The sequence below is a fragment of the Dawidia soli genome (genome assembly GCF_018598185.1).
Classification (GTDB): Bacteria; Bacteroidota; Bacteroidia; order Cytophagales; family Cyclobacteriaceae; genus Ohtaekwangia; species Ohtaekwangia soli.
In genome coordinates this window covers 230,686-286,681 of the sequence record NZ_JAHESC010000002.1, presented here as the reverse complement: position 1 = coordinate 286,681, position 55,996 = coordinate 230,686, and the positions used below count along the sequence as shown (strand labels likewise).

Here is a 55,996-nt window from a genome sequence, read left to right as displayed (position 1 = left end):
CGAGATGACGATCAAGGCCAGCAAACACAGCAGGTCTATGATGCGCTCTACCACGACGGTACCGAACGACATGTCTACCGGCACTTTCTCCAACTTGTATAAATTATAGCACCGTGACACTTCGCCGCCGCGGGGAATGACGAGGTTTACCAGATAGCCAACCATGAGTGAATAGAAACTATGCGCCAGCGACGGTTTATAGCCGGCGGGACCCATGAGCATGCGCCAGCGGGCCGCGCGCACCAGGTGGCTTAACATGGCAATGACGGCCATGAGTAACAGCCAGCCTTTGTTAGCCGATTGCCAGGTTACTTTGAGGTATTCCAGCTTATTCTCTCCCTTCAGGCCACGCAGCGACAAACCTATTAACAGAAAGGTGACTGCAAAGATGATCGCGTACTGAAGGATGGTCTTGAAGCGGGAAGATACAGTCACGGTATAGGGTTGAGTGTGAGCCGGGGCGTTAGGGCAGTTTATTGTCGGGGGTTGGGAATATAATGGTCGGTTTGAACGTTTTGGCCTTTTCAAACTTCATCGACGCGTACGAGATGACAATGACAATATCACCCACCTGCGCCTTGCGGGCCGCGGGGCCGTTGAGGCATACCATGCCCGAGCCACGTTCACCGCGGATGATATAGGTTTCGAGACGTTCGCCATTGTTAACGTTTACAACAGTCACTTTTTCGCCTTCGATCATGTTGGCTGCCTCCAGCAGGTCTTCGTCGATGGTGATGCTGCCTACGTAGTGGAGCTCCGCCTGTGTGATCTTGGCACGGTGTATTTTCGACTTTAGAACTTCAATTCTCACGTTGGTGGTTGTTACTGTAAAAACATGTTGTCGATCAATCTGACCTCTCCTACAAACCCTGCTATACACATGATCGGCAGACCTACAGGCAGGCCTGAAGGTGAGTCTGACGCGTTAACGTTTTCCAGGATATTTAAGTTTTTGCTGTCCGCTAATTCAAAATACTCCAGCGAAACCCCTTGCCGTTCGTCAAATTTTGCCTGTACGATGGCCCGGGCCTCCCGGATTGTTTTTCCATGCTGCAAGGCCTGCCCGGCGGCCACCAGCGATTCGTAGAACACGGTGGCTGCCTGTCGCTGATCGGGGTTTAAACGCAGGTTGCGCGACGACATGGCCAGGCCGTCGTCTTCGCGCGAAGTGGGTACGCTGGTCAGCTCCAGATCGAAATTCAGCTCGTCTACGAGCCTTCGAATGACCGCAAACTGCTGCCAGTCCTTTTGGCCGAAATAGGCACGGGTCGGTTGAATGATGTTAAACAGCTTTGAAACGACCAATCCCACGCCGCTGAAGTGCCCGGGGCGGAAAGCACCCTCCATGACCCTGTCGAGGTGCCCGAAATCGAATTTGATGATCGACTTCTCGGGATACATTTCGCTTGCTTCCGGACAAAAAACAGCATCACACTCAACTTTTTCGAGCAATAAAGTGTCTTTATCTAGGGTGCGGGGATATTTCTGCAGGTCGTTGGGGTTGTTGAACTGTGTAGGGTTTACAAAGATGGAGCAAACCGTGACATCGTTCTGCGCTTTCGAGACCTTGATGAGTGATAAATGCCCCGCATGCAGCGCTCCCATTGTTGGGACGAGTCCGACGGACTTACCCGCGCGTTTTTGGGCGTTTAGAAAGGCCTTTAATGGGGCTATTTGCTTGAAAATCTCCATTTTACGCCGCTTTGGCAAAGGGGGTCAAAGATATAGGGAAAAAGGAAAATAAGTTGATCCAGGGGGTATTTTTTTGTACTTTTGTGGCTCAATTTTCCGTTCTACTTTTAAAATCTAAGTAATATGTCAAAACTCCGTATCCTTTATGTAGCCAGCGAGATAAACCCATTTTTGCAAACTTCAGAAGTAGCGGACTTTGTCCGTAAGCTTCCGCAAGCCATGCAGGAAAAGGGGATGGAGATCAGGATTCTCGTGCCGCGTTTTGGTATCATCAATGAACGTAAGAACCGGTTACATGAAGTAGTGAGGCTGTCGGGGATCAATATTGCCGTGGGAGATGAAGAGAAGCCTTTGATCATTAAAGTAGCCTCTATTCCGAACGCCAAGCTTCAGGTTTACTTTATCGATAACGAAGATTATTTCCATCGCAAGTCGGTTTTCCATGACAAGGAAAACAAGTTTTACGAAGACAACGACGAGCGCGCGATCTTTTTCTGCAAGGGTGTTATTGAAACCGTGCGTAAACTGGGATGGGCTCCGGACGTAGTACACTGCAACGACTGGATCACCAGCTTTATTCCGCTGTATCTCAAGACGACTTATAAGAACGATCCGCTCTTTAAAAACACCAAGACCGTCTTCACGATCTATAACAATGCCTTTACGCACAAATTCAAAGGCGACATCATGGACAAGGTAAAGATGATGGACATTGAAGACAACATGCTGGGCAACCTGAAGTCCGCCGACTTTGAAGGCTTTATCAAATTGGGTATAGAGTTCTCCGATGCCGTACTGGCCGAAGGCGAAACCAAAAAACTGGAAGGTCTCTTCAAGAAGATCAAAGAAAAGAAAGTCGAAACAATCAAAGAAGAAAACTACACCGAATCCTATTATAACTTCTATAATGAACTTGTGGGGTAATCGCATTCAAAGGCAACTGACCGTATTGGCAGTTGCCTTATTTTTTTTCTCATGCGAAGATGAGGCCAACCAATTAGGGTATAAAAATCCAAACAGCAAATTCGATCTTAAGTCCATCGATATTCCCGTGACGAGCAGCATCCTGTTATTGGATTCTGTTCGCACGTCGAACTATGATGCCTTCAACGATGTGAACCGGTTCCTCGTGGGCCGGTATAACGACACTCGTTTTGGTGACATCACGTCGGCCACTTTTGCCGAACTGTTACCTGCTGACACGCTCGAGATCGACACCTTGAACAACAACGGCGTTATCACACGCGACGAAGCGGTGTTTGACTCGGTGTCCATTCAATTCCGTCATGACTTTTATGTGTATGGTGCCGCCGGCAACACGCAGCAGACCATTGCCGTTCACGAGGTAACGAACAGGCTGGTAGCGGGTTATACCGTTACGAAGACCACGCACATCGGTGGCCAGCAGAAGCCGCAGGAGATCAGCTACCCGCAGCCACAGCTGTACCTCAGCAAGACCGCCACGCCCTATAACCCTGTAGCACTCGGTACCAAGGTCTTTAATGTAGACCGTGACAAACACCTGAGCTATGCTGCGGACGCGACTCCGCCGGAAATTACCACCTCGGTAAACCTCGACCCTGCCTTTGGCCTGCGTTTGTTCGAGCTGATCCGTGACAACCCGGACTCAGCACAAAACCGCTCATTCTTCCAGAAGCATCTCAAGGGTATTGCCATCATTCCGCAAGGCGATAAGGTGATCGGCATTAATCCCGCGGATGCGCTGACGCGTCTGGAGATCCACTATCACACGACAAAGGAAGACTCCCTGATGCTGCCGATCACATTTGCCGGTCTGGTGAGCTACAACCAAATCACTGCCGACCGTGCCGTGTCGGAGTTAAGCGGTTTAAATACTTTCTATCAGGATACCGACCTGGGGAACGACCTGCGTTACGTACAGGCAGGTACCGGTGTCGTAACGAAGATCGACTTCTCTGCTTTCAAGGGCGCCCTGGGTGATCTTGACAAAGTAGTGATCAACGATGCGGAGCTCATCATCAAGGATGTAGAAGATGGCGGCGTGCTGACACCGCCCGGTAACCTGGCGGTAAAGCTGATCAATGATAACAACCGGCCTATCAAACTGCCGTTTCCGGGCCGCAGCGGCGACTACCAGGAATCGTATAATACCATCGCGGCGTATGAGGGCTTTGTCAACTTCAACAACGACGCGACGAATAGTTACTCCAACTATTATTATTTCGTACGCGGTTCACGCTTTGCCTTTGACAGTACCTTCTTTGTGATGAACGATTCGAGAACGTTCCTGACATTGAATTACTCGAGCGATACCCGGACCTACCGGGGCAGTGCGCCGCAGTTCTTCCAGAAACTGTTCTTAAAGACCGACGGTCCGCTCTATACAAAAGCTATTCTGCTGCCCTATTCGCCGGCGGCAACTACCTCGGATCCTCCGTACGGCCGTCATATCTACGGCAAGACGTTGAACCGGGCAGCTTTCCGGAAGGATAACATTATCCTACGGGTTTATTATACCACCCCCTCAATCAATTAAAACAATTATTTTTTATGTGCGGAATTGTTGCTTACGTCGGGCATCGCCAGGCCCAGGAGATCATTATTAAAGGGCTGAAGCGGCTGGAATATCGTGGTTACGATAGTGCTGGCATCGCCCTGCTGAATGGTGGTTTGAACGTTTACAAGAAGAAAGGAAAAGTATCGGAACTGGAAGAGTACCTGAAGGGTAAGAATCTCGACAGCCACATTGGTATAGGTCACACGCGCTGGGCTACCCACGGCGAGCCTAATGACGCCAATGCTCACCCGCACTATTCGGCTTCGGGCAAACTTGCCATTATTCACAACGGTATCATCGAGAACTATAGCTCGCTGAAGCAGGAACTGATCCGCAAGGGCCATGTCTTCCACAGCGACACCGATACCGAAGTGTTCATTCACTTTATTGAAGACATCAAGGACAACGAACGTTGCTCGCTCGAGGAAGCGGTGCGCCTGGCGTTGACCAAAGTGATCGGCGCGTATGCCATCGTGATCATGTCACTGGAAGATCCCAACCTGCTCGTCGCTGCCCGGAAGGGTAGCCCGATGGTGATCGGTGTGGGCAAGGACGAATTCTTCCTGGCATCAGACGCTACGCCGATCGTAGAATATACCAACGAGGTTGTGTACCTGAACGATCAGGAAATCGTCGTGATCCGCGACGGCGAATTGAGCATCAAAGACACGGCCAACCTGCCGTTGACGCCGTACATCCAGACCATCGACCTCGAATTAGAGGCGATCGAGAAGGGTGGTTACGAGCACTTCATGATCAAAGAGATCTTCGAACAGCCGCGTTCCGTTCGCGACTGTCTGCGCGGACGCCTGGATTCACAATCCGGACGCCTCATCCTCGGTGGCTTGCGCGAGTATGTCAACAAGCTGGTCAATGCCGATCGCATTTTGATCGTAGCCTGCGGTACTTCATGGCACGCGGGCCTGGTGGCTGAATATTTCTTTGAAGAGTTCTGCCGCATCCCGGTAGAAGTTGAATATGCATCCGAGTTCCGCTACAGAAATCCCATCGTCCGTGAAGGCGACGTGGTGATTGCCATCTCGCAATCGGGTGAGACCGCCGATACCCTGGCGGCGATCGAGCTTGCGAAATCAAAAGGCGCGATCATCTTTGGTGTATGTAACGTAGTAGGCTCATCTATTGCCCGTGCTACACACGCCGGCGCTTATACGCACGCCGGTCCGGAGATCGGTGTTGCCAGTACCAAGGCCTTTACCGCACAGCTCACTGTGTTGAACATGATCGCGTTGATCGTGGCCCAGAAAAAAGGCACGATCACCGAGCAAAAGCTGCACGAGCTGCTCACGGAGATGGAGAATATCCCCGAGAAAGTGGAAAGAGCACTGAAGCTGAACGATCAGATCCAGGAGATCGCAGCTACCTTTAAGGATGCGCGCAACTTTATCTACCTGGGTCGTGGGTATAATTTCCCGGTGGCACTGGAAGGTGCATTAAAGCTGAAGGAGATCTCGTACATCCACGCAGAAGGTTACCCGGCGGCAGAAATGAAGCACGGTCCGATCGCCTTGATCGACAACGAAATGCCCGTAGTATTTATCGCGACGCGCGATAGCTCGTACGAGAAAGTCGTTTCGAACATCCAGGAAGTGAAAGCTCGCAAGGGTCGCGTAATTTCCGTCGTCACGGAAGGCGACCAGCTGATCCCGAAGATGTCGGAGTTTGTGATCGAAGTACCGGCCGTACACGAAGCGCTGATGCCGATGGTATCGGTCATTCCGCTGCAGCTGCTCTCCTATCACATCGCGGTGATGCGTGGTTGCAACGTTGACCAACCGCGCAACCTGGCGAAGTCGGTGACCGTAGAATAGGCTACCGACTTATTTGAAAATAACAGAAGTCCTCTCATAACGAGAGGACTTTTTTTATTCGCTGCGCAGGTATTCTTGACGCAGCAAGGGGCAGATCTTATACCGCTCGTCCTTCGTGTCGGCATATACGGCATCCAATAGTTCATATACCTGGCGGATGCCAATGCGTGCGCACCATTCAAAGGGGCCGTAGGGATAGTTGGTCCCCAGCTTCATCGCCAGGTCGATCGATTCTTTGGTGGCCGTGCCTTCCATGGCGGTGTAGTAGGCCTCGTTGATGATCATGCAAACAACGCGCGGGGTAACAAGACCAACGCGATCTTCCACCAGCACATATTTTGTTTGAAGTTTCTCGCAAATGCTGTTCACCCATGGTTCGTCTTCCTTACTCCAGAGGGCCAGCTCCAGCAGCGGGCGGTGCAATAGTGTATGCATACCGTTGAACCCCACCATACGGCCCGGGTGGAATCTGGGAGCCGCCAACGCAGCCAGGCTTCGGGTGACGGTGTTGAGGAAGACGGGCGTGGGGGTCTTGCGATAGACCGCAAAATTAGCCGGCTGTTCGGCAATGATAAAGTCCAGTATGAGATCGGCAGTGTCCAGGTGGGTTGGCAACGTGTCGTGACCGGTCAGGAGGGTGTATTGGTGCGTATCTCCGAATTTCTGAATGCTTTCCTGGTGGTGTTGGTCACGACCGACGATTAAAATTTTCATATCTGGCTACAAATGGCTTTGTCCTGTTATTTTTGGTCCTTACTAAAGGTAATTTTTAAACCCATAATCTCATGTCAAAAACTGTCGTTTATTCCGCTGCGGCGCCGGCTCCGATCGGTCCGTACAGCCAGGCTATCCAAACCGGTAATATGTTGTTCGTCAGCGGGCAAATTGCGATTCAGCAATCGACCGGTCAGATGCTGACAGGCAACATCGAAGAAGAGACCCGGCAGGTCATGACCAATCTGGACGAAATTCTGAAGGCGGCAGGCTTGGATTTCACCAACGTGGTGAAAACTTCGATCTTTTTGAAAGACATGGGCAATTTTCCGAAGGTCAACGCCATTTATGGCGAATACTTTCCATCCAACCCACCTGCACGCGAGACGGTGGAGGTAAGCCGTCTGCCCAAGGATGTGAATGTGGAGATTTCCTGCATTGCTGTTAAATAACATTGTAAAAAAGGCTGTTTTGGCCAGGCAAATTCGTATTGTTTCATTCGCGGGGCGGTACCTCAATTTGCTACCTTTGCAGTCCAAATAAGAATTTCGAGAGCATGAGAGAAGTACGCGTACGTTTTGCCCCCAGTCCCACGGGTGCGTTGCACATCGGTGGGGTACGGACCGCTTTGTATAACTATCTGCTGGCGCGCCAACACGGCGGCACTATGATCCTGCGGGTGGAGGATACAGACCAGACCCGTTTTGTGCCGGGAGCGGAAGAATACATTTTAAAATCGTTGGAGTGGGTCGGCATCAAGATCGACGAAGGCGTGGGCGTAGGTGGCCCGCACGCACCGTATCGCCAGTCGGAACGAAAGCCCATGTACATGCAGTACGCCCTGCAACTGATCAATGAAGGTCACGCGTATTATGCCTTTGATACCGAACAGGAGCTGGAAGCCATGCGCGAGCGACTCAAGACTGCGGGCGTGGCTTCACCTCAATACAACAGCATTACGCGCACCCAGATGCGTAACTCCCTGACGCTGCCCGAAGACGAAGTACGCGCCCTGCTGGACGCCGGCACGCCGTATGTTATTCGCCTGAAGGTGCCGCGCAAAGAAGAAGTGCGTTTGAATGACCTGATCCGCGGCTGGGTAATGGTCCACTCGTCGCAGATCGACGACAAGGTGCTGATGAAAAGCGACGGCATGCCTACTTACCACCTGGCGAACGTCGTAGACGACTACCTGATGAAGATCTCGCATGTGATCCGTGGCGAAGAGTGGCTGCCTTCAGCGCCGCTGCACGTATTGCTGTATAAATACCTGGGCTGGGAAAACGAGATGCCTCAGTTTGCGCACCTTCCGCTGCTACTTAAACCTGACGGCAATGGCAAGCTGAGCAAACGCGACGCTGACCAGCTGGGATTCCCCATTTTCCCCCTGACGTGGAAAGACCCCAATACGGGCGAAGTTGCCTCGGGCTACAAAGAGTCCGGCTACCTGCCGGATGCGCTCATCAACTTCCTTGCCTTCCTGGGCTGGAACCCGGGTACTACGCAAGAGATCTTCTCGATGGAGGAGCTTATCAAAGCATTCTCGATCGAACGCATTGGCAAGGCGGGTACGAAGTTTGACATTCACAAAGCACAGTGGTTCAACCAGCAATATCTGCGGGCCAAACCCGACGCCGAGCTGGCGAACTACCTGCTGGAGTCACTGGAGCGGGAGAACATCGAATGCTCGTTTGAGAAGGCTACGCAGATTGCCGTGCTGATGAAGGAGCGGGCTACGTTCCCGAAAGACTTCTGGGCGCAAGGCCAATTCTTCTTCCACGCTCCGACACAGTTCGAAGAAGGTGTGGTGTCGAAGAAATGGAATGATGACGCGGTGAAGGTGCTGACAGCCTTTAAGGATGCCGTGGCAGCAGCAGAGCCGTTTGATGCGAATGTGGCCAAGGCTACGCTCGAGCAGGTTACCAGCACGCTGGGCATCGGCACAGGCAAGATCATGCAGGCCCTGCGCGTGTCGCTGACGGGCGCCGGCGCCGGACCGGACCTGATGATAATCATGGAGATCATCGGTAAAAACGAGGTCGTTAAGAGAATTGATTACGCGCTGCAAAACATTAAAGTTAAAGTTGCGTAAAACTGTATACTGGCTTTCCAGGCGCTGATGAAGGGCCTGGAAAGCCTTAACGGAAAAAGATGATGGCAAAGAAAGAAAAGAAGACCCCCGCCAAACCCAAACCACGTGTGCACAAAGAGCTGCAGGGGTTGGATATCACCATCGATCAGTTTGGGGAGATCAAATCGAATATGAATATCGAGAAGCTCAACGAGTTCCTCGATCAGAATGTCGACGACAAAAAATTGGCTGAACGCGAAGACTACGACGAAAAGGGCAAGAAGAAAAAGTCTTAATGACACGAATTCGGCCGGGCTTTTTTACATTTAATAATTCAAAGCCTGACGCCGATGCGATTTTATCTACTCTTCGTATTCTCTCTCTTTTTATTACCGACAGTCGTCGCACAAAAGACCTGGCCGGCCCCGCTGATCCTCACGCCTGAGAAAACAGCTTTTCAAAAAACTTCCACTTGTCGGGATGTGTTTTCATTTCTCGAAGCTATCGCCAGCTTTAGTGCCGAAATAAAGGTCATCTCCATCGGCAAAAGCCCGGAAGGAAAAGATATACAAATGGCCATTCTGTCGCGCAACGGTATCATTACGCCGGCTGCCGCAAAGAATAGCCACAAAGCCATTGTCTATGTGCAGGGCAACATCCACGCCGGTGAAGTGGAGGGGAAAGAAGCGCTGATGATGTTGATGCGCGACATTCTGCTGGGCGATAAGAATCGTTTGCTCGATAGCCTGGTCTTACTTTTTGTCCCCGCCTATAATACCGACAGCAACGACAAGATGGAGAAAGGCCGCCGCCCTTCACAAGAAGACAGCCCGGTGGAAGTGGGGATCCGTGAAAACAGCCAGGGCTGGGACTTGAACCGCGACGGTGTAAAGCAGGAAGCTTTGGAGACACGCGCATTGTTCACTTCGGTATTGAACACATGGGACCCCCACGTGTTTGTCGACCTGCACACCACCAATGGCACGTGGCACGCATACTCGTTGACGTGGGCACCGGGATATCTATCATCGGGAAGCCCTTCGGTGTACCAGTATACCCACGATCAGATGCTGCGTACGATCACGCAGCAAATGCGCGAGAAGTATGACCTGCTCATCGGGCCGTACGGCGACTACGACCTACGGGAAGGTTGGCCGGTAAAGAATTTCTATACTTATAATCACCACCCACGTTACCTTATCAATCAGCTTGGACTTCGCAACCGGATCGCGATCCTGAGCGAGGCCTTTGCGCATGAGCGTTTTTATCAACGCATCCATTCCACCTATTCCTTCGTAACAGAGATCCTGGATTATAGCCGGCAGCACGCACGCGAGATCACCCGCATTACCCGGACAGCCGATGAAGCAACCGTGCGCAAGTTTGCCACGCAGAGCGGACAGGCGAAGGCCGGCGTACGGTTTAAAATGGTATCGGGCGAAGTGATCAATAACTTTCTTACCTACGACTATATCGGCGCGAAGAAAGATGACGGTACGATGGAGTGGTTTCGCACCGGGAACACCGTGAAGTATGACAGCGTGAAATACTTCGCGCAGTTTCAGCCGACGATCGAGAGCACGATACCGCGTGGTTATATCATTCCGGCAGCACACGGTGTGTTGGCGCAGCAGCTGCAGCAGCTGGGCATCCGGGTGACGAAGTTGCCAAAGGGTAAATCTTTCCAGGGAGACGTTTTTCAAATAAAAACGTTACAGCACGGTGCCCGTAAGTTTGAAGGCCACCTCATGGCTACCGCGGAAGGCACGTTCGAGAAGGCTGTGCGTAAGTTCAAAGCAGGTGACTATATTGTCGACCTGGCACAGCCGCTGGGGAACTTAGCTTTTTACGTGCTTGAGCCTCAATCGGATGACGGTTTTATTACCTGGAATTTCCTCGACAGCTACCTGGAAAAAGCCGGGATCAACAACCACGCGGTGGAGTATCCCGTTTTTAAGTACTATAATTAAACCAAACATGACCAGATCACACGAAATCGACTACCAGATCAAGGGCGAAAGCATACAGATCGTAGAGATCGAGCTTGACCCGCAGGAAACCGTTATCGCAGAGGCGGGAGCTATGCTCTTTATGGAAGACGGCATTACGTTCGAAGCCAAGATGGGCGACGGTGCCAATCCCAATCAAGGTATCTTTGATAAGCTGTTGTCTGCCGGCTCGCGCATTCTTACCGGCGAGTCGCTTTTCATGACACACTTTACCAACCGCGGCATGCGCAAAGCCAAAGTCGGTTTTTCCGCACCGTATCCCGGCACAGTTATACCTATTTCCCTGGCGGAGAGTCCTGGTCACGAGCTGATCGTACAGAAAGATGGTTTCCTTTGCGCCGCGTATGGCACGAAGGTATCGATCACGTTTAACCGCAAGCTCGGCTCGGGCCTGGTGGGTGGCGAAGGTTTTATTCTGCAAAAGTTGCAGGGCGACGGCAAAGCATTTGTACATGCAGGCGGTACCGTTATCGAGCGTACGCTGAACAACGAAACACTGCGTGTAGACACGGGGTGCGTTGTGGCGTTTGAATCACAAATCGATTTCGACGTGCAGACCGCCGGTGGTTTGCGTTCCATGATCTTCGGTGGTGAAGGTATATTCCTGGCGACGCTGCGTGGTACCGGTAAGGTATGGCTGCAGTCTATGCCGATCCGCAAACTGGTGCAGGCGTTGGCTCCGTATGGCCGCAACAGTGGCAAGGAATCCGGCTCGTTGCTGGGTGGTTTTTTTGAAAGTTGATCGCATTGCTGGTACAAGCGGTATTTGCTGTTAACTTAGTAGCAAATTATACGGATGAAAATTGGGTTGATCAGGGAAGGTAAAGTCCCACCCGACAAACGGGTACCGTTTACACCTGCACAAACAGAAGAAATCCAACAGCGCTTTCCCGAGGTGACGATCGTTTGCCAGGAAAGCCCAATACGCTGTTTTGAGGATAAAGAATATCGCACCCACGGCATCAGCGTACACGCTGATGTCCGTGATTGCGACGTCCTGATGGGAATTAAAGAAGTGCCTGTCGATAACCTGATCGACAATAAAACCTATCTGTTCTTTTCGCATACCATTAAAAAACAGCCCTACAATCGCAAGCTGCTACAGGCGGTACTGGCTAAACGCATACGTCTGATCGACTATGAGGTGCTGAAAGATAAGCTCGGCAACCGGCTTGTTGCTTTTGGCCGCTATGCCGGTATTGTCGGCGCCTATAACGGTCTGTGGGCATACGGCAAGCGTCACGGAACATTCTCGCTGCGACGCGCGCACGAATGCTTTGACGTGAACGATCTCAAGCTTGAGCTTCGCAAAGTAAAGCTGCCTCCGATCAAGATCATACTCACGGGCGCAGGTCGCGTGGGCAAGGGCTCGATGGAGACGCTGGACAGCGCGGGCATTCGCAAGGTGGGGGTATATGATTTCCTCACTAAGAAATTTGACGAGCCGGTATATGTACAACTTAGCAGTGCCGACTATCATTCGCGCAAAGAAGGCGGCGCTTTTAACCGGGAGGAATTTCACGAACATCCCGAGCGTTATACTTCCTCGTTCACCATCTTTACACACGTCGCGGACGTGTTGATGGCCGGTGCGTACTGGAATCCCAAGGCCCCGGTGCTGTTCACGCGGGAGGATATGCTCGCCCCGGATTTTAAGGTGTCTGTCATTGCCGATATAACCTGTGACATCGACGGTTCGATCCCCAGTACCAAGCGTGCAACAAATATTCCGGAACCGTTGTATGATTATGACCCGGCGACAGATCAATTATACCCGGCGCTCTCCAATGAAAAATATGTAACTGTCATGGCCGTGGATAACCTACCCTGCGAGTTACCGCGCAGCGCTTCCGAAGAGTTTGGCCAGGACCTGATCAACCGGGTGCTTCCCTTGCTCATTCACGAAGATCAGGACGACATTATCAAACGAGCAACCATTGCCAACCAGGGCCGCCTCACCGATGCCTTCCGCTATCTGCAGGACTATGTAGCGGGGAAATAGCGTCGCGAAAGACTACACCTTGAATCATTCCCTTGTAAAACAGCTCCTTCGCCTGGCAGAATAGCCCTGTACTCCTCACCATTTCTTCCCAGTCGGAAATATTCGATGCCTCGATGTTGCTGACGATCCGGAAGAATAGATACATGGTCTTGAGCAGCAACTTTTGCCATCGTCTCTTCGGCCGAACAAAGTCTGTAACAAGCCACAGTCCTTCGGGTGCCAGCAACGATCGTAGTCGCGCTGTAATCCTACAAAGCGACTGTTGTGTAAAGAGATCGAGGTAGAAGTTTGTTATGATCACGGTAAACGCACGCAATGGCATCTGTACTTCTTCCGTACCACACAGAAATGTGACTCTCGGAGAATTCTGCACTCGCTGCCGCGCCAGCCCGATCATTTTTTCTGATGCGTCGACATATACCACGCGGCAATGAGGCTTTTCTCGGAGCAACGTTTGTAATAACTCCCCGGAGCCACCGCCGACTATCAGCACCGTTGCGCTTTCCGGAATCACGTGCAGGAAGTGATGTTGGGATTGGGTCAGGTTTTTACCAAATACCAGGGACGCCAGCGTATCGTACACCGATGCGATGTGATTGAAGTCGTTGACGGTGCGGTCGCTCATCGCAATGTATAAAATAGCAGTATAAAGAAGATGGCATCTCCCATGAGGCGAAAACGATCGGCCTTTCGGAAGAAGCCAGGCCGCAGGAATATGCATAGTAGCAGACTGTCTGCCGCCAGCAGGTAGAGCGAAGCGCGGAGTTCGTGTGAAAAGAATGTTAGCAAGCCGGTAATAACGAAGAGGGCGATGATGATGATACGCGTCTGCCCGGGCCCCACAATGGTCACAAACGAGCTGCGCTTGTCGCGGGTATCAAATTCATGATCGAACCAGGAGAACAGGAGCAGGTTTGTAAGCGCCAACAGGAAGAATTGCATAAGCAACACCCATGGCCACGCATGATACGGTACGCCGGTGACCATGACCGAGGGAAGTAATACGCCCATGGTGTACATCAAGGCGATAAAGACCTCTTTGAGTACCTTGGTGTATTGCTGCACCAGCAGGTATATGCCTACGCCTGCAATCAATACCATTCCACCTTCCAGCACCGGACGACGAATGAAGAATACGATCAGGGCATCTGTAAGCACGGCCGCGATAACACACGGGACGAGCATGCGGTGGTAGCGTTGGTGAAACTGGTGGCGTTCCGTCGATGCGTTGCCTATTACTTTGCGCGCGTCGAGTAAATGGTCGGTGGTGTAGACCACCCATACCGTCAGGCCTAGCGCCAGCAATCCCTGCGGATGGATGCCCACGTTGAAAATCCTGGCAAAAAACAGGGCACTGCATATGGCGCCCAGTACCACATCGATGCTGAGGAGATTGAAAAACCGGTAGATGCGGATCAATCGTTGCATATTCCCTAAAACAAAAAAAGTCCTCTGATATTTCAGAGGACTTCAATGTTACGAAAAATATCGTTAGGCCGACTTGAGTGCTTCCGCACCGCCCACGATCTCGAGAATTTCCTTGGTAATGGCCGCCTGGCGGGTACGGTTGTATGTGAGGCGCAACTGTTTTAAAAGCTCGCCGGCATTGTCCGTAGCCTTGTCCATGGCTGTCATCCGCGCACCGTTTTCAGCGGCGTTCGAATCGAGCAACGCCTTGAAGAGCTGGATCTTCAGCGATTTGGGGATCAAACCGGTGACGATCTCTTCCTGGCTCGGCTGATAGATGTAGTCGATCTGGTTTGTCGATTGCGTGTTTTCCGTTGCAGGCGCCACGATCGGCAGCACCTGCTCGGCACGCAGGATCTGCGTTGCCACGTTGCGGAACTCGTTATACACCAATTCCACCTTGTCGAACTTACCGTTCTTGAAAGCATCCATTACGTACTCCATGGCGTTCGACACGTTGTCGAACGTCAGCGCCGAGTACAGTGTGGAGAAATCCGTTACCGTAGACACGCCACGCTTCGCAAAGAAGTCGGTCGCCTTTCTGCCGATGGGCAGGATCGTTACGTTTCCGGCGGTGAATTGTGCGCTGTACTTCTCGTCGATCAGGCGCAGCACGCCCTTGAATACGTTGGTATTAAAAGAACCACAAAGACCACGATCAGAGCTTACGGCAATGATCAGGATCTTTTTCTCGGCGCGTACCTGGCTGTACCAGTTGTCGGTATCGCCGTCGGTCTGAGCGGCAGAAAGGTTTTTCAGGATGGCCGTAAGCTTTTCAGCAAACGGGCGCATCTGGGTGATCCTATCCTGCGATCTACGCAATTTTGCCGCCGCCACCATTTTCATGGCTTTGGTGATCTGCTGCGTAGACATAACGGATGTTATTCTACTCTTAACTTCTTTTAAACTCGGCATACAGGTATTTGCGTCGTGATTCTATAATTATGCTCCGTAGTTGCTTGACAGGTCGGTCGCTACTTTCTTGATGGTAGCAACGTCCGCATCTTCAAATTTACCAGCACGGAGATTATCCAGTACCTGACGGTGGCTGGCACGCATCAGTTGTGTGAAGTCTTTTTCAAACTCCTTCACTTTGTTTACCGGCACACGATCCATGAACCCGCGGGTTGAAGCGGTGATGATCGCTACCTGCTCTTCTACGGGAACCGGTGCATATTGATCTTGCTTCAGGATCTCGGTGTTTCTTCTTCCCCGCTCGATGGTCAGCTTGGTCGCGGCATCGAGGTCTGAACCGAATTTTGCAAAGGCTTCCAGTTCGCGGAACTGCGCCTGATCCAGCTTCAGGGTACCGGCTACTTTCTTCATCGATTTGATCTGTGCCGAACCCCCTACGCGTGATACCGAGATACCGACGTTGATGGCCGGACGGATACCGGAGTTGAAGAGGTTGGTTTCAAGGAAGATCTGACCATCGGTGATCGAGATCACGTTGGTCGGGATATAGGCCGATACGTCGCCGGCTTGTGTTTCAATGATCGGGAGCGCCGTCAGCGAGCCACCACCTTTTACCAGGTGTTTGATCGATGCGGGAAGGTCGTTCATGTCGCGTGCGATGGCATCGTTGTTGATGATCTTCGCGGCACGCTCAAGCAGACGAGAGTGCAGGTAGAATACGTCGCCAGGGTACGCTTCGCGTCCGGGGGGTCTTCTCAGCAGCAGCGACACTTCGCGGTATGCTACGGCCTGTTTAGACAAGTCGTCGTATACGACCAGGGCCGGACGGCCGGTGTCGCGGAAGAATTCGCCGATCGCCGCACCGGTGAAGGGTGCGAAGAACTGCATCGGAGCCGGGTCTGATGCCGAAGCCGATACGATAACGGTATAGGGCAGCGCACCTGCTTTTTCCAACGCTGCGGCTACAGTTGCTACGGTCGATGCTTTCTGACCGATCGCTACGTAGATACAGAGTACAGGCTGACCCTTTTCATAAAATTCTTTCTGGTTGATGATCGTGTCGATCGCCACGGCAGTTTTGCCTGTCTGACGGTCGCCGATGATCAGCTCGCGCTGACCACGCCCCACGGGGATCATGGAGTCGATCGCTTTGATACCGGTTTGAAGCGGTTCGTTTACGGGCTGACGGTAGATTACGCCCGGTGCTTTGCGCTCCAGGGGCATTTCGTACAGCTCACCGGCGATGGGGCCTTTGCCGTCTACCGGAGCACCCAGTGTATCTACCACGCGGCCGAGCATGCCGTCACCTACTTTGATAGAGGCGATCTTGCCCGTGCGTTTTACGGTATCGCCTTCGCGGATGCCTTTCGATTCACCCAACAATACAGCACCTACGTTGTCTTCTTCGAGGTTCAGTACGAGGGCACGGAGGCCTGTTTCAAATTCGAGCAGCTCACCGGCCTGGGCTTGGGTAAGACCATAGATGCGCGCCACGCCGTCACCTACGGTGAGGACGGTACCGACTTCTTCCAGTTGTGCTTCTGTGCGGGACTGAGAAAGTTGTTCGCGCAATATTGCTGATACTTCTTCCGGTCTGATCTCTGCCATAATATCGTTAATCGTTAATTGTTAAAGTAATGGTGTACGGATGGTTAAAATTCCTTGATGTAGGGGTTGTGGCTGAACTGCACTTTGAGTGCATTCAGTTTATTTTTCAGGGAGGCATCGATCTGCTTGTCTCCTACCTCCAACACAAAGCCTCCGATCATATCGGCGTCGACAACCTCTTTCAGCTCGACTTGCTTTTTGTCGCTCAGGCCCTTGGCAATCCTTTCGAACTCGGCGCGGAGCGAAGCATCCAGCGGAACGGCGGTCGTTATGACTGCATCGCCAATGCCTTTATACAGGTTGTATTCAGCATGGAACTCGCGGGCAATAGCCGGCAACAGCGGCTCGCGATTCTTTTTCGTGATGATGTCGAAAATGGCCATCGTCAGCGGATGTACCTTGCCTTTAAAGAGGCGCTCCAGCACGTCTCTTTTCTTGTCGTGTTTCACAACCGGGTTGCGAAGCAGAAGTGCAAACTGTCGGTTCTCCGCGCAAACTTTAGCAAAAAGCTGCATGTCTGCATGGACGGCCTCCAGGGCATTCTGTTCTACCGCCAGACCGAGAAGGGACTTTACATAGCGCGATGCTGCCCGTAAATCAGTCATGCTTAGTTAACTTTAATGTCTTTAACATAGTTGGCTACAAGCTCTTTCTGAGCTTTGTCGTCGGCGAGGCTCTTCTTCAACAGCTTCTCGGCAACTTCCAGCGAGAACAGGGCCACCTGTTCTTTTACTTCGCGCAGGGCAGCTTGCTTCTCCACATTGATGGCGGCACGTGCATCGTCCACGATCTTGTCCGCTGCTTTTTTGGCATCGGCCTGAGCTTCTTCCTTCATGCGGTTAGAGGCTTCGCGGGCTTCGTGCAGGATCCGGTCGCGCTCTTCGCGGGCAGCTTTCAACAGCTTCTCATTGTCTGATTTCAGCGCGGCTATTTCCAGGCGAGCCTTTTCAGCAGTCGACAAAGCGTCCTGGATAGACACTTCACGTTCTTTGAGGGAAGAGATGATCGGCTTCCAGGCCAGCTTGCTCAATAGGAAGAACAGACCTACAAAGATGATCAGCTGCCAAATAATCAGGCCCGTGCCGGGGGTGAGAAGTTCCATAGTATGTTATATAATCTGGTGTAGTTTCAACATAAAGAAACCTGCCCGGCCAAACGCCTAAAGCAGGTTTCTAAAGCTTTTAGCCTTTGAACGAAATCAGCAGGCAAATTACAAGCGCAAAAAGCGCAGCAACTTCGATCAGCGCGGCGATGATCAGCATCGCACCCTGAATCTTACCAGAAGCTTCAGGCTGACGCGCCATGCTCTCCATTGCAGAGCCACCGATTTTACCGATACCAAGACCTGCGCCAATTGCTACAAGACCTGCACCGATGCCAGCGCCCATGATTGCATAGCTGATGTCCAATAAAAGTGCTAATGACATAATTGTAAGTATTTAAATTGTGTGTATTAAAGCCCGGAACGTGTTACCGACACCGGGATGTCTTAATCTTATTAATGATGATCGTCGTGTTCGTGCGCCGCGGTAGCCTGACCAATGTACAGCGACGAGAACAGCGTGAACACATAGGCCTGAATACCGGCAACCAATATCTCGATCAGGTTGATGAAGAGCGCCACAACGCTCGACGCAATACCGACCGAATAGCTTTGGAAAATGAACGTCAGCGCGATCAAGCTCAGGATCACGATGTGGCCGGCCGTAATCGCGACAAAAAGACGTACCGTGAGTGAAATGGGCTTCGTGAAGATCCCGATGATTTCCACCGGCAGGATCACGATGCGCAACGGCAGCGGCACACCGGGTGTCCAGAAAATGTGCGACCAGTACGCACGGTTGCCATTAACATTCGTAATAATAAAGGTCAGCACAGCCAGTACCAGCGTGATCGCAATGTTGCCAGTCATGTTGCCGGCTCCGGGCAGCAGGCCCAGGATATTGCCAAACAGAATGAAAAAGAACAGGTTCAGCAAATACGGGAAATACTTTTCGTAATGGGGGCCAATGTTCGGCTTAACGATCTCGTCGCGCACAAACAGGATGATGGGTTCGAAGAAAGACTGGATGCCGCTGGGCGCTCTGCCGCGGTTCTTTTTGTAGCCTTTGGCCACCGCCGTAAATACCAGGATCAGGATGATGGCATTGATAAAAAGCATGGCCACGTTTTTGGTAATGGAGAGGTCCAGGGTGCTGGCGCCGTTTGCCAGTACCACTTTGTGGTGCTCAAGCTTGTAACCGTTGTAACCTTCGGGCTTCAGATTATGATGTTCGTCATAGAAGTTGCCGGAGGAGAAAACTTCTACGCCGCGTTCGGATGAATAAACAATAACAGGCAGGAACAGGGTGCCGTTGTGGCCGCTCCAGAAATGCCAGCTGTGGTCGTCCACCACGTGGTGAATGATCACCTCGGCTGCGTTAAACTCTTCCGCTTCGGGTTTTTCGCCGTTCTCGTATTCGTCTGCTTCCTGCGTGTGTTCATGTTGCGCGCCGGCAACGGAAAAAAACACGGCTAACAGTAAACCAAGGATCGAAATTCTTCTGAAAGTGCTGGAGAAAACGCTCATTTGGGCTTATTTCGGAGGCTTTTTAATTCCGACCGCAAAGGTATTAAATCTCCTCCCACAAAAAAATGTTTTGGAAAATTTTGGGCTTTTAGTAATAGCCGTCAGAACCGCGAAATGCGGCGGTAAAGGAATGTTATTTCCAGGAACGTGAAAGTGGCATAAACGACCATGAAAAAGACCACATTGGCAGTGGCGCCGGGTTTGTCCTGCAATACCATAAATACGCAGTAGACGCCATACGCCAACAGCTTAACCGTCATGGTGAGCAAATACAGCTGAACAAAGTACTCTGACTTGTCCACCTTATAGAGGTACCGGTAGATCAGCGCTGTACTAAATGCCAGCAGAATAAGTGTTTGATAAAGGAACGATGGCAACGGCAACCACTGCTGCCGCCAGGCAAGCAGGGTCACGCCGGTGATCATGGCGGCAGTGGCCAGCAATGCGAGAACGAAACGGATCAAGGGTTGTCGCGTTTTATCGACCGGTACACCTGGAACATCATTCCGCCAAAGGCCAGAAAACCAAAAAGAAGCATGAACGCAGGGAATGTGAGGGCCAGATGCTGGTCCAGCTTGTAGCCCAGCCAGCCAAACAGGCCGATGGCGCCAAACAATTGGATCGCCAGTCCACTGTATTTCAGGTAAGTGTTAGACGGTTTTGACTTCGGGTTGGGCGATGGATCGGGTAACGCCATTGTTGTTCTCAGCTCCTATTTTAATATCTTTAATGGCAGCGCCCATTTTACAAGAACCGTTGAAAACGGCACCCGGTTCTACCACCATCTTGCCGGTTACGATGTCGCCGTTGATGATGGCCGTGGCTTTTAATACCAGCAGCTCGGCAACTTCGAGCTTCCCTTTCACTTCACCCTCAATATCAGCGTTTTGTGCGATGATATTGCCTTGTACATGTGACTGATGACCCAACGCCACCTTTGACTTCGACTTGATATTGCCCGTAACTTTGCCTTCTATCCGAATATTGCCGTATGTTTCAATGTTTCCCTCCAGGTATGTGCCTTTCCCGATGGTGTTGCTCGAGTTGCTTATTTCATCGGCTGCGCGTTTTTGTTCTTTTGAAGTTAGCATGACATTCTGGTTTTAAAAAGTTACAAATTCTTCCGGATTCAGGGAGTTCCCATTATACCACAATTCAAAATGCAAATGTGGACCGTTGGTAAGCTCGCCGCTATTGCCCACAATAGATACGATCTCGCCACCATTGACAAAAGTACCAACTTTTTTTAACAGTTGGGCATTGTGCTTATATACGGAGATGAGGTTGCCTCTGTGTTGCACCATTATTACATAGCCGGAGTCTTGTGTCCAGGACGAAAAGATCACAGTACCCCCTGCGATGCATTTTACCGGCTCGTTCGCTTTGGCAACTATATCTACACCCAGATGCCCCTTGGCAACATTGTAGGTGTCGGATATATATCCCGTGAGCGGCGAATAAAAGAAGGTCTCCTGCAATTCCCGGTATTTAACGTTGGTCAACGGGGTCACTGATAGGTCAGACTGCTCAAATTCCCGTCGAAATGTAGAATCGATCGCCGACGCGCTCAAATTAGCGGCGGTTGGTTTCGTCAGGGGTTGTGATTCGTTACGCAGTGCTTCGGCGGGATCTTTGAAGTTGGCGGTGTCACCGCTCAGCACGCGCTGGAAGTTGGCAATGAACTGGTCTTTGCGATCGATCTCCAGCGCCAGCGAATCCACCTTTTGCGCAAGCTCGAAGAGTTGCTGGTTCAAGACCATTTGTTCGTGTTTGGGGTCGAACCATTTGGCCAGGATGGTCTTCGACATAAAGAGGCTCATGATAAAGAGCCCGGTAAATAAAATCACCGAAAAAAGAATAACTTTCGAATAGGTGAATCCCAGGCTGGTTTTCTCGGCAAAGTTTTCTTCGTTGCGAATAATCAGTTGATACCGGGTGGTAAGCCAGTTCGATAATGTTTTTTTCGGTTTCATCCGCTATGGAATAGTTTTTAAGATCGTATGTGCTGGTCTCTGCTATGGATTGTCAAATTGAACGGCCTCTTGCCCTGGGGCATTTCAAAATATTCTGCTTTTTTGCACAAAATTAGATATTCCAGCTTATTTAAATATGGAATGTTGGATTTTTGCGTTTTACCCTCACAAATAGCAGCGGTTTGAAAAATATTGTCTACTACCTCGTTGTTCTTTTGACGCTCATTCTGCTGAACGGTTGTTCATCGGCAAGCCACAGCTGGACTGCCAAGGCCTATCATAACACCACCGCACACTACAACGGTTATTGGTACGCGCGCGAAGAGCTCGACAAGATCGATCAGGATATCTGGGCTGCCTATGAGGACGATTACAACCGCATTTTGCGGTTGTACCCACCACTGGACTCGGCGCAGGCGAAGGGCTATGACAAGGAAATCCAGGAAGCCGTCAAGATGGCTTCCCTTGCCATACAACGGCATCCCAACAGCAAATGGGTGGACGACGGATATATCCTCGTAGGCCGTGCGCGTTTTTACAGCCTGGACTGGGGCAACTCCATCCAGACGTTTAAATACGTCAACACCAAAAGCAAGGACCTGGACACGCGCCACCGCGCCATCATTCACCTGATCCGCACCTTTACCGAACACCAGGAGTTCAACAACGCTCAGGCGGCCATCGACTTTGTGCAGAAGATGCCGCTGACCAAAACAAACAAAAAGCATCTGTTGCTGGAAAAGGCTTATTTCTATCAGATGCAGGGCGACCTGGACAAAATGGTCCGGAACCTGAGCGAAGCCGTGCCCCTGCTGAAGAAGCGTGATAAACCCGGAAGAATATACTTTATCATCGGCCAGGTATATCAAAAATTGGGCTTTGAGGCCGAAGCCTATAATTATTACAAAAAATGTATCGCCACCAACCCGGAGTATGAGGTGGACTTTTACGCCCGTCTCTACATGGCGCAGGTAACGGAGATCTCGCGCAGCAAGGATGTGAACGCTGCGCGGAAGTCGTTCAGGAAGCTGCTAAAGGATGGTAAGAACAAGGACTTCCAGGATAAGATCTATTATGAGATGGGCGTGTTCGAGCTCAAGCAAAAGAACCTCGACGAAGCCATTGCCGACTTTAACCGTTCCGTGCGCGCGGGCAGCAACAAACGCATCGACGGCGAAGCGTATCTGCGTCTGGGCGAGATCTACTATGACACGCTCCGCCAGTATCAGCTCTCGCAAGCGTATTATGATAGTGCTATCAACTCCCTGCCCAAGGATTACGAAGGGTATGCACGCATCAAGGCCCGGCAGGAGGTTTTAAACGAGTTTGTCAAACACCTCAATACCATCAAGTGGCAGGATAGCCTTCTGGCCTTAGCGGCCATGGACACCGCGGCCCTGCGTGCGCAGATCAAGGCCAACTACGAAGCCAAAAAACGCGAGGAAGAAAAACGTGCCGCCGCCGAGAAGAAGCGTCGCGGCGGTAATCGAATCGACCTCAGCGGCGGCCGCAGCAATCCGATGTTCGCAAACGAAAATGGTGACCAGCAGGAAGTCGATTGGTACTTTGGCAATCCTTCGGCCATGTCGGTGGGCGAGTCGGAATTCAAGCGTGTGTGGGGCAATGTACCGCTGGAAGACAACTGGCGACGATCGCTTCGTTCTACCGTGGCAAACAACGAAGAAGTAGACGACACGGCTCCCGACGACCCGAACGAGCAAAAGCCTACGAACGAGCCGCCACCGGCTGACCCCGTAGCGGCCGAGTACGACCGTCTCGACAAGCAGATCCCGCGCACCGAAGAGGAAAAACAGCAGGCCCTCGATAAGATCGAGGATGCTTACTTCAAGCTGGGTGACATCTACTACTTTAAACTCCAGGAAAGCGACAACGCGGTGACGACGTACAACACGTTGTTGAAACGATTCCCCGAAACCAAGCACGAGGCCGAGGTATTGTACAAGCTTTATCTGATCTACAAAAACAGTGATCCCGGCAAGGCAGAACGGTATGCCAGCTTGCTATTGAGCAAGTACCCCGACTCTACCTTTGCCAAGCTGTTGAAGAACCCGAATTACCTGGCAGAGTCCGAGCAGACCGGCGAAAAGCAAAAGGTACTTTACAAAGATGCCTACGAGCAATATACCCAGGGTGATTATGCTGCGTCCAGGCAGATCGTCGGGGAAGCACTGGCGTTAGGCCAAACCACGTTTGTGCCCAACCTGGAGCTTTTGCAGGTATTGATCATCGGCAAGACCGAAAACGCAGCGCAGTATCAGTATGGACTGGAAGAGTTTATCAAAAAATATCCCGAGGCCGCCATTACGGAATACGCAAAGACATTGCTGCAGTCGTCGCGCGACTTCCAAACCAAACAGGAACGGCGCATGGGTATACAGTACATCCGCTCGCTGGAAGAGCCGCACTATTTCATCATGATCTACCGGAAAGATGAGAAGTTAAGCGATGTTGCATCGGCGGTGCTGGATAAGTTCAACCTGGCGAACTTCAAGGATCTGTCGCTGAAAACCAGCAACCTCATCTTGAACGATGATTACGCGCTGACCATGGTTTCTGAATTGCCGCGTGTGACGTCTGCCATCGAGTATGCGCAAACATTTAAGGCGCAGGTTTCAAAACTCCCGGAGCTACAAAACCATAAATTCAATACCTTTGTAATCACAAAAGATAATTTCGATATCTTCTACCGAACTAAAGGTCTTGATGAGTACATCCAATTCTTCCAAAAAAACTATCCAGCAGAAGCTCAATAACCTCCTGCGCGTACAGAAACCCTGGTTTGGCAAAGTAGTAAAAGGTGTCTGGATTTTATTCCTGGTCATCATCCTGGGATTTCCGTTATACGTTTTTTCGGTGGGGATCGATCTGTTCGGATTGTTTGGCGGCATGCCCAGCCTGAAGGCGATCGAGAACCCCGAGAATGACCTCTCTTCGGAAGTGATCTCCGCCGACGGCGTATCGCTGGGACGCTACTTCCGCTTTAACCGAAGCCAGGTAACGTACGATCAGCTTTCACCCAACCTTGTCAAGACGCTCATTTATTCGGAAGACCACCGTTTTTACGATCACGCCGGTATGGATTTCTGGGCCTACCCACGGGTGATCTGGGGGCTGATGACGTTCAACAGCAAAGGTGGCGGCAGTACGATCACACAACAGCTTGCCAAAAACCTGTATACACTCGACCTCGACGGTCCCCTGGCCCGGTTGGGTAAAATTCCCCGTCGTGTTATTCAAAAAACGAAAGAGTGGATCATTTCCATTCAGCTGGAAAAGAACTATACCAAGGAAGAGATCATTACCATGTATCTCAACACGATCGAGTTCAGCAGCAACGCCTATGGTATCAAAGTGGCCTGCGAGACATATTTCAATAAACTGCCCAGCGAGCTGACCGTGCAAGAGGCCGCCGTGATGGTGGGCATGTGCCAGAACCCTTCGCTGTTTAACCCGCATCGCTTTCCAAAGAATGCACTCAACAAACGGAACGAAGTACTTTACAAGCTCTACGACCACAAATTCATTTCGCGTGCTACCTACGATTCGGTGCGTGTGCTCCCGATCGAGCTGAGGTTCGCCGTACAAAACCAGAACCAGGGGCTCGCTCCCTATTTCCGCAACGTACTGCGCAATGACCTGATCGCCTGGTGTAAGGAGCATGGCTACGACCTGTGGGAGTCGGGGCTCAAGATCTACACCACGATCGACAGCCGCATGCAGCGCTATGCCGAAGACGCGATGCTGGAGCATATGGCCAAACTGCAGAAACAATTCGACCGCGAGTGGAAACAACGTAGCAAAAACCCGTGGGTAGACGAAGATACCGGACTTGAGATCAAAGGCTTCCTCGACAAAAAAGTCAAGCGTACAGAAGCGTATCGCAATCTCGTCAATCGCTACGGCGCCGGATCGGACTCCGTCAACATCATGCTCCGGGTAAAGAAGCCGATGACCATCTTTACCTACGCCGGCGAGCGCGACACGCTGTTCAGTACAATGGACTCGCTGAATTACTACAACCGGTTTTTACAGACCGGCCTGATGTCTATGGACCCCAAGACGGGCGCCATCAAAGCGTGGGTCGGCGGCGTATCGCATAAGTATTTCAAATATGATCACGTACGCCAGGGAGCTCGCCAGCCGGGCTCTACGTTCAAGCCCTTTGTTTATGGCACCGCCATCGAGGCGGGTTATTCACCCTGTCTGGAGCTACTCGATATCTCCCCGACCATCAAAGTTTCCGGTGGTACCTGGAGCCCGTTAAACTCGGATGGTACGCGGGGTAGCGGCGAAAAGATGACCATCCGCAAAGCGATGGCGCGTTCGATCAACTCCATTACCGCACAAATGATGGAGCGTGTAACACCACAGAACGTAGTGGACTTCGCCCGGCGCCTGGGCATTACCAGCAAGCTGGACGCCGTACCGTCGCTGTGTCTTGGCACCAGCGATGTGACATTGTATGAAATGGTGGCGGCATATTGCACGTATGTAAACCTCGGCATCTATACGCAGCCTTATTACATCACGCGCATTGAAGACAAAAACGGCAACGTGCTGGAAAACTTTGTTCCCAAAACCCGCCAGGCCATGGACGAACGTACGGCATACAAGATGATCTATATGCTGCAGGGTGGGGTACAGGAATCCGGAGGTACTTCCCTGGGCCTGAGCTACGACCTCCGCTCCAACAACGAGATCGGGGGTAAGACCGGTACAACCGACAACGCCTCTGACGGTTGGTATATGGGTATTACGCACAACCTTGTCACCGGCGCCTGGGTAGGGGGTGATGAGCGCAGCATCCACTTCCCGTCGTGGAGCTTCGGCCAGGGTGGTAAAACCGCCGCTCCGATCTGGGACAAGTATATGACAAGAGTATACCGCGACAAAGAGACTGGCTATGGCAAAGGCGTGTTTAGACGACCGGCCACAGGCCTTGATATTACACTCGACTGCAGCCAGCATAACAGCACGTCTACCGATGCTCAGGATTCAGAAGATGAGCAGGTCTGGCAGGTTCCGAACAACTAATCTGCAGACATTCTATGGACGACATTAAAGATGCGGTAAGCCGGCTGCCGGAGTCTCCCGGGGTTTACCGTTTCTATAATGCCGAAGATGTGTTGATCTACGTCGGCAAGGCTAAAAGTATCAAGAAGCGCGTCAGCAGTTACTTCTCGAAAAGCACCGGTGTAAACCGCAAGACCCTTCGGCTGGTGTCGGAGATCAGGCGCATCGACTATACGGTATCGAACTCTGAGTTCGACGCCTTGTTGTTGGAAAACAACTTCATCAAGCAGAATCAGCCCAAGTATAATATCCTCTTAAAGGACGATAAGACGTTTCCTTATATCTGCGTGCTGAAAGAACGTTACCCGCGTATCATTTATACGCGTAAATACCTTCCTGAACAGGGCGAATACTTCGGCCCGTACTCCAGCGTGAGCGCGATGAAGAACGTATTGGAGCTGGTGCGAAAGCTTTACACCATACGCACCTGTTCGCTACTGCTCAGCGAGCAAAATGTAGCGCAGAAGAAGTTCAAGGTATGTCTCGAGTTTCATATCGGCAACTGCAAAGGTCCCTGTGAAGGCCTGCAGGCAGAGGATGCTTATATGGACGAGATCGGCCAGGCACGTTATATCCTCAAGGGCAATCTTAGCACGGTATACAATCACCTGACCAACCAGATGAAGACCTTTGCCGGCAACCTGGAGTTTGAACGGGCACAAGCTATAAAAGAAAAGATCGACACGCTGGAACGCTTCCAGTCGAAGTCGCTGGTGGTAAACCGCGACCTGACCGACATCGATGTCTTTTCGATCGCCAGCATCGAGAACTATGCCTATGTCAACTACCTGCAGATCAAAGAAGGCTCTATTGTCTTCTCCAAGACTGTCGAGCTCAAGAAGAAACTCGACGAGCCCGATGAAGAGCTGCTAAGCCTGGCCGTCGCTGAATTGCGCGAGCAAACCAATAGCACGAATGAGACTATTCTCAGCAATGTAGAGATCACCGTGTTAGAGGACGGTATTGAAAACGTCGTGCCCAAGATCGGCGACAAGAAGAAGCTCATCTTTCTCTCATTGAAAAATGCGTTGGAACTCAAGAAAGAGAAGGAGATCCTACGCGAAGGCAAGAAAACCAAACAGCAAGAGGTACTGATCATCCTCCAGAAGGATATGAAGCTACCCACGTTGCCTACGGTGATTGAATGTTTCGATAACTCCAATCTCGGCGGCACATCGCCCGTGGCCTCCATGGTACGCTTTGTCGATGGCAAGGCCGATCGGAAAGGCTACCGGCATTTTAATATCAAGACGGTAGAAGGGCCCGACGATTTTGCTTCCATGAAAGAGATCGTCGGTCGTCGGTACAAACGCATCCTGGAAGAAGGTCAGGCTTTGCCTGACCTGATCATGGTCGACGGTGGTAAAGGGCAGCTTAGCAGCGCCTGCGAAGCATTAAAAGAACTGAATATCTATGGAAAGGTGCCCATTGCAGGCATCGCCAAGCGGTTGGAAGAAATATACTATCCGGAAGATCCGTTCCCGCTGCTGATCAGTAAGAAGTCTCCAGGTCTGTTGCTCCTCCAGCAGATACGCGACGAAGCGCACCGGTTTGCTATTACGTTCCACCGCCAGAAGCGCAGTAAAAAACATTTCAGCTCGGCATTGGAAGGTATAGAAGGCATCGGCCATAAAACGGCGGAAAAACTGCTGAAGCACTTCAAGTCGGTGAAAAAGATCAAAGAAGCTTCGCTGGAAGAGATCGCGGCTATCATTGGCCAGAAGAAGGCCGAGGCCATGAAACGATAATACCATCGGTCATAAAAAAAGGGAAGCTTTCGCCTCCCTTTTCAATATCAAAAAAACAAAACTTAAAACTCCCAGAGATTGTGCTCTTTCTCCATGAGCATCATTTCGGTCCACTCACGTGCCCACACGCCTTCACGATAAGGACGGCCGTTAGCACGGTAGGTGTCGTCGATGGTCTCATCATCCGGATTCTGAACTTTATAGATCGTTCCGTGGAAGAGTCTCAGTAAGAAAGCATCGGCGAAGTTCTTGTTCTGAGCCGTGTTCTGCCAGTTGAACCATACCGCTTTCGGGATGTTGTTACGGAACAACTTCTCGAGGTCCTTGTACTTGAACCAACCCAGCGACACGTCGATGTTGGTGTTGGTTTTTGCACCCGGAATGATCAGCTCAAGGCCCTGAATGTCATAGTAGAGTCTTGATCTTCTTCTGTCGAAGATGATATCCTCACACATGTGGGCATTGCTGATGTCATTCACCATGTACTCAAGACCACTGCCTTGTGAAGTGGCAGCCCAGTCGTCGCCAGCGCTATCCGCGCCGGGTGTTACACCGCGGTTGTCACGCAGGGAACGATAGTTCTTACCGTTATACGTGATGATGTCGTCGGTATAAAAATCACGGTTCGGATCCCACTGATCATACATCTGTGCCTGCTCAGCCACCAAACGACCGAGGAAGTCTTCTTTCGAGATCTTCGTCGTCAGAGAGTCGCTGGCATAGATATCCGTCAGCTCGCCAGATTTCACAGCCTCCACAACCAGCCGGCTCAGCTCGCCATTTTTGGCGAAGAAGCCTTTGTTCTGCTTTTCACGCAGATCGATATTCCGCCATACACGCACTTTGTAGTGTTGTTCGTAGACTGGAATAGGGTTCAGTGAGTTAGGGTTGTACTGAACCTCCAGGTCCTGTACTTCCTGCGCTCTTGCTATTAAGCATGCTGCCGAAAGCGCTGCAAAAAATGCTATCTTCTTCATCTGTTTATTAATTCACCGGTACAATGATAATACCACTCGGGCCTTTGGGAATAATTTTCTCGTCGTCGTCCCGGTACGTTCTACGTGCTGCTTCTTTAATATCAATTACGATACGGTCGCCCGGACGTGCCTGGCCTGCCCATGAGCGCAAGTCAGGGTTACCGTTCGTTGCATTCATACGCTGAACACCCGCTGTTCCACGGCCGAGGATAATCTCAGCACGTTTGATCGAGTAACGCGCATCTTTCGGAACTTCTTCTTTGAAGTTTGCTTCCGGCTCAGCCACGAAGCGGAGGTTAGCGAGTTGATTTGCACGGATACCGTTGCGCAGGTCAACAGGGTTGTTACCCACATAGGCCAGGAATTTCGGATCCGGAACGTTTTTCACGTCGAACGGCTGATCACCGATTGTTGCACCGCCGTTGCTAACCGTAACTTTGATCTTCCGTTGTTTCGGGATGATCGTCACTTTACCAGGCTTATCACCTTTGATGATTTCCGCACCACCGCCCGCGCTGAACGAAGGATTGTAGTTTGTTCCGAGTGAAGGAACTTCAATGTTCACCGTGTTACCGCAGTTCATGTACAGCGTAGGAGCATTACCCGTTGTCGCTTTGATAACCGGTTGTGCTACCATGTATTGAATGTCCTGCTCGTAAGGCTTGCCATCGATCATGATCCTTGCTTTGAAGGACTGTTTCGAGAAACCGTCTTTGTCATAGTTCCCGCCTTTCGCGGTGAATTCTACTTTACCCATTTTCACACCTGACGGGTCGTCTACAATCGACAGCTTTTGGCCGTTGTAGTACATTTCCGGCACCAGGCCTGAAGCCGATGCTGTGATGAACATATCAGCCTGGTACTTAGCACCTGCCGCTACGATCGAGGATACAGGACGAACCATTGGCACAATGCGGTCGAACTTCACGACGCCGGCACCGGCTTTCTCCGCCAGGATGCCGAGGGCCTTTGCCTCTTGCTCGAGCACCTCAGTCTGCAGCTGCGTTACAGAAGCGTAAGCCGCTACGGGAGGTGTGTTCTCGAACGTAAAGGTCAGGTAGTCCTTATTCTTGTGTTTCTCGTTGTCTTTAAATTCCGGCATCTGCTCGGGCGACTTCGTAAGGGTCTCGAACGGTTTACCGGTCAGTTTTTCCAGCTGCTTGCGATAGTCGTCCAGTTTCTTTTGAAAGAGCACGCCTACACCCTGACCGTCTTTTTTATCGATCATCATCGTGGCCACTTTTGAGCTGTGGTCATTGATGAATCTCTCGTCGATCCCGGCTGCGCCGCTTTCCGCCAGCATTTTCTTCTTTACATCCTCGATATATGTAACAGTCTCTTTTGTCAGTTTCCGTACCTCCTGGGCGTTGGCAACAGCTTGCTTAACAGCAGCATCGTCGCTCTTGCCTCCATCTTCCATGATTTTATTGAGCTGAGCATTGTTCTTGATATTCGATTCACCGATCAGCGTTTCGAGGGTGCTGTTGATGATGGCGAATTTCTCGAGAACGGCATTGCTCACCTGCAGCGCCAGAAGTGCAGTCAGTACGAGATACATCATACCGATCATCTTCTGCCGCGGGGTTTCCTTTCCACCTGCCATTGTTGGTTGTTTTTTTAATTAAACGTTAAAAAACAGTCAATCGTATTAGTTCTGGCCGCCACCTTTCATGGCTGTCAGCATGCTGCCGTATACTTTGTTCAGGGCAGTCAGGTTATCAGAAAGTTTACCAAGCTCTGTTGTGAATTTAGCGGTGTTGTCACCTACCTTCGACAGACCTTGCATAGCACCTGTCAGGCTTTCATAGAACTTGTTCATATTCTTCACGTGGCTGTCGGCGTCTTTCAGCTCCATCTCATATACTGAGTTCAGGGCAGCGAGGTTTTTCGTTACTTTCTGAACTTGTGAGTGGTATTCACCAGCGTCTTTCGATGCTTCCGACATGCTCGATACAGCTTTGATAGCGGTGTCGTATGACTTGTTCATTTCCAGCAGCTGTGTAGAAGCTTTCTTTACGTTCGTCGCGTAGTCGTTCGTGGCGACTGCTGCGTCAGAAAGAGTCGACATTTTCTTAGCAGATTCCGCCAGGTTGTTCAGGCCTTTGCCAAGGCTATCCAGCAGTTCGGGACCGATCTTCGCTTTCTCAAGCGAAGCGTCCAGTTGCTGAGACAAAGAAGCACCAGGCTTATTAGAGATACGAGGCGAAGTAGTGGGTGCTTCGTAGTCTTCAGAAAGTTCGGGATATACTTTTGACCAATCCGGCTCCTGGTGAGGGGGCTCGAATGCGCTCAGGAAGAAGATCACGGCCTCTGTCAAGAGACCGATCATCAGCATCTGGTCAGCACCGGTCAAGTGAAGGATTTTAAATAATGCACCCACGATTACAACTGCCGCACCAATACCATAAACTTTGGGCATTATGGTCTTGAAGAGAAGTTCGGCAAATCCGCCTTTTTTCTTGCTCATTTTAGTAATGGTTTAAGTTTTTGCCTTTTGATATTTAAAGATAGAATAGAGTTTCTGGTTGTTAAAATTCCTGACCTGACGAGCGGCCGAGGTGGGTCATTGCACAGCGGAACCCAATATAAGCGCGCGTAGAGTCTTTGAATTCATAAGTACGTGTACCTGTTTCGAGGTAATAGGCCACATCTTTCCAGGAACCTCCGCGTACAACTTTCTTGGGAGGAACGCGTGGATTGTATTGAGAAGCTTCCGGATTGGTTCTCGGATCGATGTACTGTGGGTTCAAGTCCCAAACGGTCGGTACAGACGCAGGATTGAAGTCATCCAAACACCATTCTGAAACATTCCCTGCCATGTCGAACAGGCCGAAGTCGTTCGGGAAGTATGACATTACAGGAGACGAGTAGGCAAAACCATCATCGTAGAAGTTACCACGGCCAGGTTTGAAGTTTGCGAGCATACATCCTTTAGAGTTGCGGATGTACGGGTTACCCCAAGGGTATTTGGCCATGTCGCGACCGCCGCGGGCGGCGTATTCCCATTCTGCTTCAGAGGGCAGACGGAAGGCAGGCATCTGGAAGTCGCCTACGCTTTTGCGGTAGTCGTTCAGGTAAGCGGTTCTCCATTTACCAAAGAAGACAGCAGCATCCCAGTTGACACCGACCACCGGATAATCGTCGTAGCCCGGGTGCCAGTAGTAGTAGTCCTGGATCGGGTCACCCATGTGGTGCGCAAAATCGCGAACCCAGGCGGCAGTATCGGGATAATATTTCTGACGGAACGTTTCTGCATCAACAGTCTCGAAGCCCTCAATGGTACCGTTGTCTACCAGGAAGAAGTTTGTGAATTGACGGTACTCATTGTTGGTAATTTCTGTATCGTCCATGAAGAACGAACCGATAGTCACCTGCTTGTTGAAGTTGATTTGAGTGGAAGCAGGATCTTCATCTGCCTGACCCATGTGAAACGTACCAGCGGGAATCGGAACCATCCCGTAGGGGATTGTCATCACCCAACCTTCGCGGCCGGGAACTCCGACGAGTTCGCCCTGATCGTTTCCGCCACCTTTACCACCTCCAAGGCCCAGCAGGCCACAAGCACTGGCCACTGCGCCCGAAAGCACTAACACTACTTTTGAAAGAACCGATTTATTCATACTGCTATCTCAGGTTTGTCTACGGTGAAATTTTTAGAGGACGAAAGTTAATTGTATCAGCTTTATTTTTTTGAAGAAAGTAGATGCAAATTCATTAAAAACTTAAAAATACCAAAATCACTGCCGCTTAATGCCTGTAGCGAGGGGTTCGAACGACTTTTTTGCCGCTGCCCGGATTGACAGGTAATTCATAACTCAGCATGAACTCAAGCGAAAAATTGTCCTTGGCATCACGGTCCTTGACGATAAAGTCAATGCCACTACCTAACTTGAGTGATTTATCTTTTAACAGTGCGTATCCCAACAGTAAGCTACCTGCCTCTCCTTGTCTAAACGCCAGGCCTCCCCACATCGTATCTTTCAAGTAGCCAATTCCTGCAAAATCTATTTGTGTACGATTTAAATCCGAGCGGACGGCCGCGCTAAATTGTACACGTAAATCAAAGCTTACCTCGTAAAAATAGCCGCCCGTGAAGTTGATGTGGTTTTCCAACGCACTGCGTACATCGTCTTGCCCAAAATCAAATTCAGAGCGCAATAAATGGTTAAAACCTACCCCGAGATAGTATTTCTCTGCGCGATAAAAAGCACCTAACCCCAGGTCCGGACGGATCTGTGATTCCTTGCCATGCTTCAACAGCGGATCATCGGGATTCGATGCGCGATACATTTCCCAATCGATCGCTTGTGAATATATACCTGCCTTGATCCCTAAGCTAAGTTTAGTGTCTTTTATACCCAGATGGTAGGCATACATGGTTTGTGCCTCCAGGTTGTTTTGCGGCCCGAGCTTGTCGTTCATGACATACGCACCAAAACCGCTGCGCAGTTTGAAGATCGGTGCGTTAAAGCTTACCATCTGCGTTACGGGAGCGCCGCCGTCGTTGAAGCTGGATTGGTACCCCAGCCATTGGCTGCGGTGTACTGCTGTGAGCCTCGTTACACCATCTACGCCGGCATACGCAGGAGTCATGTATAGGTTGTTAAACATGTACTGCGTGAACAAGGGATCTTGCTGAGCAAAAACACCTGATCCAGATCCAGCCAGGGCCAACAGGAGGGTATAAAAAGTCTTTTTCAGCATTAAGGTTAAAAAGTAGAATTTAAAGTAAGCGCTTTTTTACGACACAATCAATCTAATGTAATTAAAGTGTAATAAAAAAGGTCACTTTGTAAAATTCAATGAATGAACGAGTTATTCAAAAAAACCACCCGTTCATGCAGGCACACCGAAACACGCAAAACAGCGAAAACCGTTTCGATCAGCTGAAAGAACTGAAAATGTGCTACTTAATTCCGTTGGCCTTTTTTATATAGAGCTCAAGCGCACCCGTCATGGACGGAGCGTTCGGAAGGGGTGCTTCAATGTCCAAAATAAGGCCGGCATCGCGTACAGCCTTGGCCGTTGTCGGGCCGAAAACCGCTATGCGGGTGTTATTTTGCTTGAATTCAGGGAAATTGACAAAAAGGGAGTTGATTCCCGAAGGGCTGAAAAACGCCAGAATATCGTAAAACACTTCTTTCAGGTCCGATAAGTTGGCGGCTACCGTGTGGTAGATAATGGCCTCGGTGTAATGATATCCGCCCTCTTTTAAGAAGTCGGGAATGTCATTTTTACGAATATCCGAGCAGGGGAACAGGTATTTCTCGTTTTTGTGTTTCTTCAGTATCTCCAGCAGATCCTGGGCCGTCTTCAAACCAGTGAAGATCTTGCGCTTACGGATCACGATGTATTTCTGCAGGTAATTGGACGTCTGCTCGGAGATGCAAAAGTATTTCATCTCCGGGGGCATTTCAATCTTTAACTCCTGACAGATATGGAAGAAATGGTCGACGGCATTACGGCTCGTGAAAATGATGGCCGTATGATTTAAGATGTCGATCTTTTGTTTGCGAAATTCTTTGACCGGTACCGGCTCAACCTGAATGAACGGACGGAAATCGATTTTCAGGTTATACTTTTCAGCCAACTTCAAGTAGGGAGAGTTCGCATCAGCCGGAGCTTCTTGGGTCACCAGAATGCTTTTTACTTTGCGCATTCTGTCAGTAGCAATTTCACTCATATCAACACGTAAACGAATTCAGGCTAATTGTACAGTACCTTTAATGTTATCAAAAAGGGTATCAATTCGGTAGCACAAATGTACGAAAATAAATGAAACAACGAGTGGCTCATTTTGCTACTTAACTTGAAAATGATCAGCACCATCCAAACCACAAGGGTCCATCCAAAAAACTGCAGCAGGCCATAGAAGAAACCAGCGTGCTGTCCATGCATAATGAAGTACCCTGACATTATGATAGTAACTGTTCCAAACACCACCAACAGCACACGCACCCAATTGAAGAAATGAGTGCCTGCTGCTTCCGGCACGCCGAATAAACTCGTTAATCCGTACACCAGGGTCATCTTCACAAAGAAGATCCCCAGCACAATGAGGCTCAATTCAAGCCATTGCAGCATGGCCATGGGGAAATCTTCCGCCTTAAACAGCAACGCCGTCGTATATTCCGTCGGCAGGAAATGAAAAATGATCATCAGGTAATACCCCAGCATCATGCTGCAGAAGATATAGAAAAGGATATTCGTGCTGCTGGTGATGCGCGTGTATACCTGCCCGTCGTCTACTTCACGCATCGAGAATATTTTGATAACCGAAAAATAATCTGATGCCAGTTTGGGGTTCAGGCGGATGATGGTGATCACCAACATGACCAGCACCAGCAAGCCCACGACGGCAAAATCGCGGAAGGACGTATTGCGTCGCACCAGCTGTTCTTCTGTGCTGGCTTTCTGCGGCGCGCGCGTCAGCACCCGGGTACTGAGATCTTCCTGCCAGATGCGCTTTTGACGGATGGCGACCGTAAACGAAGGCGAATAAATGCCGGCCAGGCTGTCGATGTCCAGGTGTAACCGCGTACCGGCAGCCGCCAGTTTGCCATCGATAAACAGGTTGAACGGCTGCGGGCTGCTAACCGCCAGCACATCGTGCTGAAATTTACCGGCATCCACGCGAAAGTAGACCGTCGACACCTTCTCATTTCCGGTAAAAGCCTCGTATTTGCCGTCTTCGAAGTATGTCCATTCCAGAGAAAAATCCTTGCGGACCGCATACTGCTGCGCCACGGCGTGCGCCGCGAGCAGACATCCCAGGCAGACAAAGAGGACCAGTTTTTTTACGCTCATCATACGGCTCAAAAATATTCAGAATTGGTCTCATATCCGAAATGCCCGTAAGTTTGCCGTTCGAATATGGCCGGAATCTATTTTCATATTCCCTTCTGCAAGCAGGCGTGCCACTACTGCGACTTTCACTTTTCCACGAACCAGGAGAAAAAGGGAGAGATGGTCGGCGCATTCGTGCGCGAGCTGGAGCTCCAAAAGTCGTACCTGTGCGGGGAACCGATCGAGACGGTGTATTTCGGCGGGGGCACGCCCTCGTTGCTGTCGGTAACAGAAATAGAAACGCTGCTCCGGGCTGTCGCCCGGAACTTCACGCTTGCGCCTTCGGGCGAAATAACGCTGGAAGCCAATCCCGACGACCTCCACGCCGAAAAGCTTGCAGGCTTACGCGCCGCCGGTGTCAACCGGCTGAGCATCGGCATCCAGTCGTTCGACGACCAGGTGCTACACTTCTTACCTCGCGCCCCCCGCGGCGCGGCGGCCCGGCAGTGCCTGGAGGAAGCCCGCGCGGCGGGGTTCACCAACATCAGCCTCGACCTGATCTATGCCATTCCCGGTCAGCCGGTTGACACCTGGCGGGAAAATATCCTGCACGCGTTATCATTCGCTCCTGAGCACATTTCATCGTATTCCCTCACCATCGAAGAAAAGACGGCGTTTGGCAAGTGGGCAGCTACCGGCAAGCTCCAGGCCGTGGACGACGATCTTGCCGCCTCGCAGCTGGAGATGCTGGTCGAGATGCTGGACACCGCCGGCTATGAGCAGTATGAAGTATCGAACTTTGCCCGTCCGGGATATTACTCACGTCATAACAGCAGCTATTGGCAGCAGAAAAAATACCTCGGCATCGGCCCGAGCGCGCACTCCTACGACGGTAAGAGCCGGCAGTACAATGTCGCGAACAACCATGCCTACCTGCGATCCCTGCAGGAAGACACGATACCGTGTACACGTGAGGAGCTGACGGCAGCCGATATCGTAAACGATTACCTGTTGACGACACTGCGTACGTCGTGGGGCGCGGATCTGCAGAAGCTGCGGCAGGAATTTCACTACGACGTGCAAGCCCTGCACGGCCCCTACCTGGATACACTCTGCGCCAAACAACTGGCCATTGTGTCGGACGATTCCTTATGCCTCACCAAGCGGGGCAAGATGCTGGCCGATAAGATCGCCGCCGACTTATTTGCGACAAAATAAAACTGCGCCGCAAGGCCCAAGCCGGAAGTTTCGTAATTTTCACGACCCTACCAGAGACCCATGGAAGAAAAAAAAGTGTATATGCTGCTCAAAGCCGTGATCTTTCACTACCACGGCCTGGACGACATAGAAAAAAACGACCTGGAGAAAACCGCGCGCGAGCTGAACGCCCAGGAAGAATACAAGTGGGCGCTTGACTTCGTGGCACAAGATTATGTCACTTCCTTCGACCGGGCACGCGACTACCTGAATGAGATCATCGGCGATTATCCCAAAGAGAAGCGTGTAGAGCTTATCAACATGGTTTGGCAAGCCAATAACCTAAAAGGCTACGTAACCGAAATGGAGGCTACGGCCATGCTGAAGCTTGCCAAAGACTGGAACGTACAGAAAGAGCTGATCGAGCTGGTCTTAACCTGAGCCATTACAGGCTCATCATGTCTTTAAATTTCGCAGCCTGCCGGCGGCTTACCTCGACCTTGTCACCGCCCCGGAGCTTTACCATCAGCCCTCCGTTGAACCACGGCTCGATACCTTCTACCCAGCTCAGGTTTACAATGTGCTTGCGGCTGGCGCGGAAGAAAGCGCGCTCGTCCAGCTTCTCATCCAGCGCATTCAGCGACTTGTGGATCATCGGCCGGTTGGCATCGAAGTATACTTTGATGTAGTTACCGTCGGACTCGAACAGGCGCACATTCGAAAGGCTTACAAACCAGCAGCGGTCGCCGTCTTTTACGAATACCTGGTCGTTCAGCCCCAGTTTTTTCTCCGGTCCGCGAATGGCGGCAATCTTGGCGCGCTCTTTTTCCGCCAGCTTGGAGACCGTTTCCAGTAGACGTTCCGGTTGAATGGGTTTTAACAGATAATCCAGCGCGTTGACCTCAAAAGCCTTGATCGCAAATTCGTCGTAGGCGGTCGTGAACACGACCAGCGGCACGGCATCCAATTCCTCCAGCAACTGGAAGCCTGTCTTCCCCGGCATCTGAATATCCAGGAACAGCAGGTCAGGATTCAGGTCGTTTACCAACTGGGTCGCCTCGTCGGCGTTGGCCGCCTCACCCACTACTTCGATCATCGGATGATCTTCCAACAACTTCATTAGCTCTTTTCGCGCCAGGCGCTCATCATCCACGATTAATGCTCTCATAGGTAAAATTTTGAGGAATGATTATTTCTGTAAGTACAAAATTATCGTTTTCATTTACAATCCGGAACGACGCCTCGTCCCCATAGATCAGTTTTAAGCGCTGCATGGTATTTTTCAACCCCAGGCCACCCTTGCGTTTGTTCCCCTGCGCCAGGTGCCCTGTATTGCGAATATGGACCTTCAAACGGTTATTATCAACAGATGTCTTCACTTGTATCACGCCGCCCTGCGTAAGTTTTGAAATACCGTGCTTGATGCCGTTCTCTACCAGCGTCTGGATCATGAGCGGCGGCACCAGAAAGTTTTGCGATTGCGGGTGTATGTCAAACTCCGTTTTCAGTCGCTCCTCAAAACGAATGCTCTCCAACCCGAGGTAATCTTTTACCAACCGCATCTCGTCATCGAACTTGGTCAGACCCTTCTTGTCCATCGCCAGGCTGTTTCGTAAGATATTGGCCAGCTGGTTTATGGCCTGCTTTGACTTCGAGGGGTTCTCGTCCACGAGCGCCCGGATGCTGTTCAGCGCATTAAAAATAAAATGCGGGTTGAGCTGCGATTTAAGATTGTTGAGTTCGATCTCGATCATGGACGCTTCGTACTTCAGCGATTTGTTATACCGATCGAAATAGTGATAGGTGAAGTAAAACACCGACCACAAAAAGAAGACGATCGCATAGAACGACGTTTGCCCCAATATTTGTGCCGGATCGAACGCCGTGCGCGGGTCAAATAACCGGCCCAGGATCAGGTTGACGGGTATGCGCAGGAAATATACCGTCACCCCCATCAGGATCACCGCCACAAACACACCCGGAATGAGCTTGGGCATGGGCAGGTACAACCACCGCCAGCGATTCAGGAACAGGCGGAATAAGTGTGTGATCATGAGGCACAAGAATGCCTCGAACAGGAGGAACGTGATGCGGCGGGTGGCAAAGCCGTCGGAAGCAAAGACGCTAAAGACGATCTGCACGACGGCGTAAAACAACCAGCCGCCGGTCTGCAACGTCCAATACAGTCTGTGCTTATTTACCATATCGCCTCCGCGAAAAGTTCAAAATATACGCAAATCGCGGGCACCCGGCATCCCAAATTTATGTGGGTGGCGGATCTACAGGTATTTAAACTGTAAGAGATATAGGAAAAGAATGCCCGTCACAATGATCAGCGACCAGGTAATGATCACGACCATTTTTTTATACGCTACAAGCTTCGGCTCGGCGGCCATGGAGTTGAACGCAAAGGCCAGGCTGGCCAATATATACAAAGAAGCTTCGAGCAGATCTCCTGCGTATACCTGGTAGGCCCCCACGAGAAGGAAAAGGAAACTGACCAGGTACGGACGTAAGCGTGCTATCATGTTGATACTGTGTGCAAATCGTGGTTAATTCAATTCGGCCTTCAGGAACTTGCCCGTATAGCCGGTGGTATTTTTCGCCACCTCTTCCGGTGTTCCCCGGGCGATGATCTTGCCGCCCTTGGCGCCGCCTTCCGGTCCCAGGTCCACGATGTGGTCTGACGACTTGATCACGTCCAGGTTGTGCTCGATCACCAATACGGTATTGCCTTTGTCGACTAGTTTCTGCAATACGTCCAGCAGGTGGGCGATATCCTGAAAGTGCAGTCCCGTGGTGGGCTCATCCAGAATATACATCGTCTTGCCCGTATCCCGCTTCGACAGCTCGGTCGCCAGCTTCACACGTTGCGCTTCCCCGCCCGACAGCGTGGTGGCGTGTTGTCCCAGGGAGATATAGCCCAGTCCCACTTCTCCCAGCGTCTGGATCTTGCGCAGGATCTTCGGCTGGTTCTCAAAGAACGTGATCGCCTCTTCCACCGTCATATCCAAGACGTCGCTGATCGACTTGCCTTTGAACCGCACTTCCAGCGTCTCCCGGTTATACCGCTTGCCTTTACAGGTTTCGCACGGCACATATACATCCGGCAGAAATTCCATTTCAATAAGGCGCAATCCCGCGCCTTCGCACGTTTCACAGCGGCCACCCTTCACATTGAAAGAGAACCGGCCCGTTTTATATCCGCGGATCTTCGCCTCCGGCATCTGTGTGAACAGGTCGCGAATATCGCTGAATACGCCGGTATATGTAGCGGGGTTCGACCGCGGCGTACGACCGATGGGCGACTGATCCACTTCGATCACTTTGTCGATATGCTCAAGCCCCTCCATCTTTTTATAAGCCAGCGGCTCCGTGCGCGAGTTATAAAAGTGCCGGTTGAGGATCGGAAAAAGTGTTTCGTGGATCAGCGTAGACTTACCGCTGCCCGATACACCCGAGATACAGGTGAGCGTACCCAGCGGTATCTCCAGCGTAACGTCTTTGAGGTTGTTGCCCGACGCACCCGTCAGCACCAGCTTCTCGCCGATGCCTTTGCGCCGGTCCTTGGAGAACTGTATCCCGATCTTGCCGCTCAGGTATTTCGCTGTGGTGCTGTCGTTCTTCAAAAATGTTTTCGGATCACCCGCCGCTACTACGTGGCCACCGTGGCGCCCGGCACCCGGACCGATGTCGAGTATATAGTCGGACTCCAGCATCATATCCTTGTCGTGCTCGACCACCACCACGCTGTTGCCAATGTCGCGCAGGTCCTGGAGGGCCTTGATCAGCTTGACGTTGTCGCGTGCGTGCAGCCCGATGCTGGGCTCGTCGAGAATATAGAGCACACCGACCAGCTGTGTGCCGATCTGTGTAGCCAACCGGATACGTTGCGACTCCCCGCCGCTCAACGTGCGGATGGGGCGGTTCAGATTCAGATAGTCCAGGCCTACGTCCAGCAAAAAGCCGATGCGCTTCCGGATCTCTTTCAACACCTCCGTCGCGATCACCTTCTGCTTGGCATTGAGCCGACCCTCCAACCCTTCAAACCATTTTTTCAGCGACTGAATATCGAGCATTGCCAGCTCGGCAATGTTCTTGTCGTCGATCTTAAAATGCAGCGACTCCCTTTTCAGGCGGGCACCGTTACACTCGGGGCACGTACGAATAATCGTGAAATCCTCCACCCATTTCCGCATAGCCTCCGAACCTTCGTCGCGTTGTTTTTCGAGGAAGTTGATAATGCCTTCGAAACGCACGTTCCAGTCGGTGCCCGGATATTTTACCGAAGCAACCGCTACCGGTGCATCGTCGCCGTAGAGCATTACTTTGATGACCTCCTTGGGTATATCTTTGATCGGTGTCGACAGCGTCAGTTTGTGGCGCTTCAGCATCGACTCGATCTTTTTGAAAATCCAGATGTCGCGGTATTCCCCCAGCGGCAAAATGCCGCCGCGGCTTATGCTCAACTTCTTGTCGGGCATGATCGAGTCCTCGGTGATCTCTTCGATCTGCCCCAGCCCGTTACACGTAGGGCACGCGCCGTAGGGCGAGTTGAACGAGAATGTATTCGGCGCCGGCTCGTCATACGACAGACCGGTTTTAGGATCCATCAGGAACTTGGAAAAATGATGCACCTTGCCGTTTTCTTCCATCACCATGATGACGCCCTTACCTTCTTTCAGCGATTTGGCGATGGACTGCCCAATGCGGTGTTTGTCTTTTGCATCGGCGACGATCCGGTCCATCACCACTTCAATGTCGTGGATCTTGTACCGGTCCACCTGCATTTTCGCGGTGATCTCCTGTACCTCACCGTCTACACGCACTTTGGTATAACCTGATTTCCGGATCTGTTGGAACAGCTCGCGGTAGTGACCCTTGCGGCCTTTGATGATCGGCGCCAGCAACACCAGCTTTTTGCCCTTCAGGGTTGTGATGATCGCGTCGAGGATCTGCTCTTCGGATTGCCGCACCATCTTGTCGCCCGACAGGTACGAAAAAGCTTCGCCCGCCCGGGCGTACAACAGACGCATGAAGTCGTATATCTCCGTGACGGTACCCACCGTCGAGCGCGGGTTCCGCGACGTCGTTTTTTGCTCGATGGAAATAACGGGGCTAAGGCCGTTGATCTTGTCAACGTCCGGCCGCTCGAGGTTGCCCAGGAAGCTGCGCGCGTAGGCGGAAAAGCTCTCCATGTAGCGGCGCTGTCCTTCGGCGTAGATCGTATCAAAAGCGAGGGACGATTTGCCGCTACCGCTAATCCCGGTAATGACCACCAACTTGTTACGCGGAAAGCTTACGTTGATGTTTTTCAGATTATGCTCACGGGCACCGATGACTTCAATATACTCATGACCGGTTTGGTCCTGGATCTTTTTTTCTGCTGCTTTCGCCATGAATTGAACTTACCAATAATGAGAAATACAAAAATGCCGTACCGATTGTTTCCTACAAAATGAAAAAACCGGAATCGCCATATCTTTCTTCAAATTCCGCCTGCCGGTAACCCGGCACATGCCGGACAGTCTGTGCGCGGCAACCTGTGCCTGGCACTGGACATTCCCGTGTGTTTTCCCAGTGCTTTAGGACTGGGTCATCACTGGCTTAAATCTAAGTTATCCCCGTGTTATCCCGCACTGTAGGCCTAGAAAACAGGAAGGCCATCCTTTCCCAGGATAGCCTTCCTCCATGCCCGCAGGCATACTATTATTTCCGACTGCCGTAAAAGAGCGTGATAAACAGCGTCGGGTAGATGGCATAGTTTTTAGCGGCCGCCATCAGCTCCACCTTCTCGGTGTAGGCATCCAGCAGGAAGCCCGCCTCGAAGCCCGTTACCTGGCTTTTGATGGTGCCCAGCTCAAAGTTAAGTGCGGCTTTTATATTGGCGCCGGGTGCGATCTTCGACTCGTCAAGGCCCTGGAACAACCGGCCGGTACCAAAGATCGATGTGACAGGGATGTTGGTATCGTACTGCGCGGTATTGGTTACAAACGAGGTGTTGTCTACGCTATATTCCACATAGTACGGGGCTACGATACCGATCGTCGGGCCCGCGGCGAAAATAGCCTTGATCTCCACGCCTTGCTGCGGCGCTTTCTTGAACAGGATAAAGTCGCGGCCGTATTGCAGGCGGAGCGCATAGAGATAATTCTTTTTGCCAAGAATAAAGAAGTTGCCGGTGTTGGGTGAGCTTGTGCGCACTTCCTGCGGGTTCTTAACATTCATGATCTCCAGGCCGTACGTTTCCAGCACGCGATCGCTTAGTTTACGTGCTTTTTTGAAAACCAGGCCGCCGATCAGCCCCCCCGCCGTGTTTTTATTGATCCCCCAGGTAAACTCTGATTGGTAATCATAGCTATCTTGCGTTTGTGCACTTGCCACAATCGCCACCAACATAAAGCCCAATAACAGGGAGATCTTATCCAGACGCAACATCCTCACAAAGATACTTTGAATTAAATTTAAACTTTTAATTACCTAACGCAAATACTAACCCCAAGTTATTCGATATGGTTTCTATGACCGGAATTTATGAAGGATCTTTACGCACAAGCGTAAAACACCTCAAATCAGGCAATACAATCGTTACCGATGCACCTCCCGATAATAATGGCCGCGGCGAGGCCTTCAGCCCGACCGACCTGACCTGCGCCTCGCTGAACAGCTGTATGATGACACTCATGGGCATTCTGGCCAACCGCGAAGGGATAGACCTGACCGGCCTGACCTCTGACATCACAAAAATCATGGCCAGTGACCCGCGCAAGATTGCCGAAGTCAAAATCGTGTTCACCCACCCGTCGCTGGTCGCCACGGATGTTCAGAAAGAAAAGCTGAAACGCGCTGCGATGACCTGTCCGGTAGCCCTGAGCCTTTCCGACACGGTCGTTCAGACCATCACGTTTAATTTTTAACCGTACCGCGGATGTGTTGGTAGTCGATCGCCATGTGTGAGCGGTCGTATACCGACGCGCCGTCGCGGATAATAAGGACCTGGGGAGATTCGTGCTCGACCTGAAACAGATCGGCAATCTGGTTGGAGATCTGGCGATAGGAGATCAGGTCCAGGAAGTAGGCCTTTACGTGGGGCTCCATTTCCTGCGCGTCCCAATTCCGCTCCAGCCGGTCCAGCACCATTCTGCTGATAGAGCAACGGGTGCTGTGTTTAAAGATGAGGACCGGTTTCTCGGTCGATTCTTTCCGGATCGCTTCCAGCTGATCCAGTGAGGTCAATGTTTCCCAATTCATATCGGATCGTTAGTCATACCACAGCCCGGCTTCCCCTTTGTCATACCGCGGCTTATGACCCTTGTCCTTCAAGTGGTCGGGCTGTGTTTCTTCTTTCTTGAATAAACGCGACCACCATAGCTTAAAGTTCGTGAGCATGTCACGTTCACCATCGACATTGTTTTTATTGATCTTGACGAACTTCGCATCCGGGTGCAAGCCCCGTTTGTCGAAGAGCGTGTACTTTTTCATCTTGATGTTGCCCTGGTAGTCGGTTGCCCTTGCAAATGCTTTTCCGGGCTCGCGTACCTTCAGCGCTTCTTCCGCGCTGCTACCGTTGCGTACGTAGCGATACTGTTTCACTTTTACCTGCAGCTCACCCACCGCCCGGGTGGTCTTGGTAGGCGACAGCTTAGGCGTTGCATCCTCGGCGGCATTTTTGTTTTTGACATAGCGACGCGTCTTAACCGGTATCTGCAAACCGTATACCTGGTCGACCGCCACACTGGGGCGCTTTTTCAGCAACGCATCCTCATGCGCTTTTTCGTTGCGGATGTATGGCTTGCGTAGCCCGCGGTGGCGAATGTAACCGGTAAATTCTTCGCCCTGATCGCCAAAACCGGGGGAAGCCGAAAAACGCTTCATCTTGCCGGGGTATCCATTGATCTTATACGCCTCCGGTTTCGGTTCCGGTCCACGAGCCTTGAGTGTGCCCTGGTAGTTACCATAGCGCGTCTCGCGTGGCTTACGTCCGGCGATGGCCGACTCGTTGTTATTCCACAACCGGCCGCTTACACTGCCGCCGCCTTTCAAGGGCCGGCCCCCTTTTATGTTCCCCTGGAAGTTGCCGTAGCGCGTTTCACGGGGCCGACGACCAGCGATCGCATGGCCATTGTTGTTCCAGCCACGGCCGCTCACACTACCGCCGCCTTTCAAGGGCCGCCCTCCCTTTATGTTCCCCTGGAAGTTGCCGTAGCGCGTTTCACGGGGCCGACGACTTACAATCGCACTGCCGTTGTTGTTCCACCCGCGACCGCTCACGCTGCCACCACCTTTCAGGGGGCGGCGGCCTTTTATATTGCCTTGGAAAGTACCCGGGCGCATGTCGCGCGGCTGGCGACCTGCTATAGCCGAGCCGTTGTTGTTCCAGCCCCGACCGCTCACGCTGCCACCGCCCTTCAGGGGACGGCGGCCTTTTATATTGCCTTGAAAGGTACCCGGACGGGTCTCGCGGGGCCGGCGACCGGCAATAGCGGAGCCGTTGTTGTTCCACAATCCACCGCTGACGCTGCCACCCCCTTTTGCCCGGCGGCGTCCTTTCAGATCTCCCTGGTAATTGCCTAACCCTCGCGCGCCGATGCCGGGCGCGCGACCCTGTACGGGCACCGTGCCGGTGCGCGACCGCGTGGCCGAGCGGGCGCCGCCGCCCGGTATGGCGCCGCGATATCGATGGTCCCCGTATCGTGCCTTTTTACGACGCCCGTGGTATAGGATAGGAGTGCCCTCCGTACGTTTTTTGCTGGTGAAATTCTTCCCGCGAATGCGCCGGCCGGCGATGTCGCCGGTCCAGGCCTTCGGCCGTGTGTTGGTGGCCGAGCGATAGCTGCCGGCAGCAGGCCCACGGTAGGGCCGTTCGCCCACGCGTCTTTTTTGTGAATACGTTCTGGCCGGTGTGCTCACCTCCGGTCGCGGCGACTCGTAGTTGCGCCGGCGTAACGGGTGGCCCGCAAGGTCTGTGGTCTGTGCCCGCTCGGGGCGCTTTTTGGGTCGCGGGAAATTGGCGTATACATTGATACTCTTCCGGGCGATAAACGGCCGCGATGCCGACCGGGGTTTCACCTTCCGTTTGCGCGGCGGCGAAGACGGCGGTCCGGATGATGCCTTTGCTCTCGCTACCTGCGAACGATTGGAAACAACACCGCCGCCGGTACGGCCGCGGCTGGATGGATGGCGTGTAACATACCGGCCGCTCTGCGGGTGTACATTGGCCTTCGAGGCACTGCTGCTGTTCCTGCCGCGAATGCGCCGGTGTGTGATATCTCCCTGCCAGGCACGCTGCGTGTTGCTGGGCTTAGGCGGCTGGCGACGCAACACATTGCCGGAGGCTTTTCCGACTTTGTCCTGTCTGCGGCCGGAGTTGGAGCGCGACCGGCTGCGGGTCGTTGCCCGGTTATTATACGTGGGTTGTTTCTTAGAGGCTTTGTTCTTTTTCCGGAAGGTGCTTTTAAACCGGCTCTCACGGCGCTGCCCGGAGGGTGCTCCCGGCCGGTCCCCTTTGGTATTTTGGGCCAAAACAGGTGTCGCCAGCAATAACAGCAGGGCCATCAGCATCACCAACTTGGCGGCAGGCCTGGAAAAAGCAGTATTTCTTCTGGTTGCGTTCAAAAAATGGAGAAAGAAACAGGCTAAGATAACTGAATTTTACGATACCCCTCTATTTTAGTAGGTAAGTAACGTTTCGATGGCGCCGATAAGCCTGTTTTTCGGTAAAAAATTATCTTCCAGCGTCGGCGCAAAAGGAATCGGCGTGTCCAGGCTGGCCACCCGCACCACCGGCGCATCCAGGTCCCGGAAACAATGCTCGCTGATCCAGGCGCTGATCTCCGCACCCACACCGCCCGTGAGGGTATCTTCATGCAGGATGATCACCCGGTTCGTCTTTTTCACCAGCGCGGCAACAGCTTCCTTGTCCCAGGGCAATAATGTGCGCAGGTCTAACAGTGAAGCCTGAACCTGCGGCATCGACGCCAGCGTTTGCCTGGCCCAGTGCACGCCCATGCCGTAGGTGATAATTCCCAGGTCGGCGCCGTCACTTAGCAGGGCGGCTTCGCCGATCGCTATGGTATAATAATCATCGGGTATCAGGTCTTTCAGCGAACGGTACATCAATTTATGTTCGAAGTACATCACGGGGTTGGGATCCTCCAGCGCTGCACATAACAAACCTTTCGCGTCGTAGGGATTGGACGGGTATACTATTTTTAATCCGGGTGTGTGAAAAAACCACGCTTCGTTGCTCTGCGAGTGAAACGGTCCGGCGGCCGTGCCGGCTCCCGTAGGCATGCGCACCACCACGTCGGCCGCCTGGCCCCAACGCCAATGGGTCTTGGCCAGGTTATTGACGATCTGATTAAACCCTTCTGTTACAAAGTCGGCAAACTGCATCTCTACCATGGACTTCATACCTTTTACCGACAGCCCCAAACCGGTGCCCAGGATGGCCGACTCGCATAACGGTGTATTCCGCACACGATGCTTGCCAAAGCGCGCCACAAAGCCGTCGGTGATCTTAAAGACACCGCCGTACTCGGCAATGTCCTGGCCCATCAGCACCAGGTTGTCAAAGCGCTCCATGCTCTGGCGCAGGCCATCGCTGATAGCGTCTATAAAACGTTTTTCCGATCTCTTATCAGAAGCAGGAGCAATGACAACTTGTTTAAAAGGTGCATATACATCTTCCAGCTCCTGTTCGGTTTGCGCAACCGGGTGATTTTCCTGGAAGGCTGTTTCAAGACCCGCTTCAATCTCTTGTTTCACGCGTTTACGTTGCGCGGCGATATAACCCTCGTCGATCACACCGCTTTGCACGAGGTACTTTTCATAGTTCTCGAGCGGGTCTTTCTTCGCCCAGGTATCCAGCAGTTCCTGCGGCACATATTTCGTACCCGACGCTTCTTCATGTCCTCGCATCCGGAAGGTCATACACTCCAACAAGACCGGCCGCGGGCGCTTGCGCATGTCCTCTGCCAGGCGCTTCACGGTGCTATACACGGCCAGGACATTATTGCCGTCTACTTGCACCCCTTCCATGCCATAGCCAATGGCCTTGTCTATAAAGCTTTCACAGCGAAACTGTTCGCGGCTGGGTGTCGACAGTCCGTAGCCGTTGTTCTCGACAATAAAGATCACGGGCAGGTCCCATACCGAGGCTACGTTCAGCGCTTCGTGAAAATCGCCTTCGCTGGTACCGCCATCGCCGTTAAAGACGACTGTTACCTTTCCCTCCTTTTGCAGCTGGGTAGCCAGCGCAATGCCGTCGGCCACACCGTTCTGCGGCCCCAGGTGTGAGATCATGCCGACAATATGGTGCTCGCGCGAGCCGAAGTGAAAGGAGCGGTCGCGCCCCTTGGTATACCCGCTCATCGTGCCCTGCCACTGCGCAAACAGCCGGTGAAAAGGCATATTGCGGCCGGTGAACACCCCTAAGTTGCGGTGCATGGGCAAAATATACTCATCGGGTTCCAGGGCTTGTGTCACGCCGACAGCTATGGCTTCCTGGCCAATGCCGCTAAACCATTTGCTGATCTTATTTTGCCGCAGCAAAATGAGCATCTTCTCTTCAATCAGGCGGGGCAATAACAAGTTTTCGTACAGCTTCTTGAGGACGCTGTCGGAGAGTTTCTGGCGATCGAACTGCATAGATGGTTTCTGGTGGCGCAAAGTTAACCGAGTTTTTGACTTACCATTGACCCGCAAATCATATAAAGCGCCGAGGCCCGTTGTTATAAAGAAACTGTTAACTTTATCTCCGATTCCGCTACATGCTGACCCGACTACCACTCCTCCTGGTTTTCTCGCTCGTTGTCATGGACCTGTCCGCACAGGAGTATCGCTTTCATCAATACCGCGTAGAACAAGGGCTCCCCAGCGATGTTATCAAAGCCACCGCCCAGGACTCCCTCGGTTTTTTCTGGATCGCCACCGACGACGGCATTGTGAAATACGACGGCTTGCGCTTCACGACCTACCGGTCAGCCTTGCATAGCCAGTATGCCAAGGGTTTTCTCACCACCCGCAAAGGCAGGCTTCTCGCGATTGCCGATCTCGACCTCATCGAGATCGAAAACCAGGTAGACACCGTCATCTTTCACTCGCTGCTGCGCGGTACCCGTAATCCCACCGACACCACCATCTGGTATGGCAAGACGCTGTACGAAGACCGTCACGAGAACATTTGGATCGCCGAGACCCAGGCGGTCGTGCGGTATGATGGCAAGGCCATGAAGCGTTATGATTTCGGCCCCGAACATCGATCACCCGTATTTATACGATCCTATAATTTCTTCGAAGACCAGGACGGCAACCTCTACGCCGCGGGGTATGCCGGCAAAGTATTTCGCTTTAACAAAAACGCCGACACGTTTGAGCTCCTGCCCCAGACATTACCGGGTCACTCCAGTCACGTACTTTTTGAGAAGGGTAAATTACTGGTCGCGTCCGGCGACGGTTTATATGAAGCAACCTTGCACCATGGCGAGATCCAGAACGTGCATCGCCTGATGCCGGCACTCAACTGCTCGTACCTGCTGCGTACGTCCGATGCACTTTGGGTGTGCACGTTTAACGAAGAGGTATACCGGGTGCCCGGCAGCCGCTACGAAGACGCCGAGAAGTTACCCTATTCCTTTATCGGCGCCAGCGCCCTCTTCAGCAGTAAAGAACACGACCTGTGGGTAGCCTCCGACAAAGGGCTGATCCTGGTGCAAAAGAATCAGTTCCAGGTACTCGACATGCGCTCGCAGGCACACTTCATCGAAGGCATGGCCCACGACGCCGAACACGACGTGTTGTATTACTGCTCCAAAGAAGCGCTGATCGGGTTATACCACGGTCGCGACGGCGCCTGGGAACACCGGCTGCTCTATTTCAATCGCGATGGATATTTTCAAACGCTGCAATTTAACGAACAGGGTCTGTGGGCCGGCACGTCGTTCGAGGTATTGCTGTTCCAACACGACAAGCTGAAGAAGCGATGGGACTTTGCAAAAGAAGGCGGCTTTATCGCCGATGTGTTTATCGACAAGCAGCAGAATATCTGGCTCAGTCAGGGGCGCGCCCGCCGTGTAAAAAGGATGTCGACCCAAGACTTCTCGCTGCGGTATTACGATGTGCCGTTGCTGAAACAAAGCCAGATCAACCTGGTGCGTGAAGGCGACGACGGTATATACCTCGCCTCCAGCGGCGCGGGTGGATACCTCTTCTTCAAGTCCCACGAAGCCGACACCTTCCAGAACGTCAGCCTTCCGGTAAACTTCCCCGTCGAAAGCGACCTGAATATACACGACCTGGCCGTACAGAAAGATATAGTCTGGCTGGCTTCCACCGAAGGGCTGCTGCGCTACGACGGGCATACCACGCAGCGCATCGACCTTGGCGAGCCCCTTACCAGCTCGTCCGTCAGCTCGGTGGAAACGCTCGACGACCGCTATATACTCTTCTCCAATTCTTATGGCCTGATGCGCTATGATGTGATCACGGGAGACCTCTGGCTATACGACGAAAACACCGGCTTGCCCTCCAACACCATCACCGACCACGGCATCCTCATCGACCGGTATAACCGGCTTTGGATCGGCACCTCGTTCGGCCTGGCCCTGGCCTCGAAGTCCATCCGCACCAACGCCACCACCGCCCAGCCGTTCTGTACCTATGCCAGCGTGAACGGCATGACGCGGCGCTTTCGCCATGGCCTGCAGGCGCCCTACGGCGCCTTTATCACCCTGATGTTCTCACCCATCACCTTTCCCGAGAACAAGATCAACATGCAGTGGCGGCTGGACGACGACAGCGTCTGGCACTCCATGTACGACCATACGCTCACACTCTCCGATCTGTCGGCGGGCCGCCATAGGCTCCAGGTACGCGCGAAAAAAAATACAGGACTGGGGTGGAGCGATCCCACCGAGACGACCGTGACGATCGGCAAGCCCTATTGGCAAAAAGCCGAGTTCATTTTTCTAATCCTCCTCGCCGCGCTCATGATCGCCTGGGCCTCTTATGCCGTCAGCGCTGCCATCATGAAAAAACGCAAGGCCTACCTGCACGACCTGATCAAAGAACGTACGTTGGATCTGCAGAAGGCCAACGAAGAGCTGCTGCAGCGCAACGCCGAGCTGGACCGCTTTGTCTACAGCGCTTCGCACGACCTCAGCGCCCCGCTCAAATCGGTACTGGGACTGATCATGGTGGCGCGCATGGACAAGTCCATCGCCAATCACGAGCAATACCTCGACATGATGGAGCGCAGCATTCGCAAGCTGGAGAAGTTTATCGAAGAGGTGGTGAGTTACTCGCGCAACACGCGCATGCCGGTAAAGCCCGAAACATTTTTATTTACCGTCTTTGTGCAGAACCTGTTGCTCGACCACCAGTATGCGCCGAACTACGGCAAGATCAAATTTGATGTAGAAGACGGCACCGGTGGTCAGCCCATCGTAGCCGACGTTGTGCGGCTTAAGATCATCCTCAACAACCTGATCTCCAACGCCATCAAGTTTCATTGGTTTGGCGGCGACCGCGAGCCGGTCGTTTGCATCTCGCTCACCGCCACCACTACGCATTACACCATCGTTGTGCGCGATAATGGCCGCGGCATTGACAACCATCACCTGGGGCACATCTTTGACATGTTCTACCGTGCCAGCGAGCAGGCACAAGGCTCAGGCCTGGGCCTGTACATCCTGAAAGAATCGGTTCTGAAGTTGGGCGGCACGGTCGAGGCACGGTCGAAGCTGGACGAAGGCACGACCTTTATCATAACGCTGCCAGCGTTAAACCCCGCTTCGCCCACGGCATAACAGCGGGCGGCAGAGAATTCCACCGATCTTGTTATTTTTGGCGCCACATGATCACATTCAACGAATTCACCCTCGAAAACGGCCTACGCGTGATCGTCCATGAGGACCATACCGTACAGATCGCCGTCATGAACATACTATACGACGTCGGCTCCCGCGACGAACGTCCCGAAAAGACCGGCTTTGCGCACTTGTTCGAGCACCTCATGTTCGGCGGCTCGGGCAACATTGCGAGCTACGACGAACCGCTGCAACGCGTCGGTGGCGAGAACAACGCCTTTACCAACACCGATATCACCAACTATTACCTCACGTTGCCTTCCGCCAACCTCGAGACAGGTTTCTGGCTGGAAAGCGACCGCATGCTCAGCCTGTCGTTCGACCCCAAAGTACTGGAGGTGCAACGCAAGGTGGTGATCGAAGAGTTTAAGCAGCGCTACCTCAACCAGCCTTACGGCGATGTGTGGCTCAAGCTTCGCCCCCTGGCGTACCACCATCACCCCTACCAATGGGCCACCATCGGCAAAGAGATCAGCCACATTGAAGAAGCTACGATGGAAGACGTAAAGGATTTTTTCTTTACCCACTACGTACCCAACAATGCCATTCTGGTAGTAGCCGGCAACGTTACCCTGGCACAGGTCAAAGCGCTGTCTGAAAAATGGTTCGGACCTATTCCCGCGGGCAAGGGCCGGTCGCGGCAGTTGCCCCCCGAGCCTCGCCAACGCAGCAAGCGCCTGGCGACGGTAGAAGCCAAAGTACCCGCCAACGCGCTGTACAAAGCATGGCACATGCCGGGACGTTTTGACGACGATTATTACGCTGCCGACTTGTTAAGCGACATCCTCAGCCGCGGGCAGTCCAGCCGGTTGTACCAACAGCTGGTGAAGGAACAGGAGATTTTTACATCGATCTCTTCTTTTGTCACCGGCACGATCGATCCAGGGCTGCTGGTCATCAGCGGCCGCGTGCGCGACGGATTCACCCTGGAGCAAGCCGAGCAGGCCGTCGACAAGATCCTCGAGACGCTGATCCGCGAAGGTGTGTCAGAGCAAGAACTGGAGAAGGTGAAAAACCAAGCCGAGTCCAGCCTGGAGTTTGGGGAAATGGAAGTGATGAACCGCGCCATGAACCTGGCCTTCTCCAAGCTTTCCGGCGATGCCAACCTGGTAAACGAAGAGGGCAGCCGCATCAATCGCGTAACGGCAGCCGACGTGCAGCGCGTGGCCGCCCGCACCTTGCAGGAAGAGAATGCCAGCACCCTGCATTACAAGGCTGTATCCTAGAAATATGCCGCCCGGGCAAAAAAAGCCGGGGCGGCGAACATCTGTGTGCCTTTCAGCGTTCAAACATAAGTTCTCGCAGTCTGTAGGCGGGACACCACCAATTTTTTAAGACCATCGCAACTCCGTGGAGAAGGAAAAAGTAAGCAGCGGCAACATTATAGACTGGTCAGTGCTCAGCCGGTTGATGAAATTTGTGACACCCTACCGGGGCCGATTCATTACTGTGATCCTGCTTACCCTGGTGCTGGGCGTGCTGGCACCCACCCGGCCCGTGCTCATCCAATATACACTGGACAAAGATGTCGCGACCGGCAACTACGATGCCATGGTGCACATGATGGTCATCCTCCTGGTACTGCTCGTCATCAATTCCATTGCCCAGTACGTACACACATACCTGTCCGGATGGCTCGGGCAACAAGTGATCCGCGACATCCGCGCACGCCTGTATCAACACATCATCGGCTTGCGGCTGCGCTTCTTTGATAAGACCCCTATCGGCCGTCTCGTTACCCGCACCATCTCCGATGTCGAGACACTCTCGGATGTCTTTAGTGAAGGTCTGGCGGCCATGGCCGGCGACCTCCTGCAGATCATTTTCATCCTGGGTTTTATGTTCTACGAGGACTGGCGGCTGGCCTTGCTCAGCCTGTCTACGCTGCCGCTGCTGCTGCTCAGCACGTATGTCTTCAAAGAGAAGATCAAGGTAGCGTTTAACGATGTGCGCAACGCCGTGGCAAACCTCAACACGTTCGTACAAGAGCACATCACGGGCATGAACATCGTGCAAATCTTTGGCAGCGAGAAACGTGAGTTTGAAAAATTCAAAGAGATCAACGAGGAGCACAAACAATCCAACCTGCGCTCGGTGTTGTATTATTCGGTATACTATCCCGTAGCCGAGATCATTGCCGCCGCCGGTATCGGCCTGCTGGTGTGGTACGGCGCGAAGGGGGTCATCAACTACGAAGAGACCGGCATCACCATCGGCAAGCTCATTGCCTTCATCATGTACATCCAGATGTTCTTCCGGCCCATCCGCATGATCGCAGACCGGTATAATACCTTGCAGATGGGCATTGTAAGCTCCTCGCGCATCATGAACCTGCTCGACGAAGAAGAGCATGTACAAAAGAACGGCGCGCACAAACCCGATCACCTGAACGGTGAAGTATCGTTCGAGCATGTGTGGTTTGCGTACAACGAACCCGACTATGTGCTCAAAGATATAACCCTGCACATACGCGCGGGGCAAACCATCGCGCTGGTGGGCGCCACCGGTGCGGGCAAGTCGTCGATCATCAACCTGTTGAACCGGTTCTACGAAATCAACAAGGGCACCATCCGCGTAGACGGCGTAAACCTCAACGACTACGATTTGGGCACACTGCGCCGCAATATCGGCGTGGTTTTACAAGACGTATTCCTGTTTAGCGACACCATCTTTAATAATATTACGCTCGGCAACCCCGACGTTACCGAAGCCATGGTATGGCATGCCGCCGAGTTGGTCGGCGCCCGCAAATTTATCGAGCGGCTGCCCGGCAAACTGTCGTATAATGTCATGGAACGCGGCGCCACGCTTTCGGTGGGGCAGCGTCAGCTGATCTCGTTTATCCGGGCCATGGTATATGATCCGAAGATCCTGGTGCTCGATGAGGCCACCTCGTCGGTCGATACCGAAACAGAAGAGATGATCCAGCAGGCCATTGTTAAAATGATGTCGGGCCGGACGTCGATCGTTATCGCCCACCGGTTGTCTACCATCCAGCGCGCAGACAAGATCCTGGTACTGGATCACGGCGAAATCAAGGAAAGCGGCCATCACGAAGAGCTGCTGTTGCGCGAGGGATATTATTCACAGCTCCATAAAATGCAGTATAAGGAGTTTGTTTGAGGGCGATAACGGAGCAAAACGGTTATATTTGCTCCAATGTATTTCAAAAAGGCCATCCTCCTCATCCTTTTTGCCGCACTTTGTTTGAGCGCGCAGGCACAACGATCGCGATCGCGCAGCATCAAAAAAAGCTCGTATACGCGGGACCGCTATAACTACAACGCCGCACGGGTGAAAGGCGCCAAAGCGAAAGTTGCCTGTCCTATTTTCGAAGACAGCAAATATCCTTATCACGGCTTCGGTTTTAAGCTGGGCGATCCTTTCGCGCTGACGTATAAATTCTATCCCAACAAAAACTTTTCCCTGGCCATCGACGCCGGCAAACCCGCCAGCGGTTTGTACAACCACTACTACCGTCAGCAATTCGGCTCTTACTACACACAGCTGGACACCATGTCCGAAGGCGCCAGCATTACGTACCTCACGCATAAAGTAAAATCCGACTTTATCCTGGAGGCGAAACTTCTGTACCACATCGACGCCAAAGTAATATCCCCCGGTCTGCAATTTTATGTCGGCGCCGGCTGGGAGTGGAAGAATACGCGGTTACGGTACGATTATGTATATGAAAGTGGGGGGCTTCCGGGACCGAATGATCTGAATAATCTGGGAAATTTCTCAACTTCGCGTTTCACACAGGGCCCCCAGGCGGTCATCGGCATTGAATACTCCTATTTTCAATTGCCCATTTCCGCTTTTATGGAGCTGGAATATTTCACCGACGTAGAAATTGATCCCGGTTGGAGCCGTGTGGAAGGAGGAGTCGGATTACGTTATATCTTTTAACCTACGCATCGCATGACCATGTCCCTGACA

The 55,996-nt window shown here is 52.2% G+C and carries 51 protein-coding genes (1 of these 51 cut by a window edge); 20 read left to right on the top strand and 31 right to left on the bottom strand.

The genetic code is table 11. From position 1 onward, the window contains the following. From KK078_RS02590 to panC, 3 genes are all read right to left on the bottom strand, one after another. Positions 1–435: lysylphosphatidylglycerol synthase transmembrane domain-containing protein (locus KK078_RS02590; RefSeq protein ID WP_254088673.1), on the bottom strand; the 435-nt coding region annotated here is incomplete at its 3' end. Between the two features lie 28 nt (positions 436–463). After that, complete coding sequence (gene panD, locus KK078_RS02585) at positions 464–811, bottom strand: aspartate 1-decarboxylase (protein ID WP_254088672.1); 348 nt, start codon at positions 809–811, stop codon at positions 464–466. 11 nt (positions 812–822) lie between these two features. Then, positions 823–1,692, bottom strand: a complete 870-nt coding sequence (gene panC, locus KK078_RS02580) for a pantoate--beta-alanine ligase (protein ID WP_254088671.1) — start codon at positions 1,690–1,692, stop codon at positions 823–825. A gap of 123 nt (positions 1,693–1,815) precedes the next feature. Between panC and KK078_RS02575 the strand changes: the two genes are divergently transcribed. The 3 genes from KK078_RS02575 to glmS are packed head-to-tail and all read left to right on the top strand — an operon-like array spanning position 1,816 to position 6,060. Continuing rightward, positions 1,816–2,616 (top strand): glycogen/starch synthase, encoded by an 801-nt coding sequence (locus KK078_RS02575; RefSeq protein WP_254088670.1) that lies wholly within the window; start codon positions 1,816–1,818, stop codon positions 2,614–2,616. Next, entirely contained in the window at positions 2,600–4,210 is a 1,611-nt protein-coding gene (locus KK078_RS02570) for a DUF4270 family protein (protein ID WP_254088669.1), read from the top strand. Before KK078_RS02575 ends, KK078_RS02570 begins: the two co-directional genes overlap by 17 nt. A 14-nt stretch (positions 4,211–4,224) precedes the next feature. Beyond that, positions 4,225–6,060, top strand: a complete 1,836-nt coding sequence (gene glmS, locus KK078_RS02565) for a glutamine--fructose-6-phosphate transaminase (isomerizing) (RefSeq protein WP_254088668.1) — start codon at positions 4,225–4,227, stop codon at positions 6,058–6,060. A gap of 54 nt (positions 6,061–6,114) precedes the next feature. On the opposite strand, the gene KK078_RS02560 is transcribed toward glmS, so the two are convergent. Then, positions 6,115–6,774, bottom strand: a complete 660-nt coding sequence (locus KK078_RS02560; protein ID WP_254088667.1) for a 3-hydroxyacyl-CoA dehydrogenase family protein — start codon at positions 6,772–6,774, stop codon at positions 6,115–6,117. Positions 6,775–6,845: 71 nt separating this feature from the next. On the opposite strand from KK078_RS02560, the gene KK078_RS02555 reads away from it, so the two are divergent. The 6 genes from KK078_RS02555 (at position 6,846) to KK078_RS02530 (ending at position 12,856) form a co-directional block, all read left to right on the top strand. Continuing rightward, positions 6,846–7,226, top strand: a complete 381-nt coding sequence (locus KK078_RS02555) for a RidA family protein (RefSeq protein ID WP_254088666.1) — start codon at positions 6,846–6,848, stop codon at positions 7,224–7,226. Between the two features lie 104 nt (positions 7,227–7,330). Further along, complete coding sequence (gene gltX, locus KK078_RS02550; protein ID WP_254088665.1) at positions 7,331–8,866, top strand: glutamate--tRNA ligase; 1,536 nt, start codon at positions 7,331–7,333, stop codon at positions 8,864–8,866. A 59-nt stretch (positions 8,867–8,925) separates the two neighbouring features. Further along, positions 8,926–9,141: a hypothetical protein gene (locus tag KK078_RS02545; RefSeq protein ID WP_254088664.1), complete on the top strand. Its 216-nt coding sequence runs from the start codon at positions 8,926–8,928 to the stop codon at positions 9,139–9,141. Between the two features lie 54 nt (positions 9,142–9,195). After that, a complete protein-coding gene (locus KK078_RS02540) occupies positions 9,196–10,815 on the top strand; it encodes a M14 family metallopeptidase (protein ID WP_254088663.1) in 1,620 nt (539 codons plus the stop codon). A gap of 7 nt (positions 10,816–10,822) precedes the next feature. Further along, positions 10,823–11,596 carry a TIGR00266 family protein gene (locus KK078_RS02535; protein ID WP_254088662.1) on the top strand — a complete coding sequence of 258 codons (774 nt, stop codon included), beginning with the start codon at positions 10,823–10,825 and terminating at the stop codon, positions 11,594–11,596. Positions 11,597–11,650: 54 nt separating this feature from the next. Continuing rightward, on the top strand, positions 11,651–12,856 hold the full coding sequence (locus tag KK078_RS02530; protein ID WP_254088661.1) for an NAD(P)-dependent oxidoreductase: 1,206 nt from the start codon (positions 11,651–11,653) through the stop codon (positions 12,854–12,856). Here KK078_RS02530 and KK078_RS02525 read toward each other — a convergent pair. The 12 genes from KK078_RS02525 to KK078_RS02470 all read right to left on the bottom strand — a co-directional run bounded on the left by KK078_RS02525 (position 12,810) and on the right by KK078_RS02470 (position 21,388). After that, positions 12,810–13,481, bottom strand: coding sequence for a class I SAM-dependent methyltransferase (locus KK078_RS02525; RefSeq protein ID WP_254088660.1), 672 nt, complete (start codon positions 13,479–13,481; stop codon positions 12,810–12,812). The genes KK078_RS02530 and KK078_RS02525 overlap by 47 nt on opposite strands. Continuing rightward, positions 13,478–14,284: a hypothetical protein gene (locus tag KK078_RS02520; protein WP_254088659.1), complete on the bottom strand. Its 807-nt coding sequence runs from the start codon at positions 14,282–14,284 to the stop codon at positions 13,478–13,480. The genes KK078_RS02525 and KK078_RS02520 overlap by 4 nt, the downstream gene beginning before the upstream one ends. 63 nt (positions 14,285–14,347) lie before the next feature. Continuing rightward, a complete protein-coding gene (atpG, locus tag KK078_RS02515; protein ID WP_254088658.1) occupies positions 14,348–15,238 on the bottom strand; it encodes an ATP synthase F1 subunit gamma in 891 nt (296 codons plus the stop codon). Positions 15,239–15,265: 27 nt separating this feature from the next. Next, entirely contained in the window at positions 15,266–16,846 is a 1,581-nt protein-coding gene (gene atpA / locus KK078_RS02510; RefSeq protein ID WP_254088657.1) for a F0F1 ATP synthase subunit alpha, read from the bottom strand. Between the two features lie 44 nt (positions 16,847–16,890). Beyond that, complete coding sequence (atpH, locus tag KK078_RS02505; protein ID WP_254088656.1) at positions 16,891–17,451, bottom strand: ATP synthase F1 subunit delta; 561 nt, start codon at positions 17,449–17,451, stop codon at positions 16,891–16,893. A gap of 2 nt (positions 17,452–17,453) precedes the next feature. Continuing rightward, on the bottom strand, positions 17,454–17,948 hold the full coding sequence (gene atpF / locus KK078_RS02500; protein WP_254088655.1) for a F0F1 ATP synthase subunit B: 495 nt from the start codon (positions 17,946–17,948) through the stop codon (positions 17,454–17,456). Positions 17,949–18,027: 79 nt separating this feature from the next. After that, on the bottom strand, positions 18,028–18,273 hold the full coding sequence (gene atpE / locus KK078_RS02495) for an ATP synthase F0 subunit C (protein WP_254082335.1): 246 nt from the start codon (positions 18,271–18,273) through the stop codon (positions 18,028–18,030). A 71-nt stretch (positions 18,274–18,344) separates the two neighbouring features. Then, positions 18,345–19,415, bottom strand: coding sequence for a F0F1 ATP synthase subunit A (atpB, locus tag KK078_RS02490; RefSeq protein WP_394370542.1), 1,071 nt, complete (start codon positions 19,413–19,415; stop codon positions 18,345–18,347). Between the two features lie 101 nt (positions 19,416–19,516). Further along, positions 19,517–19,879, bottom strand: a complete 363-nt coding sequence (locus KK078_RS02485) for a hypothetical protein (protein ID WP_254088653.1) — start codon at positions 19,877–19,879, stop codon at positions 19,517–19,519. Continuing rightward, the gene (locus tag KK078_RS02480) at positions 19,876–20,112 is read right to left on the bottom strand and encodes an AtpZ/AtpI family protein (RefSeq protein ID WP_254088652.1); all 237 of its coding nucleotides are present in this window, start codon (positions 20,110–20,112) and stop codon (positions 19,876–19,878) included. The genes KK078_RS02485 and KK078_RS02480 overlap by 4 nt, the downstream gene beginning before the upstream one ends. After that, positions 20,066–20,506, bottom strand: a complete 441-nt coding sequence (locus KK078_RS02475; RefSeq protein WP_254088651.1) for a bactofilin family protein — start codon at positions 20,504–20,506, stop codon at positions 20,066–20,068. The genes KK078_RS02480 and KK078_RS02475 overlap by 47 nt, the downstream gene beginning before the upstream one ends. A 12-nt stretch (positions 20,507–20,518) precedes the next feature. Continuing rightward, positions 20,519–21,388, bottom strand: a complete 870-nt coding sequence (locus KK078_RS02470) for a M23 family metallopeptidase (RefSeq protein ID WP_254088650.1) — start codon at positions 21,386–21,388, stop codon at positions 20,519–20,521. Between the two features lie 182 nt (positions 21,389–21,570). On the opposite strand from KK078_RS02470, the gene porW reads away from it, so the two are divergent. The 3 genes from porW to uvrC are packed head-to-tail and all read left to right on the top strand — an operon-like array spanning position 21,571 to position 28,230. Continuing rightward, a complete protein-coding gene (gene porW / locus KK078_RS02465; RefSeq protein ID WP_254088649.1) occupies positions 21,571–24,162 on the top strand; it encodes a type IX secretion system periplasmic lipoprotein PorW/SprE in 2,592 nt (863 codons plus the stop codon). Then, on the top strand, positions 24,113–26,443 hold the full coding sequence (locus KK078_RS02460; protein ID WP_254088648.1) for a transglycosylase domain-containing protein: 2,331 nt from the start codon (positions 24,113–24,115) through the stop codon (positions 26,441–26,443). Before porW ends, KK078_RS02460 begins: the two co-directional genes overlap by 50 nt. Before the next feature lie 14 nt (positions 26,444–26,457). Further along, entirely contained in the window at positions 26,458–28,230 is a 1,773-nt protein-coding gene (gene uvrC / locus KK078_RS02455; protein ID WP_254088647.1) for an excinuclease ABC subunit UvrC, read from the top strand. A 62-nt stretch (positions 28,231–28,292) separates the two neighbouring features. Here the strand turns inward: uvrC and KK078_RS02450 are convergent, their stop codons facing one another. The 7 genes from KK078_RS02450 to KK078_RS02420 form a co-directional block, all read right to left on the bottom strand. Beyond that, complete coding sequence (locus tag KK078_RS02450) at positions 28,293–29,207, bottom strand: gliding motility protein GldN (RefSeq protein ID WP_254088646.1); 915 nt, start codon at positions 29,205–29,207, stop codon at positions 28,293–28,295. A 7-nt stretch (positions 29,208–29,214) separates the two neighbouring features. Next, a complete protein-coding gene (gene porM / locus KK078_RS02445) occupies positions 29,215–30,810 on the bottom strand; it encodes a type IX secretion system motor protein PorM/GldM (protein ID WP_254088645.1) in 1,596 nt (531 codons plus the stop codon). A 45-nt stretch (positions 30,811–30,855) separates the two neighbouring features. After that, a complete protein-coding gene (gene porL / locus KK078_RS02440) occupies positions 30,856–31,674 on the bottom strand; it encodes a type IX secretion system motor protein PorL/GldL (protein WP_254088644.1) in 819 nt (272 codons plus the stop codon). Between the two features lie 61 nt (positions 31,675–31,735). Next, positions 31,736–32,827 (bottom strand): T9SS ring complex lipoprotein PorK/GldK, encoded by a 1,092-nt coding sequence (gene porK / locus KK078_RS02435; protein ID WP_254088643.1) that lies wholly within the window; start codon positions 32,825–32,827, stop codon positions 31,736–31,738. A gap of 127 nt (positions 32,828–32,954) precedes the next feature. Continuing rightward, positions 32,955–33,911, bottom strand: coding sequence for a PorP/SprF family type IX secretion system membrane protein (locus tag KK078_RS02430; RefSeq protein WP_254088642.1), 957 nt, complete (start codon positions 33,909–33,911; stop codon positions 32,955–32,957). Positions 33,912–34,113: 202 nt separating this feature from the next. Next, complete coding sequence (locus KK078_RS02425; RefSeq protein WP_254088641.1) at positions 34,114–34,890, bottom strand: uroporphyrinogen-III synthase; 777 nt, start codon at positions 34,888–34,890, stop codon at positions 34,114–34,116. A gap of 23 nt (positions 34,891–34,913) precedes the next feature. Beyond that, positions 34,914–36,017, bottom strand: a complete 1,104-nt coding sequence (locus tag KK078_RS02420) for a DUF4271 domain-containing protein (protein ID WP_254088640.1) — start codon at positions 36,015–36,017, stop codon at positions 34,914–34,916. A gap of 63 nt (positions 36,018–36,080) precedes the next feature. On the opposite strand from KK078_RS02420, the gene hemW reads away from it, so the two are divergent. Beyond that, positions 36,081–37,211, top strand: coding sequence for a radical SAM family heme chaperone HemW (gene hemW / locus KK078_RS02415; RefSeq protein ID WP_254088639.1), 1,131 nt, complete (start codon positions 36,081–36,083; stop codon positions 37,209–37,211). Between the two features lie 60 nt (positions 37,212–37,271). Further along, positions 37,272–37,631, top strand: a complete 360-nt coding sequence (locus tag KK078_RS02410; protein ID WP_254088638.1) for a hypothetical protein — start codon at positions 37,272–37,274, stop codon at positions 37,629–37,631. A 4-nt stretch (positions 37,632–37,635) separates the two neighbouring features. Here KK078_RS02410 and KK078_RS02405 read toward each other — a convergent pair whose 3' ends face one another. The 5 genes from KK078_RS02405 to KK078_RS02385 form a co-directional block, all read right to left on the bottom strand. Beyond that, the gene (locus tag KK078_RS02405) at positions 37,636–38,358 is read right to left on the bottom strand and encodes a LytR/AlgR family response regulator transcription factor (RefSeq protein ID WP_254082353.1); all 723 of its coding nucleotides are present in this window, start codon (positions 38,356–38,358) and stop codon (positions 37,636–37,638) included. Then, positions 38,336–39,394, bottom strand: coding sequence for a sensor histidine kinase (locus KK078_RS02400; protein WP_254088637.1), 1,059 nt, complete (start codon positions 39,392–39,394; stop codon positions 38,336–38,338). Before KK078_RS02400 ends, KK078_RS02405 begins: the two co-directional genes overlap by 23 nt. 75 nt (positions 39,395–39,469) lie before the next feature. Beyond that, the gene (locus KK078_RS02395) at positions 39,470–39,718 is read right to left on the bottom strand and encodes a hypothetical protein (protein ID WP_254088636.1); all 249 of its coding nucleotides are present in this window, start codon (positions 39,716–39,718) and stop codon (positions 39,470–39,472) included. Positions 39,719–39,742: 24 nt separating this feature from the next. After that, positions 39,743–42,589 (bottom strand): excinuclease ABC subunit UvrA, encoded by a 2,847-nt coding sequence (gene uvrA / locus KK078_RS02390; protein WP_254088635.1) that lies wholly within the window; start codon positions 42,587–42,589, stop codon positions 39,743–39,745. Positions 42,590–42,899: 310 nt separating this feature from the next. Further along, a complete protein-coding gene (locus KK078_RS02385) occupies positions 42,900–43,628 on the bottom strand; it encodes a hypothetical protein (protein WP_254088634.1) in 729 nt (242 codons plus the stop codon). Positions 43,629–43,702: 74 nt separating this feature from the next. On the opposite strand from KK078_RS02385, the gene KK078_RS02380 reads away from it, so the two are divergent. Further along, positions 43,703–44,107, top strand: a complete 405-nt coding sequence (locus KK078_RS02380) for an OsmC family protein (RefSeq protein WP_254088633.1) — start codon at positions 43,703–43,705, stop codon at positions 44,105–44,107. On the opposite strand, the gene ytxJ is transcribed toward KK078_RS02380, so the two are convergent. The 3 genes from ytxJ to KK078_RS02365 are packed head-to-tail and all read right to left on the bottom strand — an operon-like array spanning position 44,097 to position 48,839. Continuing rightward, entirely contained in the window at positions 44,097–44,441 is a 345-nt protein-coding gene (ytxJ, locus tag KK078_RS02375; protein WP_254088632.1) for a bacillithiol system redox-active protein YtxJ, read from the bottom strand. The genes KK078_RS02380 and ytxJ overlap by 11 nt on opposite strands. Before the next feature lie 9 nt (positions 44,442–44,450). Beyond that, entirely contained in the window at positions 44,451–46,805 is a 2,355-nt protein-coding gene (locus KK078_RS02370; protein ID WP_254088631.1) for a hypothetical protein, read from the bottom strand. A 54-nt stretch (positions 46,806–46,859) separates the two neighbouring features. Next, positions 46,860–48,839 carry an alpha-ketoacid dehydrogenase subunit alpha/beta gene (locus KK078_RS02365; RefSeq protein ID WP_254088630.1) on the bottom strand — a complete coding sequence of 660 codons (1,980 nt, stop codon included), beginning with the start codon at positions 48,837–48,839 and terminating at the stop codon, positions 46,860–46,862. 122 nt (positions 48,840–48,961) lie between these two features. Here KK078_RS02365 and KK078_RS02360 point away from each other — a divergent pair, with 122 nt between their 5' ends. The 5 genes from KK078_RS02360 to KK078_RS02340 all read left to right on the top strand — a co-directional run. Next, the gene (locus KK078_RS02360) at positions 48,962–51,997 is read left to right on the top strand and encodes a sensor histidine kinase (protein WP_254088629.1); all 3,036 of its coding nucleotides are present in this window, start codon (positions 48,962–48,964) and stop codon (positions 51,995–51,997) included. Between the two features lie 47 nt (positions 51,998–52,044). After that, positions 52,045–53,283: a M16 family metallopeptidase gene (locus KK078_RS02355; protein WP_254088628.1), complete on the top strand. Its 1,239-nt coding sequence runs from the start codon at positions 52,045–52,047 to the stop codon at positions 53,281–53,283. Positions 53,284–53,407: 124 nt separating this feature from the next. Further along, positions 53,408–55,180, top strand: a complete 1,773-nt coding sequence (locus KK078_RS02350) for an ABC transporter ATP-binding protein (protein WP_254088627.1) — start codon at positions 53,408–53,410, stop codon at positions 55,178–55,180. A gap of 36 nt (positions 55,181–55,216) precedes the next feature. Then, complete coding sequence (locus tag KK078_RS02345; protein WP_254088626.1) at positions 55,217–55,966, top strand: hypothetical protein; 750 nt, start codon at positions 55,217–55,219, stop codon at positions 55,964–55,966. Positions 55,967–55,978: 12 nt separating this feature from the next. After that, positions 55,979–55,996, top strand: the 5' end (the start) of a protein-coding gene (locus KK078_RS02340) for a hypothetical protein (RefSeq protein WP_254088625.1). It continues 597 nt past the right edge of the window; the window shows 18 of its 615 coding nt (coding positions 1–18); it begins with the start codon at positions 55,979–55,981; its stop codon lies off the right edge, out of view.

Coding starts and splice junctions, on each gene's coding strand:
- panC (WP_254088671.1), bottom strand. CDS start 1,692: ATGGAGATTTTCAAGCAAATAGCCCCATTAAAGGCCTTTCTAAACGCC.
- KK078_RS02575 (WP_254088670.1), top strand. CDS start 1,816: ATGTCAAAACTCCGTATCCTTTATGTAGCCAGCGAGATAAACCCATTT.
- KK078_RS02570 (WP_254088669.1), top strand. CDS start 2,600: ATGAACTTGTGGGGTAATCGCATTCAAAGGCAACTGACCGTATTGGCA.
- glmS (WP_254088668.1), top strand. CDS start 4,225: ATGTGCGGAATTGTTGCTTACGTCGGGCATCGCCAGGCCCAGGAGATC.
- KK078_RS02560 (WP_254088667.1), bottom strand. CDS start 6,774: ATGAAAATTTTAATCGTCGGTCGTGACCAACACCACCAGGAAAGCATT.
- KK078_RS02555 (WP_254088666.1), top strand. CDS start 6,846: ATGTCAAAAACTGTCGTTTATTCCGCTGCGGCGCCGGCTCCGATCGGT.
- gltX (WP_254088665.1), top strand. CDS start 7,331: ATGAGAGAAGTACGCGTACGTTTTGCCCCCAGTCCCACGGGTGCGTTG.
- KK078_RS02545 (WP_254088664.1), top strand. CDS start 8,926: ATGATGGCAAAGAAAGAAAAGAAGACCCCCGCCAAACCCAAACCACGT.
- KK078_RS02540 (WP_254088663.1), top strand. CDS start 9,196: ATGCGATTTTATCTACTCTTCGTATTCTCTCTCTTTTTATTACCGACA.
- KK078_RS02535 (WP_254088662.1), top strand. CDS start 10,823: ATGACCAGATCACACGAAATCGACTACCAGATCAAGGGCGAAAGCATA.
- KK078_RS02530 (WP_254088661.1), top strand. CDS start 11,651: ATGAAAATTGGGTTGATCAGGGAAGGTAAAGTCCCACCCGACAAACGG.
- KK078_RS02525 (WP_254088660.1), bottom strand. CDS start 13,481: ATGAGCGACCGCACCGTCAACGACTTCAATCACATCGCATCGGTGTAC.
- KK078_RS02520 (WP_254088659.1), bottom strand. CDS start 14,284: ATGCAACGATTGATCCGCATCTACCGGTTTTTCAATCTCCTCAGCATC.
- atpG (WP_254088658.1), bottom strand. CDS start 15,238: ATGCCGAGTTTAAAAGAAGTTAAGAGTAGAATAACATCCGTTATGTCT.
- atpA (WP_254088657.1), bottom strand. CDS start 16,846: ATGGCAGAGATCAGACCGGAAGAAGTATCAGCAATATTGCGCGAACAA.
- atpH (WP_254088656.1), bottom strand. CDS start 17,451: ATGACTGATTTACGGGCAGCATCGCGCTATGTAAAGTCCCTTCTCGGT.
- atpF (WP_254088655.1), bottom strand. CDS start 17,948: ATGGAACTTCTCACCCCCGGCACGGGCCTGATTATTTGGCAGCTGATC.
- atpE (WP_254082335.1), bottom strand. CDS start 18,273: ATGTCATTAGCACTTTTATTGGACATCAGCTATGCAATCATGGGCGCT.
- atpB (WP_394370542.1), bottom strand. CDS start 19,415: ATGAGCGTTTTCTCCAGCACTTTCAGAAGAATTTCGATCCTTGGTTTA.
- KK078_RS02480 (WP_254088652.1), bottom strand. CDS start 20,112: ATGGCGTTACCCGATCCATCGCCCAACCCGAAGTCAAAACCGTCTAAC.
- KK078_RS02475 (WP_254088651.1), bottom strand. CDS start 20,506: ATGCTAACTTCAAAAGAACAAAAACGCGCAGCCGATGAAATAAGCAAC.
- KK078_RS02470 (WP_254088650.1), bottom strand. CDS start 21,388: ATGAAACCGAAAAAAACATTATCGAACTGGCTTACCACCCGGTATCAA.
- KK078_RS02460 (WP_254088648.1), top strand. CDS start 24,113: ATGAGTACATCCAATTCTTCCAAAAAAACTATCCAGCAGAAGCTCAAT.
- uvrC (WP_254088647.1), top strand. CDS start 26,458: ATGGACGACATTAAAGATGCGGTAAGCCGGCTGCCGGAGTCTCCCGGG.
- KK078_RS02450 (WP_254088646.1), bottom strand. CDS start 29,207: ATGAAGAAGATAGCATTTTTTGCAGCGCTTTCGGCAGCATGCTTAATA.
- porM (WP_254088645.1), bottom strand. CDS start 30,810: ATGGCAGGTGGAAAGGAAACCCCGCGGCAGAAGATGATCGGTATGATG.
- porL (WP_254088644.1), bottom strand. CDS start 31,674: ATGAGCAAGAAAAAAGGCGGATTTGCCGAACTTCTCTTCAAGACCATA.
- porK (WP_254088643.1), bottom strand. CDS start 32,827: ATGAATAAATCGGTTCTTTCAAAAGTAGTGTTAGTGCTTTCGGGCGCA.
- KK078_RS02430 (WP_254088642.1), bottom strand. CDS start 33,911: ATGCTGAAAAAGACTTTTTATACCCTCCTGTTGGCCCTGGCTGGATCT.
- KK078_RS02425 (WP_254088641.1), bottom strand. CDS start 34,890: ATGAGTGAAATTGCTACTGACAGAATGCGCAAAGTAAAAAGCATTCTG.
- KK078_RS02420 (WP_254088640.1), bottom strand. CDS start 36,017: ATGATGAGCGTAAAAAAACTGGTCCTCTTTGTCTGCCTGGGATGTCTG.
- hemW (WP_254088639.1), top strand. CDS start 36,081: ATGGCCGGAATCTATTTTCATATTCCCTTCTGCAAGCAGGCGTGCCAC.
- KK078_RS02410 (WP_254088638.1), top strand. CDS start 37,272: ATGGAAGAAAAAAAAGTGTATATGCTGCTCAAAGCCGTGATCTTTCAC.
- KK078_RS02405 (WP_254082353.1), bottom strand. CDS start 38,358: ATGAGAGCATTAATCGTGGATGATGAGCGCCTGGCGCGAAAAGAGCTA.
- KK078_RS02400 (WP_254088637.1), bottom strand. CDS start 39,394: ATGGTAAATAAGCACAGACTGTATTGGACGTTGCAGACCGGCGGCTGG.
- KK078_RS02395 (WP_254088636.1), bottom strand. CDS start 39,718: ATGATAGCACGCTTACGTCCGTACCTGGTCAGTTTCCTTTTCCTTCTC.
- uvrA (WP_254088635.1), bottom strand. CDS start 42,589: ATGGCGAAAGCAGCAGAAAAAAAGATCCAGGACCAAACCGGTCATGAG.
- KK078_RS02385 (WP_254088634.1), bottom strand. CDS start 43,628: ATGTTGCGTCTGGATAAGATCTCCCTGTTATTGGGCTTTATGTTGGTG.
- KK078_RS02380 (WP_254088633.1), top strand. CDS start 43,703: ATGGTTTCTATGACCGGAATTTATGAAGGATCTTTACGCACAAGCGTA.
- ytxJ (WP_254088632.1), bottom strand. CDS start 44,441: ATGAATTGGGAAACATTGACCTCACTGGATCAGCTGGAAGCGATCCGG.
- KK078_RS02365 (WP_254088630.1), bottom strand. CDS start 48,839: ATGCAGTTCGATCGCCAGAAACTCTCCGACAGCGTCCTCAAGAAGCTG.
- KK078_RS02360 (WP_254088629.1), top strand. CDS start 48,962: ATGCTGACCCGACTACCACTCCTCCTGGTTTTCTCGCTCGTTGTCATG.
- KK078_RS02355 (WP_254088628.1), top strand. CDS start 52,045: ATGATCACATTCAACGAATTCACCCTCGAAAACGGCCTACGCGTGATC.
- KK078_RS02345 (WP_254088626.1), top strand. CDS start 55,217: ATGTATTTCAAAAAGGCCATCCTCCTCATCCTTTTTGCCGCACTTTGT.